Here is a 55,298-nt window from a genome sequence, read left to right as displayed (position 1 = left end):
ATCGCGCAGATCCCTGATCAGCTGCGTTTTCTCGGCGGCTTCGAGGCGATGGCCGGCATAGCGCCAGTCGCTGTAGCGACGACCCAGCGCAAGCAGGCGATCGGCCAGTGCGGGTCGTTCCCTGCCGGCGCGTTCGACGAAGGTCAGCGGCGGTTCGGACTCGTGCTTGCGCAGGCCGGTGCGCGCCAGGCGACGCACGAGCTTGCGCCAGGCCCGCACCAACGGGTCGCTGCGGTCGCGATGCTGGCGCAGCAGCAGGAGCAGGGTAATCGCCAGCGCGATCACCGCGCCAATGGCGAACGCCAGCACCAGTTGCCAGTTGTCGGCTTCTTCGATGCCGAAAGGTTTCAGCAATCCCTTCTGGCGTGCCGAATCGAAGCCGAGCACGAGCTCGTTCCATTGCCGGCGCAGGAAGTCGCCGCTATCGAACATCGGTTCGAGCATGCTGCCGGCTAATCCCGCGATGCCGCCCTGCTCCTGCTGCGCCTGCAGGTCGTCCACCGTGTCGAGGATGTTTTCCGGCGCGATGGCGGCGGTTGGGTCGACGCGTTTCCAGCCATGCCCCTCGATCCACACTTCGGCCCAGGCGTGCGCGTCCTTGCGATTGATGCGCCAATAGTCGCCGATGTTGTTGTAACGCCCACCGACGTAACCGGTGACGATACGCGCCGGGACGCCGGCGGCGCGCATGAACACGACATAGGCGGAACTGAAATGCTGACAGAAGCCCAGCCGGGTGCTGAACAGGAACTCGTCGGTGGCGTTGTAACCGAGGGGCGGCGCCGCCAGCGTGTACTTGAAATCGCGCCGCATCCAGTCGAGGAACCGATTCGTCAATCGTTCGGGGTCCGGCGTTTCGGCCACCCATTGCCGGGCCAGCGCGCGCACCCGCGGATCGCGATTGGGCGGCAGGGACAACAGTGCCCGCTTCTCGCCATCGGCGAGTTCCGCGACGATCACCGAGTTCGGCGCCGAATGGCCTTCGTAACGGATCAGGTTCTCGACCGGCGCGGAATGGATCGCGGTCAATTCGCTGTTGATGCGCGATTCGGCCGGCGCATCCAGCGGAAGTTCCAGCACCGGCAAGTCCCGTCGGCTGGTCGGTTCCAGCATCACCTCGTAGGAGATCGTTTGACCGCGCGCCTGCACGTGCGGCGCGGGTTTGAGCGCCGCGCTATCGTCGCGTTCCCATGCCTCGCCGTCGAAACGCGTCAGCACCGGACCGCGCCAGTACATCTGCTCGCGACCGGGCGTGGCGCCGAAGAAGCGCACGCGCATCGCCGCGCTATCGTCGACCAGCACGTCCTGCCAGTCGAAAGGCGTCATGCGATCGCCCAGCCCCATCTGTGCGATTGCGTTGTCCGGCAAGCCCCACATCGGCGCGGCCAGGCGCGGGAAGAGCCAGAATCCGGCCAGAGCGAGCGGCAGGGCCATCGCCAGCGCACGCGCGGCGCGCCAGACCATGCTCCAGGAGTGCGACGCCGAACCCTGCAGCAGGGCCGCCCAGGCCATCGTCGAGAGCAACAGCGCCGGCAGGGCCAGACCCAGCGTGATCGGTCCTTGGTCCTGCAGGAAAGCGGCGAAGGGCGCGAACAGCGAGAAGCCCAGCAGGCTGCGCGCGTCGCGCACGCTGTAGGTTTCGTAAGACTTGAGCATCAACATCGCCAGCAATCCGGCGCTGGCGGTGTCTCGCCCGACACGGAAGCCGTAAGCCGCCATCACCAGGCCGCCGATGGTCAGCACCAGCAGCATGCGCAGCCAGCCGGGCCATGCCTTTTCGCCCCACAGCGACAGTGCGGAAGTCGCGAGCAGTACCAGCGCCAGCCAAACCGGTTGCAGGATCAGCAAGGGCAGGGCGCAGGCGGTGGCGGCCAGCAGGGCGAAACGCCGGAGTGCCGTCGGCAGGGCTTCAGTCATGACGCGCGTCCGCTTCCGGCATCAGCGCCAGCGCGCGGAGACAGGCATGGCGATGTTCGGGGCCGCGGCCGGGTGGCAGGAACTGCATCGGCAGCCGCAGGCTGTAACGGCTGCCACTGCGCTCGGCTTCCACGACCCAGCGCGCCAGTCGACTGATCCTGCCCTCATGGTCCTGGCCTGCGAGTTGGTTCCAGTCCAGCGTGATGTCGCGCGCCACGGCCGATTCGTATTCGCGCACGAGCAGTTTGTCGGCGCGCGCCGAGGCTTTCCAGGCGATCTGCCGCGGCATGTCGCCGGTGCGATAGTCGCGCAGGTGGTGCGGTTGTTCGCCATGCGCGCGAGTGCGCGGCGAGTCGCCATCGCCCAGCGATTCGGGCAAGGGCGGCGCATCCGGATCGAGTCGCGGGTAGACCAACAGTCGCGTGTCGGGCAGCAGCCACGACCAGGCGCGTGCGAAGCCGAGCGGCCGTTGCGTGCTCAGGCGCAATCGTCCGGCGCTGAACCAGCCGCGTTTCGAAACGGGAACTTCGAGCGCCAGTTCCGTTTCGCCGCCGGCCGGCAAGGAGAACAAGCCTTGCACGTCGCCGCAGAGCAGTTCCAGCCCGGGCCGGTCGCGCGCGCCTTCGGCATCGAAGCGGAATTTCAGTCGCATCGCCTGACCGGCATGCACGGCATCGGCATGCAGGGCCTTCAGGCGGACGCCGGACAGGATCAGGTGCGCGTGCACGAAGCTGTTGTGCGCCAGCGCGAAGATCAAGAACACCAGCAACAGGGCCGGGTTGTTGTTGTAGTTCAGGCCGCCGACCAGCATGGCGATGATCACTACGCCGAGGAACAGCCCGAAGCCCGTCGGCAGGATGAAGATGCGTTTGCGATTGATCCGGATAGGCAACGCTTCGGGATGGCGAGGCCGGACCAGGGCGATCTTCGCGAGCTGATCGCCGAAACGCTCGACGGCATCGCGCGCCGGGGCGGTCACCCGCTCAGTCCACGGCAACCGATTTCAGGATCGAAGCCGCCAGCGCGTCGCGCGAGTCGGCCTCGGCCTCCGGCACGAGCCGATGCGCCGCCACTTCGACGAACAGAGCCTGTACGTCCTCCGGTAGCGCATGCGTACGCCCATCGATCAGCGCGAGGGCGCGGGCGCCCTGCAGCAGAGCCAGGCCGGCGCGTGGCGACAGACCGACGCGGACGCCGCGGTGGCGGCGGCTCTCGCCGAGCAGGCCCTGCACATAAGCGATCAGCGCCTCGCTGGCGTGCACGCGGGCGACGGCGGCGCGCAGCGCCAGCACGTCTTCGGTGGAAAGCTTGGGCATCGCCTGCGCGATCATCTCGCGACGGTCGCTGCCCGACAGCATCTCCCGTTCCGAAGCCGCATCGGGGTAGCCGAGCCGCACGCGCAGGAGGAAGCGGTCGAGTTGCGAATCGGGCAAGGGAAAGGTACCAGCGAGATCGACCGGATTCTGCGTGGCGATCACGAAGAAAGGTTGCGGCAGGCCATGGCCGACGCCATCGACGGTGACCTGGTGTTCGGCCATCGCTTCGAGCAGGGCGCTCTGCGTGCGTGGCGGCGCACGATTGATCTCGTCGGCCAGCAACAACTGCGTGAACACCGGGCCGGCATGGAAGCGGAATTCGCGCGCATTCGGATCGAAGATCGACACGCCGAGGATGTCCGAGGGCAGCAGATCGGAAGTGAACTGCATGCGCTGGAAATCCAGACCCAGCGTCGCGGCCAGCGCGCGGGCCAGCGTGGTCTTGCCCAGGCCTGGCAAGTCTTCGACCAGCAGGTGTCCGCCGGCCAGCAGGGTCGCGAAGGCCAGGCGGACCTCGCGCGACTTCCCGAGGACCAGCGCGTTGATCTGGTCCACTGCGGCCCCGAGAGCCGCGCGCAGGGGGTCGGGTAGGATGGCGGCGTGTAAGACCTGCACGGGCATGGGCGGTACCGTCGGGAGCGATTCGGGGGGATTGGAAAGCATGCTGGCATGAAACGCGATTATCTGCGCGTGAATTTCCTCGTCCTGTGGGCGTCGTTGTCGATCCTCAAGCTCGTGCTGGCCTGGCGCCTGCCTTTGTTCGTCGACGAAGCTTTTTATGCCTGGGAAAGCCGGCATCCGGCCTGGGCGTATTCCGACTTGCCCGGAATGACGGCCTGGCTGATCCGTATCGGCACCACGCTGGGCGGCCAGACCGAACTTGCGGTGCGCTTGCCTTTCCTGATCATGGGCGCCGCGTTGCCATGGCTGGTGGTGCGGCAGGCGGCGCGCTGGTTCGGCGAGGAACAGGGCTGGCGCGCCGGCTTGCTCGCCCTGCTGATGCCGCTGTCGGGCCTGCTCGGTCTTCTGGCGTTGCCCGATGTGCCGATGACATTCGCCGCACTCCTGAGCCTGGAAGGCATTGCGCGCTGCCGCGAACGCGTTTCCTGGTCGAGTTGCCTTGTCCTTCTCGGCGGCCTCGTACTGGGCGCGCTTTCGCACTATCGCTTCGCCCTCGTCGTGATGGCCGGTCTGGCTGGACTGCTCTGCGATCTGCGCGGGCGGCAGTTGTTGCGCGAATCGCGCCTGTGGGGCGTCGCCCTGCTCGGCGCTTGTGCGTGGCTGCCATTGCTGACCTGGAACCTGCAGCATGGCGGCGCAGGCCTGCGCTTCCAGTTGATCGAGCGTAACCCCTGGAGCTTCCACGCCGACAGCTGGCAGTGGTTGCCGATCCAGGCGATCTTGCTGACGCCGCCGCTGTTCGTGCTGCTGCTGGCGGCATGGCGGCGTGCGCACCGCCCGAAGGCGGACGGTTCCGCGCCGGGACGGTTGGTGCATGGCGTCGCCTGCGTATCCGTTGCCGGTTATTTCCTGCTCGGATTCTTCGCCGATCGCGAACGCGTGAGTTTTCACTGGCCCTTGGCGGGCTGGTTGGCGCTGCTCGTCGTCGCGCCGCCCGTTCTGGTCGAATGGAAACGTTGGGCGCGGGCTTCGGTGTATGCAGGCGCGGCGACGGGGCTGGCGTTGGCGCTCGCCTGGTTGTCGTTCGGCGGCAGTGCCGCGCTTCGCAGCGAGTGGTTGACGGCCAAGGCCTATCCAGATGGCTTTGCCGGCTGGCGCGAAGTCGCCGATGCGGTGCGCCGCGAATCGCCGTCGTCGGAAACGCGCATCGTCGCGGACAATTTCGCCTTGGCGGCACAGCTGGTGTTCGCGCTCGACCGCGACGACATCCAGGTCCTCGACCACGCGCGCAACCGCAAGCACGGCCGCGCCGAGCAGTTGCATTCCTGGAATGCGTTGTTCGATCCGCGCGATCGATCTTCCGGCGATATGCTGCTCGTCGTGGAAGACAGCGCCGTGCCGCTGAAGCAGCGTCTCGCGATCTATCACGCGCGTTGCGCGCTATTCGGCGCCATGCCGATGGTGCGCGCATTGAACATCGAGCACGGCCGCAAGCGTTTCCTGTTCTACCGGTTCGATGCCGCGAACCGAACGGGTTCTTGCGCGATGCCGGCCCTGGCCTGGATAGACGCACCGGCGCACGGCGCGCAGGTGCAGGCCGCATTCGAAATCCATGGCTGGGCTTTCAAGGATGGTGCCGGCTTGCGCGGCGTTGACGTATTGCTCGACGGCAAACCGATCGGGTCGGTGCAATACGGCATCGCCATGCCGCATGTGGCCGAGTACTGGCGCATTTCCAGCGATACCGCGCAACCGAAGGTCGGATTCCGCGCACGCGTCGACGCTTCGGACTTGCCGCCTGGTCGGCATCGGCTCGGGCTACGGTTGCACGGACGCGACGGCAGCGTCGAAGACTGGCCCGAACAACGCATCACGATCGCAGCGCCGCGTTGACGCCGGCGAAGTGCTTCAGGGCAGGCTGAAGCCGGCCTGGCGCAAGGCCTTGGACAGCGAGATCAGCGGCAGGCCGATCAATGCGCTCGGGTCGCGCGATTCGATGCTCTCGAACAGGGCGATGCCGAGGCCTTCGGCCTTGAAGCTGCCGGCGCAGTCGTAGGGCTGTTCGGCATGCAGGTAACGTTCGATCTCGGCGTTCGACAACGCGCGGAACTGCACGACGGTCAGGTCGCAAAAACGCATCGTGCGCTTGTCGCTATGGCGGAACACGGTGACGGCGGTATGGAAATGCACGCGGTGGCCGGCGGCTGCGGCGAGCTGGTCGGCGGCACGCTCGAAACTTCCCGGTTTGCCCAGGGCCTGCCCGTTGAGCTCGGCGACCTGATCGGAGCCGATCACCCAGGCGTCGCGGTGGCGCTCGGCGACCGCACGCGCCTTCGCTTCAGCCAAACGCTGAGCGCGCGCCATCGGACTTTCGCCGCTCAGCGGGATCTCGTCCACGTCGGGGCGCGCCGTTTCGAAGGCGATGCCGAGCCGCTTCAACAGGTCGCGTCGGTACGGCGAAGTGGAGGCGAGAACGAGCATCAGGAGGTTCCGTTGGAGGGAGGGCGCCGCAGGGTCGCGGGTTCGCGGCGCGCGGCTTCGTCCGCCGCGCGGGTGGCCCTGGCCAGGGCCGCGCCGGCTGAATCGAGGTTCGCCAGCTGTTGCTCGAGCTTTTCGCGCGCCCGGGTGAGCGCGGCGCAGGCGGCGTCGAGTTCGGTCAGGCCAGCCGTTGCGCTGTTCTGCTGGATCCAGAGGCGGTGCTGCAGCACGTCGCGCTTGGCCTCGCGAATGGGCAGGGCATGCTCGAGCGAGGCCTGGGCGACGGCGCCGATATCGGCCGGCACCCGGCCCACCACCGGTTGCAGGGACTGCATGCGTTCCTGGCTACGGTCCAGCAGGCGCTCCACCGCGTCGGCCAGGTCCAGCAGGCGGGCAAGCATGCGCTGGCGTCGCAGCTGGCGGCCCCGCCAGAGCAGATAGGCCGAGAGCGCCGCCAGAACCAGCAGGCCGAGCAACAGGGAAGGGGTCATCCGAGGTTTCCGAGGATATGCGGGCCAGTCTGCACCAGCCTGCCGAGCAGCGGCAATCCACAGGGGCGGGGTGTCGGCCGCTCGCCGTGGCCCTAAACCCTCGTCGCCAGAAGGATTTCGGGTTTGACAGGGTGGGGGACGCAGCCTACAATTTCGCTCTTATGTCCGCTTCCCTGCCCACCGTGGTCGATGCATGGCGCATGGTGGCGGCCCGGCGTTGTTTCGAAGGTTCGCTGCCGCTGTCCGGTTTCCACCGGCTACGCAGCAGCCTGACGGATACCGACGGGGAGTGCCGGTTCTCGCTGGAATTCGGGCGCGATTCGCTGGATCTGCCTTTCGTCGAGATCCGCGCGGACGCCCGACTGCCGCTGCTGTGCCAGCGTTCGTTGGAACGCTACCTGCAGCCGGTGGAGATCCGCCAGCGCCTGGGCCTGATCACCCAGGAAGCGCAGGAAAGCGCGTTGCCGGAGGACATGGAGCCGCTGCTGCTGAGCGGGGATGCCGACATCGATCCGGTGGCGCTGATCGAAGACGAGCTGATCCTGGCCCTGCCGGTGGTGCCGATAGACCCGGAAGCGCGTCTGCCCGAAGCCTCGTGGGCGGACGAGAACGAAGACGAAGACAAACCGAATCCTTTCGCCGCCCTGTCGGCGCTGAAAGAAAAACTGAAGTAGCTGGAGAACACCAATGGCTGTGCAGAAATCCCGCAAGACCCCGTCCACCCGCGGCATGCGCCGTTCGCACGATGCCCTGACGGCCAAGCAGCTGGCGACCGACGCCACCACGGGCGAGACGCACCTGCGTCACCACGTGACCAAGGACGGCTTCTATCGCGGCCGCAAGGTCGTCGACGTGAAGTCCGCGGTTGAAGTCGAAGAGTGATGCCATGGTCCGCCGAGGCGGACCGGCGCTATCCTGAACGCGGCGGGCTTCGTCCCGCCGCGTGCTTTTTCTGATCCGCGAAAGCGGAAGCGGACCTTCGGAGCGGTTATGGGCGTTTATTCGCGGATCGCCGGCACCGGCAGTTACCTGCCGGAGAAAGTGCTGACCAATGCCGACCTCGAAAAGATGGTCGACACCAGCGACGAGTGGATCGCCGCACGCACGGGTATTCGCGAACGCCGCGTCGCCGCCGAGGGCCAGACCACCGGCGACCTCGCCTTCGAAGCCGCGAAACGCGCGATGGAAGCGGCGGGCGTCGATGCCGCCGAGATCGAACTGATCGTCGTCGGCACGACCACGCCCGACATCATCTTCCCGTCCACCGCCTGCCTGCTGCAGCATCGTCTCGGCGCGAACGGTTGCGCCGCGTTCGACGTCAATGCCGCCTGCTCGGGTTTCGTCTACGCATTGACCGTCGCCGACAAGTTCATCCGCTCCGGCGCGGTGAAAACGGCCCTCGTCGTCGGCGCGGAAACGCTGACCCGCATGCTGGACTGGTCCGATCGCAATACCTGCGTGCTGTTCGGCGATGGTGCCGGCGCCGTCGTGCTGAAGGCCGACAGCGAAACCGGCATCCTGTCCACGCACTTGCATGCCGATGGCGGCAAGAAGGAACTGCTGTACAACCCCGTCGGCGTCTCCGCCGGTTTCAAGCCGGAAGAGAAGAACGCCGGCGTGCGCGTGCTGATGGCCGGCAGCGAAGTGTTCAAGTACGCGGTCAAGGCGCTCGACGCAGTCGTCGAGGAAACGCTGGAAGCGAACAATCTCGATCGCCACGATATCGACTGGCTGATTCCGCACCAGGCCAACCTGCGCATCATCGAAGCCACGGCCAAGCGCCTGGACATGCCGATGGAACGCGTGATCGTCACCGTACACAAGCACGGCAATACCTCGGCCGGTTCGGTGCCGCTGGCGCTGGACGAGGCGGTGCGCTCGGGCAAGGTGCAGCGCGGCCAGCTCCTGTTGCTCGAAGCCTTCGGCGGCGGTTTCACCTGGGGCTCGGCGCTGCTGCGCTACTGATCGCGGCATGGATGCGGAGCGGGTAAAACGCATCGACACCGCCGGCGTCCGCGCCTGGCGAAAACGCTACGAATACGAGCCCAGGCGCTGGCGCCTGGCGCTGCTGCGCCGCTTCGTCGACCTGCTCGGCATCGAATCCCTGCGCCCTCCGGCGATGCTTCCGCCCGCGCAAGCACGGGCGACGGAGAAGGCGATGATCCAGCGTCTGCAGGGTCTGGGCTGTCTCGTGCCGCAGATACTCGCGGAAGACGAAGAAGCCATCGTCATCAGCGACCTCGGCGCGACGCTGGCGAGCGCCTGCAAGCGCGAATCCGATGCGCAGGCGCGCGCGAATCTCGTGGCCTCGGGCTTCGACGCGCTGGCCGACCTGCACGCGCAGGGCGGCTGGTTGAACCAGGCGTTCGCGCGCAATCTGACGGTGTCCGACGGCCGCATCGGTTTCATCGATCTCGACCAGGATCCGACCACCGTGATGAGCCTGGAGGCCGCGCAGGCGCGCGATCTGCTGCTCTACGCGTATTCCACCGCCCGGTTTTTCGAATCGGACTTGCGCGCTTATTCCGTGCTGGTGTCGCAACCGCTGGCGCGCGAGCCGCAGATAGCGCGACAGCAATTCGAAGATGCGCTGCGCCGCCTTTCCTGGCTTTGTCCGCTGGCCCCCATCTGTGGCCGCGACCTGCGCGCGTTGGCGAAACTGATCGCCTTGCGGGAGCCGGCGTCGGCCCGACGCTGGAATCTGATCGGCGGCCTGGCGGTCGTCGCCTTCGCGGCCATCGCGACCTGGCTCGGGCTGGCCCTGTTTCGCTAGAAGCCGCAGCGACGCAGCAGGGGCCTGGACCCTACGCCCCGGTACAGACGTTCGGCGGCCAGCAGCCTTATCATTCGCGGTCCACAAGCAGGGGGCTGCCGGTGCTCGACAATCTCGCCTTCGTTTTTCCCGGCCAGGGATCGCAGTCGCTCGGCATGCTCGGCGATCTCGCCGCAACGCGCCCGGAAATCCGTGCGGCCTTCGATGAAGCGTCGACGGGTTGCGATGCCGACCTGTGGACGATTTCGCAGCAGGGGCCGGAAGAACAACTCAACCAGACCGAATTCACCCAGCCTGCGCTGCTGGCGGCGGGCGTAGGCGCTTGGCGCGCCTGGCTCGCAGCCGGTGGTTCGCAGCCGGCCCGTTTCGCGGGACACAGCCTGGGCGAGTACAGCGCGCTGGTCGCGGCAGGTGCGCTTTCGCTGGGCGACGGCGCGCGCTTGGTTCGCGAGCGCGGTCGCCTGATGCAGGCGGCCGTGCCGGCCGGTACCGGCGCGATGGCCGCCGTGCTCGGCGCGGAAGACGCGATGGTGGCCGAGGTCTGCGCGCAGGTTTCCGGCGACGAAGTCGTGGTGCCGGCCAATTACAACTCGCCGGGCCAGATCGTCATCGGCGGCCACGCCGCCGCCGTCGATCGCGCCTTGGCCGAACTGGGCGCGCGCGGCGTGCGCAAGGCGGTCAAGCTCGCGGTCAGCGTGCCCTCGCACACGCCGCTGATGCGGAATGCCGCGACGCAACTCGGTGAAGTAATGGCCGCTCTGTCCTGGCGCATGCCGGATCGTCCGGTGGTGCAGAACGCCGATGCCGGCGTGCAGGCGTCGGTCGAAGCGATCCGCGATGCACTCGTGCGCCAACTGTATCTGCCGGTGCGTTGGACCGAGTGCGTGCAGGCGTTGGCCGGCGCCGGTGCGACGCGTTTCGCCGAATGCGGCCCGGGCAAGGTTTTGGCGGGACTGGTCAAGCGTATCGACAAATCGCTCGACGGGCGTGCCATTGGCGCTCCCGCCGATTTCGAAACGGCTTTGGCCGAGCTGCGCTGAGCACGAGCGGAACAATCGCGGCTGACGCCGCGCCACGGTTACGAGAGGAACGCAAGCATGAGCAGCGAATTCAACGGCGAAATCGTCCTGGTCACCGGCGCCAGCCGCGGCATCGGCGCGGCGATCGCCGACACGCTGGCCGCGCGCGGCGCGAAAGTCATCGGCACGGCGACCAGCGAAAGCGGTGCGCAGGCGATCACCGATCGCATGGCCGCCTGGGGTGGCGTCGGCCGTATGCTCAACGTCACCGACGCCGGCGCGATCGACGCGCTGGTGGATGGCATCGCGAAGGAATTCGGCCCGATCTCGGTGCTGGTGAACAACGCCGGCATCACCCGCGACAACCTGCTGATGCGCATGAAGGACGAGGATTGGAACGCCATCCTCGATACCAATCTCAGCTCGGTCTATCGCACGTCGAAGGCCGTGATGCGCGGCATGATGAAGGCGCGCAAGGGCCGCATCGTCAATATCGCCTCGGTCATCGGCGTCACCGGCAATGCCGGCCAGGCGAACTACGCGGCGGCCAAGGCCGGCATCATCGCTTTCAGCAAGTCGTTGGCGAAGGAGATAGGCAGCCGTGGCGTGACCGTGAATGTCGTCGCGCCGGGCTTCATCGAGACCGACATGACGCGCGACCTGCCCGAGGACGCCAAGGCGGCGATGCAGGGCCAGATCGCATTGGGCCGCCTGGGCCAGCCGCAGGACATCGCCGAGGCCGTGGCCTTCCTCGCCGGGCCGGCGGGCGCCTACATCACGGGCGAGACCCTGCACGTCAACGGCGGCATGTACATGGCCTGAGCCGGGCACGGGCCGTCACTTTGCCGGCCGGGGAATTAGGCTAGACTAGACCCACTTTATCGAGGCCACGGCGCGTCGGGCGCCCGTCGGGGCCGGCATTTGCCTACAATGCGTCCGCTTGCATTCCTCCGGGAGGAGACAGTTCCATGAGCAGCATCGAAGAACGCGTCAAGAAGATCGTCGTCGAACAACTGGGCGTCAAGGAAGAAGAAGCCACCAACAACGCTTCCTTCGTGGACGACCTGGGCGCCGACTCGCTCGATACCGTCGAGCTGGTGATGGCTCTCGAGGAAGAGTTCGAGTGCGAAATCCCGGACGAAGAGGCCGAGAAGATCACCTCGATCCAGCAGGCGATCGACTACATCAAGGCCCACGTCAAGGCCTGATCGCCTGGCGGGTTCGGTACCGGGGCCGCGCATGCGCGGCCCTGTGTATTTGCGGCATCCGGCGACAAGCCGACAACCTGTGCAGACTCCGTGCGCTTCGCAGCGAAGCGTACGGGGCCGGAAGGCGGAAGGCGCGCTCCTTCCCTTTTCGCAACGAGCGCGAACGGTCGCGCCCTCGGCAGAGCGGAGCAGAACATGAGCAAGCGTCGCGTCGTCGTCACCGGCATGGGCATCGTCTCGCCCATCGGCAACACCTTGGACAGCGCCTGGGACAGCATCCGTAACGGACGCTCCGGCATCGGCCAGATCACCCATTTCGATGCGACCGCCTACGCCACGCGCATTGCCGGCGAGGTTCGGGATTTCGATCCGAAATCCTTCCTGCCGCCGAAAGACGCCAAGAAGATGGATACCTTCATCCACTACGGCCTGGGCGCCTGCTACCAGGCGCTGGACGACTCCGGCCTGCAGGTCGACGAGGGCAATGCCGAACGCATCGGCGTGATCGTCGGCTCCGGCATCGGTGGCGTGCGCGGCATCGAAGAGACGGCGATCGACCTGCACGAGGGCGGTCCGCGCAAGGTCTCGCCGTTCTATGTGCCCAGCACCATCATCAACATGCTGCCTGGCCAGCTGACGATCCAGAAAGGCCTCAAGGGCCCGAACTTTTCCGCCGTATCGGCCTGCGCGACCTCGAACCACTCGATCGGCATGGCGATGCGCATGATCCAGTACGGCGACGCCGATGTGATGGTCGCCGGCGGCGCCGAACACGGCGCGACGCCGACGTCGGTCGGCGGCTTCTGCTCGATGAAGGCCATGTCCACGCGCAACGACGATCCGACCCGCGCCTCGCGTCCCTGGGACCAGGACCGCGACGGGTTCGTGCTCGGCGACGGCGCCGGCGTGCTGATCCTCGAGGAATACGAACACGCGAAGGCGCGCGGCGCGCGCATCTACTGCGAGCTCGCCGGTTTCGGCGCCAGTTCCGATGCGTACCACATGACGGCGCCGAGCGAGAACGGCGACGGCCCCGCGCGCTGCATGACGATGGCCTTCCGCGACGCCGGCATCAATGCCGACCAGGTCGGCTACCTCAACGCGCATGGCACGTCCACGCCACTGGGCGACCTGGCCGAAACGCTGGCGGTCAAGCGCGCGCTCGGCGACCACGCCTACAAGACCATGGTCAGCTCGACCAAGTCCATGACCGGCCACTTGCTCGGCGCCGCCGGTGGCGTCGAGGCGGTGTTCAGCGTGCTGGCCCTGCACACCGGCGTGATTCCGCCGACGATCAACCTCGACAATCCCGGCGAAGGCTGCGACCTCGACTACGTGCCGAACGTCGCACGCGAGAAGAAGATCGACGTTGCCGTATCGAACGGGTTCGGTTTCGGCGGCACCAACGGCACGCTGGTATTCAAGCGCATCTGACGAGGGAACGGGCAGGCGCATGATCGAACGCGTTCTGCCGACCGGCATCGACCTGCTGTCCCTGCATCGCCTGGATGCAGCGCGCTATCCCTTGTTGCTCGAGAGCGTCGCTGGAACGGGACGCGCCGATAGTTCGCTATCGCGCTGGGACCTGTTGCTGATCGCCGACGGCGACGGCCTCTGCCTGGAGCGCGACGGCATCGTCCGCCGCCTGAGCGGTGAGGCGGTCGAGGCCGAAGATTTCCTCGTCGCACTCGACCATGATTGGCAGCGCGAGTCCGGTTCCGTCGAAGAGGTGCGGCAAGGATTGCCATTCCGCGGCGGCTGGGCCCTGTTCCTGTCCTACGAACTGGCAGCCAGCATCGAGCCCGTACTGCGACTGCCCGATGCGCCCGGTCCCTTGCCGGTGGCATTGGCGTTGCGTTGCCCTGCCGCCGTGCTGCGCGATCGCGATACCGGTGCCTGCCTCGCCATCGCCGAGCCCGGGCACGAGGCCTTGCTCGACGCGCTTGCGCGCGACATCGCGGCGACGGCATCGCTCCCGGCGCTGCCGGCTTGGCGAGCGCCCGAGCGTATCGACGAAGACGAACCTTCGCGCTTTGTCGACGGTGTTGGGCGCATTCACGGCTACCTGCGCGCCGGCGATGTTTTCCAGGTGAACCTGTCGCGCGCCTGGCGCGCGGATTTCGCCGAGGCGCCCGATCCCGCCACGCTGTATGCGCGGCTTCGCGAAAGCAATCCCGCGCCGTTCGCCGGCCTGCTGTCCTATGGCGATTGGTCGCTGGCCAGCTCCTCGCCCGAACGCCTGGTGTCGGTGCGTTCCGGCGTCGCCGAAACGCGGCCGATCGCCGGCACGCGTCCGCGATTCCCGGGCGACGACGATGCCGAACGCATGCGCGAACTGGTCGGCCATCCGAAAGAGCGGGCCGAACACGTGATGCTGATCGATCTCGAACGCAACGACCTCGGTCGCGTCTGCGTGCCGGGCAGCGTTCGCGTCGACGAACTGATGACGGTCGAGAGCTATGCGCATGTGCACCACATCGTTTCCAACGTAAGCGGGCGATTGCGCGAAGAGGTAACGCCCGGCGCAGTGATCCGGGCGGTGTTCCCCGGCGGCACGATCACCGGCTGTCCGAAGGTGCGTTGCATGCAGATCATCGCCGAGCTCGAGGGCGAGGGTCGCAGCGCCTATACCGGCGCCTTCGGCTATCTCAATCGCGACGGCGACATGGACCTGAACATCCTGATCCGCAGCGCATGGTTGCGGGGCAAGGAACTGCAGCTGCGCGCCGGCGCCGGCATCGTCGTCGATTCCGATGCGGAGCGCGAGTTGCAGGAAACCCGGCACAAGGCGCGCGGCCTGCTGCGGGCGCTCGGAGTGGACGCGTGAGCGTGCGCATCCTGCGCGACGGGACCGCCGCCGATGGCCTGGCCGCCGACGATCGCGGGCTGGCCTATGGCGACGGCCTGTTCGAAACCCTGCTCGTGCACGAAGGTCGGGCCCTGTGGTGGGACGCGCATTGGCGTCGGCTGCAGAAGGGCGCGGAGCGCCTGCGCATTCCCGTGCCGAAGGAAGAACATCTCGTCGATGAAGTCTCGCGCCTGGTGTACGCGACGTCGCGCGCCGTGCTGAAGCTGGTGCTGACGCGCGGTGCGGGCGGACGCGGCTATGCGCCGCCGGCGCGCGTCGCGCCGACCATCGTGCTTTCCCTGCACGAGGCGCCCGATGCGACGCCGGCTGCAGGGTTGGATCTGCGCTGGTGCGATGTCCGGCTCGCTACGCAGCCGGCGCTGGCGGGCATCAAGCACCTCAATCGCCTAGAGCAGGTGCTGGCGCGATTGGAATGGAACGATCCGGCCATCGACGAAGGCTTGATGCTGGACGAGCGGGATCGCGTCATCAGCGCGACCGCCGGCAACGTGTTCGCGCTGATCGGCGGGCGCTGGCTGACGCCTCGCGTGTCAGAATGCGGCGTGGCCGGCGTGATGCGTGAATGGTTGCTGGCGCATGTCGATGGCGCGTCCGAAGCGGAACTCGATCGCGATGCGATCGAAACGGCCGAGGCCGTCTTCGTCTGCAATTCCGTGCGTGGGCCGCAACCGGTCCGCCGCATCGACCGGCGGGAATGGGGCGATTTTGCGGCTATCCGTACGCTCGCCCATCGCCTCCTGGCGCGGGAACCGGCTTTCGCGTTTTCCTTCGCGCCCTGGCTGGGCGACAATCGCACGGAAACCTGAAGGAGCCCGGCGTGGCGCGTAAAGGCATCTTCGGCCGCATGATGCGGCTGCTCTTCCTCCTGCTGCTCGCCGCCGGCTGTGGCCTGGGCTATCTGTGGATGCGCACCCAGCAGTTCGCCGACGAGCCGATCGCGTTCGCCGGCGACGAGAAGGTGCTCGAGGTCGCGCCCGGCGATGGTTTCAGCGACGTCATGCGCAAGCTGCGCGGCATCGGCATCGCGCAGGGCAGCGATCTGGAGTGGCGTGCGCTGGCGCGCAGCATGAAGGTCGCCTCGCGCCTGCAGGTCGGCGAGTACGGCATCGTTTCCGGCATGAGCCCGCGCACGATCCTGCAACGCATGCACGACGGTCGCGTGATCCAGCGCAAGTTCACCATCGTCGAAGGCTGGAACTTCCGCGACCTGCGTGCGGCATTGTTGGCCGACGACCGGCTCAAGCATCAAATCGACGGTTTGAGCGACGGCGAAATCATGCAGCGCCTGGATCGCAAGGGAGTGTTCCCGGAAGGCCGGTTCCTGCCGGAGACGTATCTTTTCACGCGCAATACCAGCGACCTGGACCTGCTCGCGCAGGCCGCCGATGCGATGGACAAGGCGCTCGCCGAAGCCTGGGCGGCGCGCGCGCCGGAACTGCCCCTGCAGACGCCGGAGGAACTGCTGACTCTGGCTTCGATCGTCGAGAAGGAAACCGGCGTGGCCAACGAACGTCCGCAGATCGCCGGCGTGTTCGTGCGGCGCCTGCAGATCGGCATGCGCCTGCAGACCGATCCGACGGTGATCTACGGTATCGGCAGCGCTTACGACGGCAATATCCGGCGCAAGGATCTCGAAACCGATACGCCCTACAACACCTACACGCGCGACGGCCTGCCGCCGACGCCGATCGCGATGCCGGGCGCCGATGCGCTTGCCGCGGCGGCCAAGCCGGCCGAAGGCGATGCCCTGTATTTCGTCGCCGTCGGCGACGGCAGCGGCCGTCATGTCTTCACGCGCAATTATTCCGAGCACCAGGCGGCGGTCGGGCAATATCTGAAGCGTTATCGCGAGCAGAAGACGCAGTCGCAATGAAGGACGGCATGACGGACATCGAGAGCCACCCGCGTTTGATTTCCCTGGAGGGCGGCGAGGGCGCCGGCAAGACCACGGTGCTCAACGCTCTTCGCGAGACCTTGCTGCAGGCGGGCCACGAAGTCGTGAGCACGCGCGAGCCGGGCGGCACGCCATTGGCCGAGCGGATTCGCCAGTTGCTGTTGAGTCCCGATGGCGAGAAACCTTCGCCCGAAACCGAACTGCTGCTGATGTTCGCGGCGCGGGCGCAACACGTGCGCGAAACGATCCGTCCCGCGCTGGCGCGCGGCGCCTGGGTCGTGTGCGATCGCTTCACCGATTCGAGCTATGCCTACCAGGGCGGCGGTCGCGGCCTCGATGTCGCGTTCATCGCCGAGCTCGAGCGACGCGTCGTCGGCCTGCAACCGGGCCTGACCTTGTTGCTCGATCTCGGCGTATCGCAGGGACGTGCGCGTGCGAGCGGTCGCGATGCGCAACCGGACCGGATCGAACGCGAACGCGACGATTTCTTCGAGCGCGTGCGCGAGGCCTACCTGGCGCGCGCCGCCGCCGAGCCAAAACGGTTTCGTGTGATCGATGCCAGTCGCGAAGCCGCCACGGTCGTTGCCGATGTGACCGGCGTCCTGCGCGAATGGATGGCCGCGGCATGAATTTCGCGCCCTGGCAGCGCTCGGTGTTCGAAGCGGCTCATGGCTCGCTGGCAGAAGGGCGCCTGGGCCATGCCTTGTTGCTGGTCGGGCCGGAAAAGATGGGCAAGGGCGAGGTCGCCGCCATTCTGGCGAAACGTTTGCTCTGCGCGTCGCCTGCGGCCGACGGCCTGGCCTGCGGCCAATGCCGCAGCTGCCGCCAGTTCGAGGCTGGTACGCATGGCGATTTTTCCCGCGTCGGCTTCGAACCGAACGACAAGGGCGACAAGCTGCGCAGTGAAATCACCGTCGACCAGATCCGTCGCCTCGGCCAATGGTTCGCACTCACGCCGCAGCTCGGTGGCGCCCAGGTAGCGCTGATCGAACCGGCCGAGGGCATGAACCACGCAGCGGCCAATGCCTTGCTCAAGACGCTGGAAGAACCCTCGCCGGGGCGGTTCCTGTTGCTGGTCTGCAGTGCGCCGGGCCGATTGCCGGCGACGATCCGCAGCCGCTGCCAACGCCTGGAGTTCCGTTTGCCTGCGAAGGAACAGGCCGAGGCCTGGTTGCGCAGCCAGGGCCATGCCGAGGCCGATATCGGCGCGGCGCTGGAAGCCGCGCGCGGCCATGCCGGCCTCGCGGCCGATTGGCTGGCCCAGGGCGGCCTGGCCCTGCGCCGGCAGGTTCGTGGCGATCTGGACGCCGTCGGCAACGGCAAGTCGGGTCCGGTGGAGATGGCGCAGCGTTGGCTGGGCGACGAGCAGGCGGCGCTGCGCCTGCGTTTCGCCGCTGATCTGGCCCAGGATGCCCTATCCCGTCGCCTCGGCGCTCGGCCACCGGAAAAGGGCGGCTTGACCGCGCCGGGCGATTTTTCCAAGCTGTCCGCGTGGTACGACGCGCTCAATCGCGTCCGCGGGCAGTTGTCGGCGCCGCTTCGGCACGACCTGCTGCTGGCCGGATTGCTGCGCGAATGGCGTACGATGCTGCTGGAAGACCGCAAGGAAGGAGTGGCGCGATGATCGGTGCCGGTGGCGCAAGACAGGGCATTCTCTCGCTGGCGATCAAGGACAAGGCCCAGCTCTATGGCGCCTACATGCCTTATGTGAAAGGCGGCGGCATCTTCATCCCGACGACCAAGCGCTACTCGCTGGGCGACGAGGTCTTCCTTCTGCTGTCCCTGCTCGAGGACAAGGATCGCCTGCCGGTGGCCGGCAAGGTGGTCTGGGTCACGCCGCCGGGTTCGCAGGGCAATCGCGCGGCGGGGATCGGCGTGCAGTTCGCCGATTCGGCCGAAGCGGAAACCGTGAAGGGCAAGATCGAAACCCTGCTCGCGGGCATGCTGGAATCGGACAAGCCGACCCAGACGATGTAAACGCGACGGCTTACAGTCGTCCGGTGGCGATCAGGCCGAAGACCAGCGCGCCGATGCCGCACGCCAGGCCGAGCGTGCAGCCGATCCAGGCATTGCGCCTTTCCTTGCTGCGCGCCGCGCGCGCGGCGACCGGATCGTTCGCCATTTCCTGCGCGTGGCGGCGTTGCAGGATGCGCGGCATCCAACCTGTCGCCATGCCGATGACGCCGATGAGATACAGCGCCGTCGCCAGCACCGGCGCCTGCCAGCCCGACCAATGCGTACTGAGTACCAGGGCGACGGTGAAACCGATCACCAGCAGGCTCATCACGAAGCCGTAGCGCAGCAACTGCCGGCGTTCGAGTGCATCGAACGGTGCGCGCAGGTAACGGCGCAGGCCCCACCAGATCCCGCTCAGTCCGCCGAGTACGCCGATGCCGATGCTGCCGAGTCCGCCGACGAGAACTTTCAGCAGGCCTTTGCCGGCGAACGCGCCGCCAGTCAGCAATACCGTCGCGGCCGCCGCCGGCGGGCTGGCCAACGTGGTCGCGGCGAGCACGGTCGCCGTGAAGGCGGCGGTTGGCGCGCTGTCGCGGGCGAATTCGCCCAGGCGCGCGAGCAGTTCGTCGCGTACCAGGGATCGCGCGCGCGACAATCGCTTGCGCACGGCGGCGTCCTGCACGCCAAGCAGCACGGCGACCTGTTTCGAGCTCTGGCCTTCTCGGTAGTACAGCAGCAGGGTTTCGCGCGTGTCTTCCGGCAGCGCGTCGATCACATCGGCCGCGATGCGCGCTTCCTGCGATTCGGCCAGCGTTTCCTGCGGCCCCGGCGTCGGATCGGCGACGGCCGCGATCAGGGCTTCGACATCGCCCTCGGGATTGGCGCGGTATTTCTGCGCGCGCAGGTGATCGCGGGCGAGATTGCGGGTGATCTGTCGCAGCCAGGGCAGGAAGCTCTGCGGATTGCCGAGCTTGCGCAGGTTCTGCCAGGCCGACAGGAAGGCATCTTGCGCGATGTCCTCGCTGGCCGGCACGTCGCGCACGATGGCGAGCGCGATCGAAGTCACCATGCCCTGGCAGTTCGCAACGATGCGGCCATAGGCGGCCGTGTCGCCGCGCGCGGCGGCCGGCAGGTGCGTAGCGATGACGGATTCGAGGACTTCGGCGTTCATGGCGTGATCGGCCCGGGCATGCATCGACGACCGATGCCTGTAGCAAGACGCCTGGGCAGGCGGGATGTGACCATCAGGTCCGGGCCCGCTTCACCATCGCCATGCCAATGCTGCGCGGCGCCGTCGGCGAGAAACCGTACTGCGCGTATAGCGCATGCGCCTGGCCGTCCGCGATCAGGCTGACGTAGGCGCTTTCCGGCACGTCGGTTTCGATCCAGGACGATATCTCGGCCATGATCGCCTTGCCCAGGCCGCGGCCCTGATGCGCCGGGAGTACGGCGATATCCACTACCTGGTAGAAGCAGCCGCCGTCGCCGATGACCCGGCCCATGCCGATGGTTTCGCCCTCGTGCACGATCTGCACCGCGAACTGGCTGTTCGGCAGGCCGCGCGCGGCGGCTGCCGCCGTCTTCGGGCTCATGCCGGCCTGTTCGCGCAGACGGCGATAGTCTGCTTCGGAAGGAATCGCGCGACGGATCGAATAGCCCGTCGGCATCGTCATGGACGGGATTCCGGCGCGGCAGGAAGGATGCGGGCGAAACTTTCTTCGTCGCCGCGATCGCGTGCGGCGTCGTAGGTCGCGCGATTGCCGATATAGGTTTCCCGGCGCGTCAGCGCATCAGGACTGTCGATGCGCACCGTGAACGCATGCTCGTGGAAGCCTTCCGGATTCTGCAGGTTGCTGCCGTCGAGGAAATCGAAGCGATGCGTCCCCGATTCGTCGGTGCCCGCCAGTACGAGCCGCGGCGCATTGCCTTGCGGGCAATAATGCGTCGCCAGCAGGCGCTCGCCATCGAGCGAGTAGACCGTCATCGATTGCCGCGTCGGGCTCATCGTCCAGGTTTCGACCAGCACGCTGCCATTGGCGATCAAGCGGTATTCGACCGTCGTCTTGCTGTCGGGTTTGGAACTGCGCCAATGGCCCTGCAGCGTCTTCAGTTTCTCGAACACGGCCGCCGCCGAGGGTTCGTCGGCGCGAGCCGGTGCGGACAGGCTCGCGAGCAGGAGCAGCAGGGTCAGCACGATTCTCACGACGACCTCCGGAACGGTTCCAGGTGTTTTAGCGATTCTGGGGCGTCGGGCCGAGCATGTGCCAGGCGATCAGCAGCACCGCCATGCCCAACAGGCCATCGGCGATGCGCTGCAGCAGTCCGCGCACCGGGGCGAGTTCCGGCATCAGCATCAGCAGGAACAGCAGCAGCCAAGCGATGGCGGCGACACGGAAGAAAATTTTTCCGACCGTAGACAAGCCCGGCGCATACGACAGCAGGAACAGACCGAGCGCGGCCGGGAAATAGGTGCCGACACCGAGCAGGTCGTGAATCTGCTGCAGGGCCGAACCGCCGATCGAGCAACCGGGATCGCAGGGCGCCAGGGCCACGCCGAGAAAGGCGATGGGCTGTGTCCACAGCAACAGGAAACCAAGGCGGCTGGCGCCGGTGACGCGCGCGATGGGTTGCGCTACGACCAGGAAGGCGGCGAACAGGGCCGCGATCGGCACGAAACCGAACCAGCCCAGCTCCGTCGCCCAGGCCGTGCCGGTCGCGTTGAGCTCGCTGATGTAGTGCGTGACCTGCGAATAGCCGGGTTTCAGATACGCGCCGACGAAATAGAACACCAGACCGTACAGCACCGTCGCCAGTGCCAGCATCCGGGCGAGGCGTAGCCGGTTTCCGCTCGAACTCATCTCGAGCGATCAGCGCAGGATGAACATGCGCATCGCCATCCACGCCGCCATGCCGCCAAGCGCGAACAGCAGGGCGATCTTGATGCGCATCAGGCGCCGGTCCGGATCGTCCGTGGGACGTTCCTTCAACTGCAGGGCCTCCGGCACGAAGGACGAGGGCGCGTTCGCGGCATCCATCAGGCCCATGTCGATCAGCATTTCGCGAGCACGCTTGTAATCGTCCGACTGGATCACCCAGACCGAGGCCTGTTGCGAGGCATCGCCCTTCTTGTCGGTGTAACTGAACTGGCGGCGGCTGTGGCCCTTGTAGGTGCGGCCGCCCTGGATGCGGTTCTCGATGCCGGCCTCGGTCAACAGCTGCGCCACGCGTTCGACGTTCTCGAGCCTGGGCGAAGTGAACATCTGGCGCATCAGCGGTCTCCCTGTTCTTCGGCCAGTACGCGGATCAGGCCTTCCTGCGCGACCGATGCGACCAGCTTGCCGTCGCGGCTGAAGAACTGACCGCGCGCCAGGCCGCGCGCGTTCTGCGCCGTCGGGCTGTCGAGCGAATACAGCAGCCAATCGTCGGCGCGGAATGGCCGGTGGAACCACATCGCATGGTCGAGCGAAGCCATCTGCACGTTCGGCTGGTAATAGCTGATGCCATGCGGGAAGGTCGTCGTGCCGAGCAGATAGAAATCCGAGGCGTAGGCCAGCAGCGATTGATGCAGCACCGGCCGGTCGTCGACCTTGTCGATCAGCCGCAGCCAGACCTGCTGGTAGGGCGGGCGCTTCGGCGGTTTCACTTCGTCGCGCGGATAGATCGGCCGCATCTCGAACGGCCCCATGCGCGAGAGCCAGCGCTGCATCTTGGCCGGCAGTTTCGCCATCACCTCGGGCGAGGGCGCTTCGGTCGGCTCCACGTCCTCGGGCTGCGGCACTTCCGGCATGTGGAACTGGTGCTCGACGCCGGGTTCGGACTTCTGGAACGAGGAGGCGAAAACGAAGATCGGCTGGCCGTGCTGGATCGCGGTGACGCGGCGCACGGAGAAGCTGTGGCCGTCGCGGGCGCGGTCGACGTCGTAGATGATCGGCGCCTCGATATCGCCCGCGCGCAGGAAGTAGGCGTGGATCGAATGCACATGGCGCTCGTCGTCCACCGTCTGCTGCGCGGCCGACAGGGCCTGGCCCAACACCTGGCCGCCGAAGACGTACTTCGTGCCGATGTCGCGGCTCTGTCCGCGAAAGAGATTTTCCTCGAGGCGCTCGAGCGTCAGCAGGGCGACGAGTTCGGAAACGACGGACTGGGTCATGGGGGCTCCGGGGCGTGATCCGGATTATACCGGGATGGGCCATCGGCTCTCGCGATTCAGGCTGCCTTTGGGTCCGACGGTCAGAAAATGTACTCTGACCCCTGTTTCTACGATAAAGATGCCAAAGAGTTAGACGCAGACAAAGCGGCTTGGAAGTATTTGAAGGACGAAGGCGTCAAGTGTCCGAGCTGCATAGGAGACTAATCTCATGAAGTGGAATTTCTTTCTTGCCCCGACGCTGGCCCTTGCTTCGGCCACAACCGCTGCTGCATGTGAAGGGCGGTTCTACGACTACTCGGCTTATGCTCCGAGCGACTTGCGAGAGTTCTCCTATGGAATAAGGGTTGATACTCAAAAGGAGGAAATCTGGATAGGTCACAGTGGGCAAAAGATCAGGTTGTGCGGCGAAGATTCGCCTTTTTACTGTATTCATTCCTTGGCCCTTAATTTCGCTGTTCCAAAGGCAAGTCCGAAAGATGGCAAGGTGTGGAGTAGTGGCGGGATGGAGTTTCATTTGGAAGGAACAGAAACTCTTAATGTGTTGGGCGAAAGCGTGAAAGTTCTTGTGGTTTCAGCCAAAGATGGCGTAAGAGAGCATCGCTATTTCTATTCCGAGGACCGCGGTCTTCTTGGCATCGTTACCATCGACAAGAGCAAGGACAATGCTTACAAGACAGTTTTTTTGCTGGAGCAGAAATCTGGTTTTCCGTTCTAGCGAAAAACGGGGCGGAGGAAATTAGACCACCAAACACATCAGTTGGCTCCGCCCCCATTATTGAGCCAGACGCGAAAACGCCGCCCTGGGGCGGCGTTCTGCTGTTCATTGATGGCGTCAGAAACTCATCGCCTCGAAAAGCGGGCAGAGAACATTCTTGTTTGCAGCAGAACCGTTCTCTTGCCCCTGTTCCTATCGATCCACCACAACATCGCGGCCGTATTGCATCCAGCGGTAGGCGACCAGGCTGGCGAGCCAGGCCACCGGGGCGGCGAAGGCGAGGCCGATCAGGCAGGCCAGTATGCCCGCGAGAACAATCAAGATATTGAGGATGCTGAGGCCGAACAGGTTCAGGCGATTCTCTTCGGTGATGCGCGAGCTGTATTCGAAGGCATCGACGACGCCGAGATCCTTGTCGACCATGGCGTTCAGATACTGGCCGTAACGCAGGGCGATGTAGATCCCGGGCACGATCAGCAGCACCAGGCCGACCAGTACCGCGATGGAGAATAGGATCGTGGCGCCGACGGCCCGCAGCAGCTTGGCGCTTTCGCCGAATATCAGGCCGACCGCCACTTCCCGATCCGAGACCAGGTTCAGGCCCACGCGAATCAGGCCCAATTGCAGGAACAGGCTGATCACCTGCGACACCAGGTTGAGGGCCAGCGAGAGCGCGAACAGTCCGGTCTGGTCCGTCGTGGTGGGCTCGAAGTCCAGTCTGCCGGCGATGACGGACTTGATGGCGATTTCGATGAAGCCGAGAAGGAAACTGGATCCGAAGATGCAGCCCAGGTACACCAATCCGATGATGAAGATGGTCAGGTAGTGGCGTTTGGTCAGATCGAAGGCACGGCTGATGCACGCGGAAACGTCGATCGGATCGCTGCCCGGCCGGATCTCCGCTCCGGCCATCGGCGCGAAAGCGGCGGCTGCCGGATCGATCCAGACGCTCTGCGGTGCGGAATAGGGATTGGGAGACGCCGATGCCGAAGTAGCGTTCCTATGCGCTTCCGCCGCCCCGGAGAAAGCGACGCCGGCCAGCTGCGCGACCTCGCCGGCCGGCGTCCAGGCCGGCAGGGACGGATGCCAGACCAGGTCCGATGCCGCAATCTTGCCGTCGTTGGCCAATGCCAACAGGGCGTCCAGGCTCATCGGCCCGATCCGCTGTTCGCCGCGGGCGTAATACCAATCCGTCATGCTTTTCCCCTGCTTTTTCCGGCGAACGGCACTCCGTCCAGCGGCGCCGCGCGTTTTTTCGCGAGGCCCGACGATGGCATATTCCGGCGCGCATCTCCACTCGACCCGGCAACAAAGAGGTCGGAGAAAATTCTTGTTTGAAGCGAAAGAGTTCTCCAATCATCGTCTTGCTGCCTTGAGACGCGACAACGCCGCCCTCGGGCGGCGTTGCGCAATTGTTTCAGGCACGGAGATGCACTTGGCGGCGCTACGGAATCTGGAGCGGGTAGGTCATGCCCATGGTGCCTTGCCAGTAGGCAAAGGGCTTTCCTCGATCCACTTCCTCATTGTCCAGGTAGGCCACGATGCTGGATACGCCATGAGTGAGGAGGACCCCTTGATCGTCCGACTGGAGCGAGAGGAAAAAGTCGCGGGCGGCGATCACCATCGCGTCCACAGGCACCTGCAGCGTTAGTTCTCCATCGGCCTGCGTGACCGTTCCGCGAGCCAGTTCCGCAGTTGCGGAATTTTGCGTGTCGTAGTTCAGGTAGTGGCATGAGAGGCTGATCGTCACCGGACTCAGGCAGGTCACGTCCGTTAGCACAACGGTCAGCACATTGGCATTGCTGCGCCGGCGTTCGGTTTGCGCCGGGAAGTTGGCTTGCGCGCGCAGGAAGCTCACATAGTTGGTGATGTAGTGGCTCAGCGGGTAGCGCTTCAACGACAGGTCGTTTGGCGAGAAGTCGAGCGACTGACACAGGTTGCTGGGCGCGAAATGCGAAGCCGTCATGAACTGATAGAGGCCGGGATAGTCGCCCAGCACCTCCGACCTGGATTCGAAGAACGTGCCTCCGATGGCGACACTGGTCTGCTGGTGCGCGGCGTCCATCAGTTTGCCCACGGCATCCTCGAACGCCTGGCTGCCGATCGGCGGGCCGGAGAAGGTGCTGCCGTAGATCTCGGTGATGTGGAAACGCGGCGCGCCTTGTTCGGGATTGTCATCCAGGTCGCGCTGCAGCTTTAGCGTGATGGCGTCGATGAAAGCGAGATTCGCCAGCGCCGCGCCCAGGCTGTGCCCGGTGATCCATAGCGTGGCGTTGCCGCTCGGCGTGCAGGCGCGAACGTCATTGAAGATCTGGAGTCGACCCGCCTTGTAAGCATTGTAGAAACCCGAATGCACGACTTCCGTGCCGTTTCCGATGCCGGCAGGGAAGGCATAGGCGGTGGGCGAGGTGCCGAGGTTCGCCAGTAGCCAGTCCTTCAGCGCATCCGCCGTCCAGTTGAAATCGCGCGTCGGAAAGGAAGATCCCTGGAAAGCCAATGCGACGACATTGAGCGTCGGATTGAATGCAACCAAGTACGGCAGGTGCGGATCGAACCAGCTCGACGCCGACCAGGCGCCGATGCGTCCGACGCTCCAGTCTTTACCGAAGGCGCCTTTCAACAATGCGTCCACGGTGGCTCTGTCGATCGTGGAGCGATCGCCGGGTTTCGTGATGTAGGTCCATTCGCTGAGCTGCACCAGGAAGGCGTCGCGTTGCTTGTCGCTGTATGCCATGTCGTTCCCCTGTTGGCGGCAGCGGAGTTGCTGCCATCTAGCCGTAACGGTGATCGTCATTCGCTTCGGCCGACCGATTTCCCGCGCTCGGCCGCCGTCTGCATCAGAGACCAGACCATGCGATGCCACGGCAATCACGACTTTGGTTAGTTGCGCTTGCGCGCGGTGCGGCCAGGGCGCAGCGCACCGTCTGCGCTAAGTCGATCTGAGCGTGAGCGCGGTTGTCTGCAGTGATGCAGGCGGTTGCGTGTGAACTATTTACGGGTTAGCGCGGCGCCGTCGCTGCGGCGAGGGTGCCGCCAACCGACGATGCAAAAAAGCCGCTCTAAGGCGGCTTTTCGCTATTCGCGACGAGTCACTCGTTGGGCCGTAGTCGCCTCAACCCGCACGCTTCCAACACCCGCGCCCACGGAAACATCGGACCCGGGTCGAGCTTGCGCGAAATCTGCACGCCGGGGTTGTCGCTGGAGGGCACGGTGGCGGTGTCGAGGTCTTCGTGGCCGGCGATGAAAGCCAGCGACGGGATGCGTTCGCGCAACGCCGCCAGCAGTACCAGCAGCGAGTCGATCTGCTCCGGCGTATAGGGTTCTTCCATCGCCTGGTGGCGCGAGTCGTACCAGTGCGGATATCGACCGGTGTTGACGATCTCGATGCCGATCGAACGCGGGTTGTAGCCGCGCGTGTGGTGCGCCATGCGCTCGGGCGGCACGAACTCGTGCAGGCGGCCGTCGCGGTCGATGTAGTAGTGGCCGCTGTTGCCGGTACCGGCGTCGTAAAGCACGCGTTCGCCGTATTCGCGGGCGATGGCCATGTCCGGCAGCTCGGTGCAGTGCATGACCACGAGATCGATGTCGGCCAAGGACCGCTCGGTCAACAACGGCACGTAGGGCAGGGGCCAGGGACTGATCGGGGGGCGGGCATCCATGCCGCATGCTAACATTCGCACCATTCCGGAGCCTCCGATGTCGCTGCCTTCCGATTCCGCGCTGGGCCGCCTGATGGCCAATCTGCCGCGCCCCGGGCGTGTGGTATGGATCGGCCTGCGTCCGAAGCGCGACGTGCCGATGCAGGAAGTGAGCGAAGCCTTCGCCACGACCGGCATCGGCCTGACGGGCGATCGTTACACCAGCGGCAGCGGCAAGCGCGGCATCACCCTGATCCAGGCCGAGCATCTGCCGGCGATTGCGGCCCTGTCGGGGCATGCTTCCGTGCCGCCTGCCCTGCTGCGGCGGAATATCGTCGTGTCTGGCCTGCCTTTGATTGCGTTGAAGGGCCGGCGCTTCCGCATCGGCGAGGTGCTGCTGGAAGGCACGGACGAATGCGACCCCTGCTCGCGCATGGAAGATGCGCTTGGCCCCGGCGGCTACAACGCGATGCGCGGGCATGGCGGCCTATGCGCGCGCATCCTCGAAGGCGGCGTGCTGCGCATCGGCGATGACGTGGTGTCGGTGAGCGAGGCTGGCGCGTGAAAGGCCATGTGATCATTTCGCACGGTCTGGAAAGCAGCCCGGATGCGACCAAGGCCACGGCCTTGTCGCAGGCCGCCGAAGCGCTGGGCTGGACGCACGAGCGCCCCGATTACCGTTCCTGGGACAACGATTTCTCGCGCAGCCGGCTCGGCGACGTGCAAGGCCGTATCCTGCGTCTGCACGAGATCGCATCGCGCGTGCAGGGCCCGCTGGTCCTGGCCGGTTCGAGCATGGGCGCTTTCATTTCGGCGCGCGTCTCGCTGCAGGTGCCGGTGGTCGGCCTGTTCCTGATGGCGCCGCCGACGCAGTTGGAAGGCTATGATTTCAAGCTTGAAGCCGCCCATGTGCCGACGCATGTCGTGCACGGTTGGGACGACGAACTGATTCCGGCGACGGAAGTCGCGCGCTGGGCCGCGGCACGGCGCGACCACACGATCTTCGTCAACGACAGTCATCGCCTCGTGGACCACGTCGCGTTCTGCGGCGAAGAATTCGCCCGACTCCTGCAGAAGTTGGCATGAACTTTTTCGTTGCCTGCGGCAAGGGCCTGGAATACCTGCTGGTGGACGAGCTGCTGGCGCTGGGCGCGAGCCGCGCCACTGCTTCGGTCGCCGGCGCGAATGTCGAAGGCGAAGCCGAAGCCGTATATCGCGCCGCGCTCGAATCGCGCCTGGCCAGCCGTGTGTTGTGGCCGCTGGCTGAATTCGATTGCGCGAACGAGCAGGACCTCTACCAGGGCGTGCATGCGATCGATTGGGCCGAGCATCTGGCGCCGGAAGGCACGCTGGCGGTGGATGCGCATGTGTCGGGTCCAACACTGACGCACGAACGTTACGCCGCGCAACGCGTGAAAGACGCCATCGTCGACCGGATTCGCGCCAGGCATGGTGCGCGGCCGTCGGTGGATACGGCCGCGCCCGATGTGCGCGTGAACCTGCTGGTACGCAAGGGCCGTGCGATCCTCTCGCTGGACATCGGTGGCGGCTCCTTGCATCGCCGCGGATGGCGCGCCTCGCAGGGCGAAGCGCCGTTGAAGGAAAACCTGGCCGCCGCGATGCTGATGCGCGGCCAATGGCCGAAGATCCACGCCGAAGGCGGCGGCCTGCTCGACCCGATGTGCGGCAGCGGCACCCTGCTGATCGAAGGCGTGTTGATGGCGGCGAACGAAGCGCCGGGCCTGCAGCGCTGGCGCGGCGAGCAACCGAGTCGATGGCTCGGTTTCGATGCCGCTCTCTGGTCGCGCCTGGTGCAGGACGCGCAGGCGCGCGCCGACGCCGGGCGTGCGGCGCTGAAGCCGGTTTTCTTCGGCGCCGATACCGATCCGAACGCGCTGCGGTCGGCGATGGCCAATGCGGATCGCGCCGGCGTGGCCGAGCTGATCCGCTTCGATCGCAAGGCGGTTTCGGCCCTGGTTTCGCCGGGCATCGAGCGCGGCACCGTCGTCTGCAATCCGCCCTACGACCAGCGCCTCGCGGCCGATCCTGCTCTGTATCGCGAACTCGGCGATGCCCTGCGTCGTGCCGTGCCGGCTTGGCGCGCCAGCCTGCTCTGCGGCGACGAGGAACTCGCGCGTGCGACCGGCCTGCGTGCGGCGAAAAAGTACGCGATGTTCAATGGCGCGCTCGAATGTTCGCTGATCGTTTGCGATCCGGTGGCGCCGCCGATGCGCGAGGAGCGTGCGCCTGCGCCCTTGAGCGACGGCGCGGTGATGGTCGCGAACCGCTTGCGCAAGAATCTCAAGCGCTTCAAGTCCTGGCGCGAGCGCAACGGCATCGACTGCTATCGCGTCTACGATGCAGACCTGCCGGAGTATTCGGCGGCAGTGGATGTTTATGCCGAAGCGGAAGGCGAGCGACGTACTTTCCTGCATGTGCAGGAGTACGAAGCGCCCAGCACGATTCCCGAGGCCGATACGCGGCGGCGGTTTGGCGAATTATTGGCGGCCCTGCGTGACGTCTTCGCGCTGCCGCGCGAACAGGTGGTGACGAAGACGCGGTCGCGCGCGAAGGGCGGCAGCCAGTACGGGCGCATGGATCGGCGCGAAGAGTTCATGACCGTGCGCGAAGGCGCGGCGAAACTGCGCGTCAATCTGTTCGATTACCTGGACACCGGTCTGTTCCTGGACCATCGCCCCTTGCGCCTGCGCATCGCGCGCGAATCGGACGGCCTGCGTTTCCTGAACCTGTTCTGCTACACCGGGGCCGCCAGCGTGCAGGCGGCGGTCGGCGGCGCGACGCATACCACCAGCGTGGACCTGTCGGCGACGTATCTCGAGTGGGCGGCGCAGAACCTCGCCTTGAATGGCATGAAAGGCCAGGCGCACCGCCTCGCGCAGGCCGACGCATTGCGTTGGCTGGAGGCCGACCGCGGCGAGTACGACCTGATCTTCTGCGATCCGCCGACGTTCTCGAATTCCAAGCGCGCCGACGATTTCGACACGCAGCGCGACCACGTGCGCCTGCTGCGCGCCGCCGTCGCACGATTGTCGGCGAAGGGTCTCTTGCTGTTCTCGAACAACTACCGGCGCTTCAAGCTCGACGAAGCCGCCCTGGCCGAGTTCGCGATCTGCCGCGAAATCAGCCGCGACACCATCGACGAAGACTTCGAGCGGAACCCGCGCATCCATCGCGCCTGGGAAATCCGCCGGGCGTAGGGTGGGTGTAGGGCGGGCTCAAGTCCACCAATTCACACGGGCGCAGGGTGGGCTCAAGCCCACTAAAAAAACGCGCGAACCGCAGCCCGCGCGCCTATGGAAAACGCAGCTTACTTGGCTTCGGCTTTCGCCTTTTCCTTGCTGGTCTTGCGCGCCTTGCGCGCTTCCTTGTCGGCCTTCAGCGTGGCCTCGTACTCTTCCTTGCTCAGGCGCTGCATGCCTTCGATCTTGCAGGGATAGTCGCGGGTGAGCACGGCATCGCGGAAGCCGCCGCAGACGCGGCCGGTGATCGGGTCGCCGCGGAAGCCGACGAAATTGCTGTAGCTCAACGCCGTGCAGGCCGGGGCGACCCGCATGCGGTACTTGTTGCGCCCGGCATCGACCAGCAGGTCGCCGTTGTCCATCTGGGTCCAGCCGCGGGCCATCTGCGGGTCCAGGCATTGGGCGACCGGCAGGATCCGGGTCGATGCGGGCGGCTCGGCCGGCGCGCTGGCGCTGGAGGCGTGGGCTAGGCCGCAAAGGCTCAGGCTGGCGGCGATCATCAGGGGTAGGGCACGCATGGCGGACTCCAGGGGCGGGATGAATCCATTCTTGGCCTGGGCGGCTTAACCCGGACGAAATACTTCCGCCTGCATTATGCTCGCCTTGATGAAAGACGACCGCGCCGCCGCCCGCAGCCTGCCCGCCAGCTGGACCTTCTTCCTGCAATGGTTGAAGAACCCTTTGGCGGTGGCCGCCATCTCGCCCTCGAGCCGGCAACTGGCGCGACAGATGATGTCGCAGCTGCCGCGCTCGGCCCATCGCGTGATCGAGCTGGGTGGCGGCACCGGCGTGTTCACCCAGGCGCTGATCGACCACGGCATCGCGCCGGCCGATCTGCTCGTGCTCGAGCTGAACGAGGAATTGCACCAGCACCTCGTTCGCCAGTTCCCCGGCGCGGCGGTGGTCTGCGGCGATGCCGGCAACCTGCGCGAGATCGCCGCAGCGCATGGCTTCGGTGGCGAACAGCGCGCCGATGCCATCATCTCGGGCCTGGGCCTGCTGTCGATGCCCCGGCAGATGCAGCAATCGATCCTGTCGGCCGCGTTCGACAGCCTGCTGCCGGAAGGCCGCTTCATCCAGTTCACTTACGGGCCGGCCAATCCGGTGGCGCGCGAAGTGATCGAGGCGATGGGGCTCAGCGCGCACCGCGCCAGTTTCACCTGGTGGAATGTCCCGCCCGCCACCGTGTACGTCTACCAGCGCCGCGTCTCGCGGGCGATGCCGGCGCGTTCGATGCGCTGAGCGGAAATCGCGCCGCGCGTCAGCCGTGGCGCAGGCGTTCGTTGTCGAGCAGACCGAGCAGGATGCTGTCCTGCGTTTCGCCATTGAGCTGCCAGCGCTGCCGCAGGTAGCCTTCGCGCTTGAAACCGACCGACTCCAGCGTCTGCAGCGCCGTCTGGTTGCGCGGATCGATGTCGGCTTCGAGACGGCGCAGGCCGAGGTAACTGAAGGCATGGTCGAGCAAGGCGCCCAATACTTCGCGACCGTAGCGGTGGCCCCAGTGCGAGCGGCTGATGATGAAGCCTACTTCCGCGCGCCCGTGCACCGGATCGACCCGTGCCAGGTTGCAGGTACCGATCAGCTGGCCGCTGCCCGCGAGCACCACGCCCCACTGGTAGGACTCGCCGCGATCGAAACTGCGGTGGATCGCATCGAGGTAGATGCTGGCGTCGTCGCGGCTGGCGAAGGTCGCATGGCTCCAATAGCGCGTCGCCTGCGGGTCGGAGAAGACGCGGAACAGGTCGTCGATGTCCTGGACGTCCAGCCAGCGCAGACGCAGGCGCGGGGTCGAAATCGTGGGCAGGGTCGACTCGCCGACCCCGGGTTTCGGCTCGAGCAGGTACAGGGCAGCGGGGCGGGGTGTCTGCAGGCTCATAGGCACGGCGCCGGGGACTCAGGAAAGCTCACGAACAAACGCGCGCGAACCGGTCACGCCGGGAACGCTGGGTTGCGATGGCGGCACTTGGGGTGGATGGGGCCGAGCCCTATCTTGCTGGCATAGACAGGAGGAGCCATGAGCCAGACCCCATACCGCCGCATCGACCGTCGCAGCCGCGGCCTGCCCGCCTCGGACGGCGCCGGCGTGCGCCTGACCCGCGTGATCGGGACGCAGCAGTTGCCCGACCTCGACCCTTTCCTGCTGCTCGACGAATTCGGTTCCGACAAGCCCGGCGACTACATCGCCGGCTTCCCCTCGCACCCGCACCGCGGCTTCGAGACGGTGACCTACATGCTCGACGGCCGCATGCGGCACAAGGACAACCATGGCAACGAAGGCCTGCTGACGCCGGGCGCGGTGCAGTGGATGACGGCGGGGCGCGGCATCGTGCATTCGGAGATGCCCGAGCAGGAGCACGGCCTGATGCGCGGCTTCCAGCTCTGGGTCAATCTGCCGGCGAAGGACAAGATGACGGCGCCGCAGTACCAGGAATTCGCGCCGGATCGCATTCCGGTGGCGGAACCCGCCGCGGGCGTGCGCGTCAAGGTGATCGCGGGCCAGGTCGGCGAGACCGAAGGCCCGGTGAAGCAGCCGGCGACCGATCCCTTGTATCTGGACATCCTGCTGGATGCGGGCGCGAGCTTCGAACAGCCCGTGCCGGAAGGCCATACCGCCTTCGCGTATGCCTATGAAGGCGCGGCCGACATCGGCGGCGAGAGCGAGCCGGTGATGAAGGGCGACCTGCTGGTCTTCGGTCGCAGCGGATCGGTGCGTTTCACCGCGCGCAGCGCCAGTCGCCTGATTCTCGTCGCGGGCCGGCCGTTGCGCGAGCCGGTGGCGCGTTACGGCCCGTTCGTGATGAACACGAAGGAACAGATCATGCAGGCCTTCGTGGACTACCAGGAAGGGCGATTCTGAGAGCGAGGAACGAGTGCAGAGGTACGAGGAACGAGTGAACTGCAGCTTCTACTCACTCCTCGTTTCTCTTCACTCGTTTCTATTTTTCGGGCAACGGAATGAACTCCGTCTCCCCTTCCACTCGCCCCATCGCCTGATCGCGCCATTCGGCTTTCGCGCGTTCGATGCGTTCGCGCGAGCTGCTGACGAAGTTCCACCAGACGAAGCGCGGGCCGTCGAGCGGCGCGCCGCCGAGCAGCATGGCGCGCGCGTCGGTCTTGGCGAACAGCAGCGGCAGGCTGTCGGTCTCGAGCACGACCAGCTTGCCGTTCTCCAGCGGGATGTCGTCGAGCAGCCATTCGCCGGCGACCGGAAAGATGGCGCGTTCGGCATGTTCGGCCGGAACCACCAGTTCGGCGCCGGCTTTCAGGTCCATCGATACGTAGAGCGTTTCGCTCAATACTTCCACCGGCGATCGCTGGCCGAAACCGTGTCCGGCGACGATCACCAGGCGCACGCCATCGCCTTCGATCACCGGCAGGGTGTCTTTCGGATGGTGCGCGAACGATGGTGCGGTTTCCTCGTGCTCGCGCGGCAAGGCCACCCAGGTCTGCAGCCCGTGGAAACCGTGGTCGATGCCGCGCAAGCGTTCCGGCGTACGTTCCGAGTGCACGATGCCGCGCCCGGCCGTCATCCAGTTCACGTCGCCGGGCTGGATCTCCTGCAGCGAACCGAGGCTGTCGCGGTGCAGCATCGCGCCTTCCCACAGATAGGTCACGGTCGCCAGGCCGATATGCGGATGCGGCCGCACATCGACATTGTTCTTCGTGCCGAGCACCGCCGGACCGATATGGTCGAAGAAAACGAAGGGGCCGAGGCTGCGGTGGTTCATGTGCGGCAGCAATCGGCCCACGGTGAAACCACCGAGGTCGTGCACGCGCGGAGCAAGGATGTCGGGCATGGCGGTCGCCTCGCGGATTCGAGGCCCTAGCATCGCAGAAACGCGCCCCGGCTCCGAGCGCATCGCCGCAACGAATCATTCCGCTGCCGCAGGAGCCAGCTTGCTGGCGACGCGTCGCAATCGCAGGAGAGATCGCAGGCTGGGCTTGCCAGCCCAGCTTGACTGAAGCCACGGCAACGCCTGTAACACGCTGGGCTTGCCAGCCCAGCCTACGTGCTGCGGAACAGGGTCAGCAGTCCGCGGGCCGTGCGCAGGCGCGAGGCGGCATCGGGCAGAGGCAAACGCAGTCGCAGCTTGTCCGGGCCGTCCATCGAATAGGTCTTCGGCTGCGACTGGATCAGACGGATCACCGACATCGGATCAACATTGGGTTTGGGCAGGAAATGCACCCGCCCGCCGTTCTCGCCGAGTTCGAGCTTGCGCATGCCCAGGCGCGTCGCCTCAAGCTTCAACTCGGCCACGGCGAACAATTGCTTCGCCGCATCGGGTAGGACGCCGAAACGGTCCACCATCTCGACCTGCAATTCGCGCAAGGCATCCTCGTCGCGGGCCGAAGCGATGCGCTTGTACAGGGTCAGGCGCGCATGCACATCGGGCAGGTAGTCTTCCGGGATCAGGGCCGGCGAATGCAGCTCGACGTCGGCGCCGTGGCGCGTGGCCGGGTCGAGGTCGGGAATCTTGCCCGACTTGATCGATTTCACCGCGCGTTCGAGCAGTTCGGTATACAGGCTGAAACCGATCTCGGCGATCTGCCCCGACTGGCTTTCGCCCAGCAGCTCGCCGGCGCCGCGGATCTCGAGATCGTGCGTCGCCAACGTGAAACCGGCGCCGAGTTCTTCCAGCGAAGCCAGCGCTTCCAGGCGCTTCTCCGCATCGGAGCTCATCGCCTTCTTCGGCGGCACGATCAGGTAGGCATAGGCGCGGTGGTGCGAGCGGCCGACGCGGCCACGCAACTGGTGCAGCTGCGCCAGGCCGAACTTGTCCGCCCGATTCACGATGATCGTATTCGCCGACGGGATATCGATGCCCGATTCGATGATCGTCGTGCAGACCAGCACGTTGAAGCGCTGGCGATGGAAGTCGAGCATCACCTGTTCCAGTTCGCGTTCCGGCATCTGGCCATGCGCGACCCGGATGCGCGCTTCCGGAACCAGTTCGCCGAGCTCGCGCGCCATCTTCTCGATGGTATCGACCTCGTTGTGCAGGAAATACACCTGGCCGCCGCGCGCCAGCTCGCGCTGGAACGCCTCGCGCAGCAGGGCGGCATCCCAGGTGCTGACGAAGGTCTTCACCGCGAGGCGATGCGCGGGCGGCGTGCCGATGATCGACAGCTCGCGCAGGCCGCTCATCGCCATGTTCAGGGTGCGCGGGATGGGGGTTGCCGTCAGCGTCAGCAGATGGACCTCGGCGCGCAGCGCCTTCAACGCTTCTTTCTGTCGCACGCCGAAACGCTGCTCTTCGTCGACGATGACGAGGCCCAGGTCCTTGAAGCGCACGTCCGGCTGCAACAACCGGTGCGTACCGACGATCACGTCGATCCGGCCTTCCTCGACTTGGGCCAGGACGGCTTTGATTTCCTTGGCCGACTTGAAGCGCGACAGCACTTCGACGCGGATGGGCGAGTCGGCGTAGCGGTCGCGGAAATTGCGGTAGTGCTGTTCGGCCAGCAGGGTGGTCGGCACCAGCAGGGCGACCTGCTTGCCCGACGCCGCCGCGACGAAGGCCGCGCGCACGGCTACCTCGGTCTTGCCGAAACCGACATCGCCGCAGACGACGCGATCCATCGGCTGCGCTTGCGCCAGGTCGGCGATGACGGCATCGATGGCCGCTAGCTGGTCCGGCGTTTCTTCGAACGGGAAGGCGGCGGCGAAGGGTTCGTACATCGCGCGATCGAGTCGCAGCGCCAGGCCCTGCCGTGCCTGTCGGCGCGCCTGGATCTCGAGCAATTCGGCGGCGACGTCGCGCACCTTCTCGGCGGCTTTCTTCTTCGCCTTCTCCCAAGCCTCGCCGCCGAGCGAATGCAGGGGGGCGAACTCCGGCGCGGTGCCGGAATAGCGGCTGACCAGCTGCAACTGCGCGACCGGCACGTAGAGCTTGTCGCCCTTGGCGTATTCGATGCACAGGTATTCGCCGTGCACGCCGCCCGATTCGAGCACGACCAGGCCCTGGTAACGGCCGACGCCATGGTCCTCGTGCACGATCGGCGCTCCGATGGAGATTTCGCTGAGGTCGCGCAGGATCTGTTCGGGATCGCGCGCGACGCGCTTGCGGCGTCGGCTCTGGTCGCTGCGATCCGGGAAGAGCTGGCGTTCGGTCAGCACCGTCAGGGCCGGCGCCGACAGTGCGAATCCGTCTTCGAACGGCGCGACGCCGATCGCGAACCGCGCATCGTCGGCGACGAAGTCGCTCCAGCCGCGCAAGCCTTGCGGATGCAGATCGGCCGCCGCCAGCAGTTCGGTCAAGGCTTCGCGCCGGCCGGCCGAGTCGGCAGCGAGCAGGACGCGGCCCGGATAGCTGTCCAGGAACGAACGCAGGGCCGCGCCGGCCGCTTCGCCTTTCGCGTTCCAGGGCAAAGAGGGCACCGGCAATTCGGCGATGGCGATCGCTTTTTCGGCCTGCGCATGGCTCGTGCCGCAGACTTCGATGCGTTCGTGCCGGTTGAACTCGGCGCGCAGCGCATCCGGCGACAGGAAAAGTTCTTCCGGCGCCAGTACCGGCCGCTCGATGTCGTGGCGGCGCTGTTCCCAGCGCTCGCGCGTCTGCGCCCAGGCGTGCTCCGCCGCGGCCTCGACGCCATCGCCGAGGACCAGCAATGCGTTCTGATCCAGGTGCTGGAACAGGGAAACGACCCCGGCCTTGCCGTCCTCGAAGAACAGCGGCAGGTAGTATTCGATGCCGGCGGGCGCACCGCCTTCCTTCAAGTCCTGGTACAGCGGGCAACGCCGCGGATCGATGTCGAAGCGTTCGCTGAGCTTTTCGCGCACGCGCTTGGTCGTCGCCGCGTCGAGCGGGAATTCGCGCGCCGGCAGCAGTTTGATCGACTCCACCGGCTGTTCCGAGCGCTGCGTTTCCGGATCGAAGCTGCGCAGCGAATCGATCTCGTCGTCGAGCAGCTCGATGCGGAAGGGGCGGTCCGAGCCCATCGGATACAGGTCGAGCAGCGCCCCGCGTACGGCGAAATCGCCGGGGTCGAGCACCTGCGGCACGTTGCGGTAGCCGGAGGATTCCAATCGTCGCTTCTCGACGTCGAGATCGAGCTTCTGTCCGCGGCGCAGGTCGAGCGCATTGCCGGCGATCCAGCCCGGCGGCGGCAGGCGTTGCATCAGCGACGAAACGGGGACCACCAATACGCCGCGCCGGGTCGACCGCAGGCGATACAGGGCGGCGACGCGTTGCGAAACGATGTCGGGGTGCGGACTGAAAAGATCGTAGGGCAGGGTTTCCCAGTCGGGAAAGCTCAATACCGGCACGCCGTCGGCGCCCTGCGCGTCGGCCAGGAACAGGCGCAGGTCGCTTTCCAGCGATTGCGAGGCATGCGTTTCGCTGACGACCACCAGCACGAGGCCGTCGCGACGACGCGCCAGCTCGGCGATTCCCAGCGCGAGCGCGCTCGGGCTGCCTGGTGCTCGCCAGTAGGCGCGCTGCTGCCCCGCGCGCGGTTGCGGCGGGGTCGGGAGTGCGGTGGGCTGATTCATTAGCCGAACATTTTAACAGCCGGCCGGCTTCGAATCCCTCACATCCGAGGGCGGCGCCGCGACGTCCGCGCCGCCTGCGTCAGATTGAGGCTGATGCGGATCAGGCCGGAAGCTTCGCGCAGCGCCTCGCGGCGAAAACCCAGGGCATCGGCGACGTGCAGCATCGGCAGATTGTCCTCGATCGTATCGCCCCAGAGCGTGCGCAAGCCTTCGCGGTGGCTCCATTCGATCAGTCGCGAGAGCAGGCGCCGTCCCAGGCCCTGGCCGGCGATGTAGTGGCTGACCAGCAAGCCGAACTCGGCGCGATCCGAACCCGGGGTTTCGCGCGCGGCGCGCGCGACGGCGCCGACCAGGGCTTCGCCGGGCGGCAGGGCTTCGGCGGCGACGACGGCGTAGGCTTCGTGCGTAGGCGGATGCGTCAGGCGCAACAGATGATCGGGGCTCAGCGCCTTCACCGGATGCAGGAATCGGCGGCGGACTTCGTCCTCGTGCAGCAGGGCGAATGCGGCGTCGATCGGCGCGGCGTCGGCCGGGTCGATCGGCCGCAGGCATAGTTCCCGCCCATCGGCCAGGCGCAGGTTTTCGTGGCGGTAGGGATCGGAGGCGCGGGAGCGCGGACTGGTCATGCGTTCAGCATGCCATGTCGCGATGGTCGTACTGCTCTAGACCGGCCGATCATGGCCGGATCCGGGCCACGGCCGGTCGCCGGGCGATGCTAGACTGAAGCTCCGGAAGAAGACAAAGGCGCGCGCGCTGCATGGCTGGCAAAGGCGATTCGGTCAAGACGATTCTTTATGCGCTGGGCGCAAACTTCGCGATCTTCGTGGCCAAGTCCGTCGCCGCGTCGATCACCGGGTCCGGTGCGATGCTGGCCGAAGCGGTGCACTCGCTGGCCGATTGCGGCAACCAGGGTTTGCTGCTGCTCGGCATCAAGCGCGCGAAGCGACCGCCCTCGCCGGACTATCCGCTCGGCTACGGCAAGGAGATCTATTTCTGGTCCTTCCTCGTCGCCCTGATGCTGTTCTCGGTCGGCGGCATGTTCTCTTTGTACGAAGGCTGGCACAAGCTGCACGCGCCGGAGCCGCTGAGCTACCCCTGGGTGGCCGTCGGCGTGCTCACCTTCGGCATCCTCGCCGAAGCCGTGTCGATGCGCGCGTGCATGATCGAGGTGAACAAGGCCCGCGGCAGCCAGAGCCTGTGGCGCTGGTTCCGCGACAGCCGACAGGCCGAACTGGTGGTGATCTTCGGCGAGGATCTGGCGGCCCTGCTTGGTCTGGTCTTCGCGCTGTTCGCCGTCGTGCTGACCATGATCACCGGCAATCCCGTCTGGGATGCGATCGGCACGCTCGGCATCGGCGCGCTGCTGATCATCGTCGCGGTGTTCGTGGCGGTGGAAGTGAAGGCGATGCTGATCGGGCAGAGCGTCGACAGCGGGCAACGCGATGCCATACGCGAGTTCATCGAACAACGTCCGGAGATCAAGCGCGTCTTCAACCTGATCACCCTGCAGATGGGCAACGACATCCTGGTCTCGGTGCAGGCGGAAATGGCCGATTCCACCGTCAGCGTCGCCGATGCCATCGCCGGGATCAACGCCACCGAGGTCGCGCTGAAAGCGCGCTTCCCGGACGTGAAGTGGTGCTTCTTCGAGCCCGACGATTCCGCCTGAGGCTTCCATGCCCGCCCGGATCGCTCGCGCTTTGCAAGTTATGAGTTTCCGGCGAATCGATCGGGCCGGCTTGCTCAGTGTCGCTGCCCTGTTGCTGATGGCGTTCTTCATGAGCCCGGTCATGGCCGCTGCGCCCGGCCCGGACACCGATTGGGCCAGTTATCGCCACCCCTTGGAAACGCAGGCGCTCGGCGACCCGAACGGCGCGCTTCAGGCGCTGCCTGCGAAGATCGCCGAAGCCAGGCAGAAGCGCGCCTGGCAGGCCCTGGCCTCGCTCTACCTTGCGAAAGCGAACGCCTGTCGCGTGATCGCCGATTGGACCTGCCAGCGCGACGCCGGTACCGGCGCGTTCGAGGCGGCGAAGCAGGCGCGCATTCCGCTCTTGCAGGTGCGCGGACTCATTGCCGATGCGCGCGCGCGCGTCGCGCTGCAGGACTATTCGCACGGCGAGCAGTCGCTGGGCCAGGCGCAGCTGCTGTTGCAGGCGACGCCGTCGCTGGATCTTTCCGCGGATGTGGTGCTCGCGTATTCCTCTCTTAGCTATTCCCTTGGAAGGCACGAACAGGCCGTGCGTTATGCCGATCGCGGCCTGAAGATGCTGCCTGCCGACGAGGCGCTGCCCACGCAGGTCCGGTTGCTGCGGAATCGCGCGCGCGCGCAGGCCTATCTGCGCCAGCCGGACGAGGCCTACGCCTCGCTGGACCGCGCCGAAAGCCTGATGGCGCAAGTCAACGATCCCAAGCTGCACGCCGAGTTGTTGATCGAGCGTGCGCGCCTGGCGCATGCGCAGCGCGATACGGCCACGCAGGAAACGGCGGGCAGGCAGGTGCTGGCCCTGGCGCGACAACTGCGTAATGCCCAGCTCGAGGGCCAGGGACGTGAAGTGATCGGGCTGGCGGCGGTGCAGGCGGGCAAGCGTGTCGAAGGCGAGCGCGAACTGCAGTCGGCCGTCGAACTTTTTCGCCAGCTCGGCCAGGGCCGCGAGGAGTTGCGCGTCCTGCAGGAGCTGATCCGGATCGGCGCGGAAAGCGGCGAGCCTTCGTCGGCCCAGCGGGCCTTGTGGCTGCGTTATCTCGACCTGCAGTCGGAGATCGAGCGGTCCGATCGGGCGAAGGCGTCGGACGATTTCGACGCGCGCGTCGAATACGCGCGCCGCAGCTCCGACGTGCAACAGCTGCAGATGAAGGCCGACCATGCCCAGCAACAGGCGAACAGCCTGTCGCGCATCAATCGCCTCAATTCCTATTTGCACCTCGCGGGTTTCGCGGCCTTCCTCACTGTCGCCGCTTTCTATCTGCTGAAGCGCGGTTCCAACAAGCGCCTGGCGGCCGCGCTGGCGAAGCAGCGCGAGAGCGAAGCCCGATACCGCATGCTGGCCGACCATTCCAGCGATATCGTGGTGCGCATGCGCGCCGACGGCCATCGGCTGTACGTCTCGCCAGCGGCGAAGGCGATGCTCGGTTGGGAGCCTTCCGAACTGAGCGAGCCGCGCTGGGAGCTCGTGCATCCGGACGATCGTGCTCCGTTGGCCGATACCGTGAAAGGCCTGTTCGCCGATGGCGGTACGGTACAGACCGCTTATCGGGCGCGGCACAAGGACGGGCACTACGTCTGGATCGAGGCCCTGGCGCGACGCGTGCCGGCCGAAGGCGCGGACGGCGGATACGAAGTCGTTTATACCGGCCGCGACATCAGCGCCCGCAAGCGCGCCGAGGAAGACCTGGCGCGCAGCCGGCAACTGCTGCGCGCGGTCACCGACAACATGCCGGCCCTGATCGCCTACATCGATACCGAGGAGCGTTATCGATTCGCGAACGCGATGTACCAGAAGGTCTTCGGCGTGCCGCCGGAACGAATGATCGGCAGGACCTTGGAAGAAGTGCGCGGCGGCCAGTATTACAAGGACATCCGTCCGCATGTCATGGCGGCCCTGGCCGGCCGCCGCACGACCTTCGAAGGACAGGGCGAAGTCGGCGGACAGAACTACCACTACCAATCCAACTACCTCCCGGATCTCGACGAGAACGGGAAAGTGAGGGGTTTCTTCGCGCTGACGCTGGATATCACGGCGCTGAAGGTCGCGGAGATCGAGCTGGCGCAGCAGGCGCGCTTCGATAGCCTGACCGGCCTGGCCAACCGGCGCCATTTCGACGAACGCCTGGTGATCGCGCTGGCGCGCAGCAAGCGCCAGCACTTGCCGGTGATCCTGATGTACCTGGACATCGACCACTTCAAGAAGATCAACGACAACCTCGGCCATGGCGTCGGCGACCAGGTGATCCGCGAATTCGCCCGTCGCCTGGCCGGCTGCGTACGCGAGGAAGACCTGGTCGCGCGCTTCGGCGGCGACGAGTTCGTCGTACTGGTCGAGGACGCGCTTTCTCCCGATATCGCCGAACTGATCGCGAGCAAGCTGATCGATGCGATGAAGAAACCGATCGTGCTCGAAGAAGGCGAAGTGCAGGCCACCTCCAGCATCGGCATCGCCTTCTACTGGCAGACTCCGATGCCCCAGGCCCTGCTCGAAGCCGCCGACCAGGCGCTTTACGCCGCCAAGGCCGCCGGTCGCAATACCTTTCGCCTGGTCGAGCGGGACTGAGGCATGGGCGTCGGGCGCGGGTTCGAAACCCATGAGGTCGGCAACCAGCCGCCGCCGCTGTCGCCGTACGACGCCTACGCCACCGATCTGCCGCTGCGCGAGGCGCTGCGTGCCAACGGCGGCGCATGGGCCGAGGACCGCGTCGCCAAGCTCGGCCCCCTGGTCGGCGGAGAGATGATGGAGCTGGGGCGGCTGGCGAACGAGAACCCGCCCAAGCTCCAGACCTTCGACCGCTACGGACATCGCATCGACCAGGTCGAGTTCCATCCGGCCTATCACCGCCTGATGCAGAACGCCGTCGCGCACGGCGTCGTGAACTTCGGTTGGAAGCATGCGAATACGCCCGGCGCGCATGTCGCACGCGCGGCGCTGATGTACCTGCACAACCAGGCCGACCAGGGCACGAGCTGCCCCTTGACGATGAGTTACGCCTGCATACCGAGCTTGCAGCAGGCCCCGACGCTGGCTTCTTCTTGGCTGCCGCGCGTGCTGTCCGATGCCTACGATGCCGCGCATGCGCCGGCCTGGGAAAAGACCGGCAACACGATCGGCATGGGTATGACCGAGAAGCAGGGCGGATCGGACGTGCGCAGCAATGCCACTCGTGCGACCGCCTTGGGCGACGGCCTGTACGAACTGGTCGGGCACAAATGGTTCTTCTCGGCGCCGATGTGCGATGCCTTCCTGGTGCTTGCACAAGCCGAGGCCGGCCTGAGCTGTTTCCTGCTGCCGCGCTTCGCGCCCGACGGCACGCGCAACGGCATTCGCCTGCAGCGGCTCAAGGACAAGCTCGGCGATCGCAGCAATGCCAGTTCGGAAGTGGAGTTCGATCACGCCCTGGCCTGGCGCGTCGGCGACGAAGGTCGCGGTATCGCGACGATCCTGCAGATGGTCGCGTTGACGCGGCAGGACTGCCTGATCGGTTCGGCCAGCCTGATGCGGCAGGCGCTGGTGCAGGCCCTGCATCACGCGCGCCATCGCCTGGCCTTCGGCCGGCGCCTGGTCGAACAGCCATTGATGCGCAACGTGCTGGCCGATCTGGCGTTGGAATCGGAAGCGGCAACGGCGCTGGCCCTGCGCGTGGCGCGCGCCATCGATGCCGGCCCGCGCGACGCGCGCGCGGCCGCGTTCGCGCGGTTGGCGACGGCGCTCGGCAAGTATTGGGTGTGCAAGCGCGCGCCCGGTTTCGTCAACGAGGCGCAGGAATGCCTGGGCGGAGCCGGTTATGTCGAGGAATCGGGTTTGCCGCGCCTGTATCGCCAGGCGCCGCTGAACTCGATCTGGGAAGGTAGCGGCAACATCCAATGCCTGGACGTGTTGCGCGTGCTGCAGCGCGAACCGGAATGCGCGCGGGAATATTTCGCCGAGTTGGAAGCCGTGCGTGGCGCCGACGATCGCCTCGATGCCGAAGCGATTCGATTGCGCGCCTGCTTGCAGGCGGATCCGGCGAATGCCGAAGCGCAGGCGCGCGCGCTGACCGAACGACTCGTGCTGGCTTTGCAGGCCGCGACACTGTGGCGCCACGGCGAGGCTCACGTCGCAGCCGCCTTCTGCCGCGCGCGCCTCGCGCGCGAATCCGGCCTCGCGTATGGGACGTTGCCGGTCGACTCACCGATCCCGATTCTGCTCGAACGGGCGTTGCAGTAGTTCAACGCCACGGTGGATCGTCCACCGTCCAACACTCATCACGCACCATCAACCATCGAAGGCACGCCATGCCCCTGCCGCCCAGCTCCGCCCCGCTGACCCGTGCCGAAAGCAGCGACTACTTCTACACTTCGCGCCATGCCGACATGCTGGCCTTCGTCGATGCCCTGCGCGGGCTGAACGATCCGCGTTTGCATGTTTCGGATTTCGGCAGCACGCCCGAAGGCCGCGCCTTGCCCTTGCTTGTCCTTTCCGCGCACGGGCATCGCACGCCGGAAGCGGCGCATGCCTCCAGCCTGCCGGTCGTGCTGGTCATCAACGGCATCCACGCCGGCGAAGTCGAAGGCAAGGAAGCGAGCATGATGCTCGTACGCGACATCCTGTCCGGCCACCATGGCGACCTTCTCGAGCGCATGACGCTCGTGGTCGTGCCGCTGTTCAATCCCGACGGCAACGATCGCATCAGCCCGGAAAACCGCCGCCTCGACATCACCAAGTTCGAGGGGCAACTCGGCCCAGAGAGCGGCGTCGGTACGCGCGTCAACGCCGCCGGCATCAACCTCAACCGCGACTACATGCGCCAGGACGGTGCCGAGATGCGCCTGTTGCAGGACGGCGTCTGCCATCGCTGGAACGCGCACCTGATCGTCGACTGCCATGCGACGAACGGTTCGATCCATCGTTTCGACCTGACGTACGACATCCCGCATACCGTGCTCAGCGGGCGGCCGGAACCGATCGCCTACATGCGCGAGGTGCTGTTGCCCGCCGTATCCGCGGCGGTGAAACGTAGCGAAGGCAGCGATACCTTCTACTACGGCAACTTCCTGCGCGATGAAGGCGGGCAGGGCATGGGCTGGATCACTTACACGCACCATCCGCGCTTCGGCGGAAACTATCGTGGCCTGACCAATCGCATGGACCTGCTGCTGGAGACCTATTCCTACATCGGGTTCCGCGAACGCGTGCACGTCACTTATGCCTTTTTGCGCGAAACCCTTCGACATGTGGCCGACCACGGGAAGACGATCGTCTCGATGCTGGCCGGTTGCACGGTGCCGCCGGAAGAGATCGCCGTGCGTTATCGCCTGGAAGCTTTCCCAGATCGCGAAGTCGAGATCCTCACGCGCGAGCCCTACACGCTGGACGGCGGGCCGATCGCGGTGAAAGTGCCTTACATCGGAAATTTCGTCGCCGAGCACCTCGTGCAACGGCCCTGGGCGTATGCCGTGCCGGACGACATCGCGCGCAAGCTCGAAGGCCATGGGCTGCGCGTCGACCGTCCCTCCTCGCGGCCGGTGCTCGACGCCGAGATCCCGATCGTGCGTTCGGCCGAAACCGAGGCTGGCCGGAAGATCCTCGAATCGAACACGGCATCGCATCTCGAAGCGGAACTGCGGCGCGAACGGCGGGCATTGCCCGAGGGCTGGGCGCTGGTGACGACGCAGCAGCAATACGGTGCGATCGCTGTCTACTTGTGTGAAGCCGGCAGCGACGATGGCCTGTTGGCCTGCGGCTGGATCGCCGAACCCGCCGCTGGCAGCGAGTTCCCGGCCTGGCGCGTGCTCGTCGCGCCGGACATGTAGGCTGGGCTGAGCATCGCGAAGCCCAGCATTAGCCTTGGCCCGGTGTGCTGGGCTTAGCAGCCCAGCCTACGAAGCTGGTGCGCGTGACGCTGGGCTTGTCAGCCCAGCCTACGCATTCGATGTGCGCCGGAAAGTGACGACCAATACGTCGCGATGGGCCGGTTGCGCCGGTTCGAGCGCCTCGACCGGCGTCACGCCGTGGAAAACGCGGTGATCGTCCACCAGCGCTGCGTCGAAGGCCTGCACCAGGGTGAAGCTGCTGAAGAAGCCCTCGGCCTTCGTGCCGATCAGGGTGGTGCCGCTGGCGATGTTCTCGCGCCTGACCAATAGCACCAGCACATAGTCGACGCCGTCGCGATGCATGCCTTCGGGCGTCGGTTTTCCCTGCGCACCGGCCTGGGCTTCGATACGGAACTGGTGCGTTTCGATGCGCCAGGCGGTCGGCGCGCCCGCGAGTTCGTCGAACAGCTCCCGGCACCAGCGCAGTATTCCCCGCAGGCTCGCGCCATCGCCGATCGATGGTTCGATGGGTTCGAACCATCGTTCGATGCCGCCGTTGAGCGGGTTGTAGTCCAGGCCCTGGTAATGCGGTTGATGTTCGGCGCGTACGATGGCGTCATCGGTTCCGGCGCGGAAGACCGCATGGCGTCGACGGCGATAGCGACCCTGGTCGGCCATGTAGGTGTCCGTTTCCAGCCGGTTCCAGCTGTCGACGAAGGCCGGCCAGTCGGAGAAAGCGTTCGCGCCGAGTCGCAGGCGCATTTCTTCGGCGGGCACGAAGGCGTAGCCCTGCCCGGCGATGCGGGCGGCGAGGGAATCGGGGCGGGCGGACATACCGCCAGTTTAAGGCATGGATTCAGCGCAGCAAGGCGGCGATACCGTCATCGAGCGAGGCCAGGAAACGTTCGACCGCGTCGGTGTAGGCGCCGGGCAGGCCCAGTTGCTGGTTGATCTCGGCATGCGTCTTCGCCTGAGGCAACAATTCGGCACGTACGCCGAGCGAATGCGCCCGCGCGAGATAGTTCTTCGCCTCGTTGCAGGGTTGATCGCGCCGTTCGCTGGAGCACACGGCCAACAGCGGTGCGGCACCGCGGACCAGCGCATGCGTCGGCGAAGCCAGGCGCCAGCGGCTGGGATCGTCGCCGAAGGCGGCGTCGTACAACGGCAAGTGGCGGGTCTGCATCTTCGCCACGACATCGATGGCGCCGCTGTCGAGCGAGACGGTGCCGAGCGTCGGTGCGACGCCGAAGGGCGAATACCGGGCCGGATCCGCCGAAATCAGCGCGACCAGGTGGGCGCCCGCGGAGTGTCCCATCAGTACGAAACGACGCGGGTCGCCGCCCCATTCGCGTGCATGCTTCTGCGCATGCGCCAAGGCCCTCGCGACATCCTCGGCCTGGCCCAGCGCGTCCTGTGTCGGCAACATGCGGTAGTTGGCCGAAATGAGCACGAAACCTTTCGGCAGCCATCGACCGATCTTGTTGTCGACGACCTTGTCGTGCGTCTTGTCGCCGACGCGCCAGCCGCCGCCATGCACCATGAACACGACCGGTGCGTTCGCCGCTCGCCCGGGCAGGTAGATGTCGTAGCGCTGCGCCGGATCGCTGCCGTAGGCGACGTCGCGCAGCACGCGCGCGCCGGCGGGCAGGGCGGCCGATGGTTCGCCGGACGCCGCGCGCCGTGCTTGCCACCGCTCGCGCAGGCCCTGTCCTGAGACGGCGAAGCTCGCCAGCCAGGCGAGCAGCAGCGCGGCGACAAGCAAGATCGTTCGATACGGCATGGCCAGCTTCCCGGGGAGTCTGCTATACGCAACGCTCCGGCGCCTGCGCGGTTGACGCTGCCCTTACTCCGACGCGATGCCGGCGGTCTGCAATACCCAGTCGGCCACCTTGGGCTCGCCGTCGAAGAACGAAGCCGGTTTTTTCGCGCCGATCGCCCAACGGTGCAGCCAGCTCGGCCCCGCCCGGCCCGTGTAGGCATCGGCACGCTTGTAGGCGGGATCCTGCAGGGCTTCGTCCAGGGCGACGAAACGGTAGCCGCGCGCGCGCAGGCCGGCGATCAGTTCGCCATAGCAGTCGGCATTGATCTCGTTGGCGTGCAGCAACAGGACCTGCGGCAGGTTGTAGCCGAGTAGGCCAAGCGACTGGCGCTCGTAGTAATCGACCTTGGCGAGCATGTAGGGCAGGTATTCGCGACGCAGGCGATCGAGCGTCTCTTCGCGTAGCCCCGGTTGGATGCCGGCATTGCCCAGCGTCTTGCGATAGGCTAGCGCCCAGATCCAGTCGGAATTGTCGACCGTGACCGGCGCGATGCGGTAGCCGTTGTGCTCGAGGAAGGCTTGCAGCTCCTTCTTGTCCTCGGCACTGCGGCCCGAATGCAGATACGGATGACGGAACCATTGCGGCGTCCTGCCGCGCTCCTCCAGCAAAGGCCGCAGGAACAATTCGCCTCGCAGGATTTCTCCCTCGTACGCTTCCAGCCCGACCACGTGCAGGTCGGCATGGCCATAGGTGTGGTTGCCGAGGTCGGCGCCGGCGTCGAGCCAGTCGCGCAGCAGATGCACGCGTGCGGTGTCCACGCGGTCGCCGACCAGCAGCTTGCCTTCGTTGACGAACCCGATCGTCGGCACGGCTTCCTTGCGGATGGCGGCCATCAGGCGCGCGTGCGCTTCCTGCACTTGCGCGGGAATCGACTTGCCGTCGGCGGCGGGCGCGTCTTCGCCGGCGCCGAAACTGACCCAGGGCAGGTCGTCGATGGTGATGGCGATGCGGCGATCGATGGCGCGCGGTTCGGCCGGCTTCGTCGCCGCCGGTTCGGCGCAGGCAGCGAAGGCCGCCAACGACAGACCGACCAGGACGATCCGCTGCAACATCAGCCGTTCTCCCGTTTCAGCCATTCGAGCCGGGCGCTGGCCCGGTCTTCCCCCAGCAGGCGGGCCAGCACCGGCAACACCGGCGCCAGCTCTTCATCGAGCTGATACGGGGGATTGAGCACGAGCAGGCCACTGCCGTTCAGGCGCAGGGGAGATTCGTCCGGTCGCACCAACAGCTCGATGAACAGCGAGGACTTGCAGGGCAGGTGCGCCGCTTTGCGGAAAAAGGGATTGAGCGTGCGGCGTTGTTTGATCGGGTACCACAGTGCATAGATGCCGGTGGGCCAGCGCGCCAGCGCTTCCTTCAGCGCCGCCAGCACCGCATCGAATTCGGCTTCCTGCGCCTCGAACGGCGGGTCGATCAGCACGAGGCCGCGTTTCTCCTTCGGCGGCAGCAAGGCCTTCATGGCGCCGTAGCCATCGCGCTGATGCACGCCCACCCGTTCGTCCTGGCGAAACAAGGCGGCCAACGCCCGTGCCTCTTCGGCTTGCAATTCGCAGGCTGCCAGGCGGTCCTGTTCGCGCATCGCCTGCGCGGCGATCAACGGCGATCCCGGATAGTTGACCAGGGCCCCGACCGGATTGTCGGCCTGGACGCGCTTGAGATAGCGCTGGACCAGGGCAGGCAGGCCGTGCAGCACGAACAGGCGGAAGATGCCGCCCTGCGCTTCGCCGGTCTTGCCCGCTTCTTCGCCCTGCAGCAGGTACTGGCCGCGCCCAGCGTGGGTGTCGAGCACGAAGAACGGCGTGTCCTTGCGCTTGAGCGCCTCCAGCAGGGCCAACAGCACGATGTGCTTGAGGACGTCGGCATGGTTTCCGGCGTGGAAGGCGTGGCGGTAATTCATGGGGACTGAGAATATAGGCTTTGCCAGCTTGCGTCCCGATCCGGACCCGGAAACCCCATGGAAACCAGTATCGAACTGATCCGGCGCTACTACGCCGCCTTCAACCGGGGCGACTGGGAGGCCATGCTCGACTGCCTGCACGAGGACGTGGCCCATGACCTGAACCAGGGCGAGCGCGAGACCGGGCGCGACGCCTTCCGGGCATTCCTGGCGCGTATGGATCGCTGCTACGGCGAACAATTGCGCCGCGTGGTCGTGATGGCGAACGCCGATGGCAGTCGGGCTGCAGCCGAGTACGAAGTGCATGGTACCTACAAGTTCGACGACGAAGGCCTGCCGCCGGCGCGCGGTCAGGCCTACGTGCTGCCGGGTGGCGCTTTCTTCGATGTGCGCGACGGGCGCATCGCGCGCGTGAGCAATTACTACAACCTGCAGGACTGGATCGACCAGGTCTCCCGTTGAGCACGCCGGCGCCATCGCGAGCCGTGCCGCGCATCGCCGTCTTCCGCGGCGAGCAGGTGATCGCATACCTGGCGGACGTCGCCCGGCTGCGTATCGCGGTGTTCCGCGACTTCCCCTATCTGTACGACGGCGACGAGGCGTTCGAAACAAAGTACCTGCGGGCTTATGCCGAGTCGCCGGACAGCGTCTTCGTGCTGGCGTTCGAGGGCGGCGAGGTCATCGGCGCCTCGACCGGCATCCCCCTGGCGCAGGACGGCGAGGCTTTCCAGCGGCCTTTCCGCGAACGCGGCGTGGACGTCGGCGAGGTCTTCTATTTCGGCGAATCGGTCCTGTTGACGCCGTATCGCGGACTCGGCGTCGGCCATCGTTTTTTCGACGAACGCGAAGCCCACGCGCGCCGTCTCGGCGGTTTCGCCATGACGGCGTTCTGCGCGGTGGATCGCGCGCCGGAAGATGCGCGTCGTCCGTCGGGCTATCGCCCGAACGATGTTTTCTGGCGCAAGCGCGGCTACGAGCGACAGGACGGTATGCGCATGCGTCTGGCCTGGCGCGAACTCGGCGAGACGGACGAAAGCGAAAAGACGCTGACCTTCTGGCAGCGCAAGCTGGAGCCGGCCTGATGCGCGTGGCGGTCGCCAAGTATCCGGTCGGCGAGCCGGTGAATTTCCAGGCCTTCGCCGACAAGCAATCCCGCTTGTTGCAGGAGGCGAAAGCGCGTGGCGCCGATGTGGCGGTATTGCCGGAGTACCTCGCGCTCGAACTGGCTGCGGGCCTGGCCCCGGACGTGCGCGGCGATCTGCGACGTTCGCTGGCGGCGTTGCAGCCCCTGCATGCGGATTGGTGCGAGGCGTTCGCGGAACTCGCGCGCAGGCTCGGCTTGCATATCGTCGCCGGCAGCTTCCTGATCGAATCGGGGCCGGAGCGCTATCGCAACCGCAGCTATTGGTTCTCGCCCGACGGCGCCAGCGCCTATCAGGAAAAATTGCAGCTCACTGGTTTCGAGAAAGCCTCAGGCGTGATCGAGGCGGGCGATGCCCTGCGCGTATTCGGTTTTGGCGGACGCCGCGCCGCGATCGCGGTCTGTTACGACAGCGAGTTCCCGTTGCCGGTGCGTACGCAGGTGGAAGCCGGCGCACGATTGCTGCTGGTTCCGAGTTGCACCGACACCGAGGCCGGAGCCACGCGCGTGCGAGTCGGTTGCCTCGCCCGTGCGCTGGAGAACCGCTGCTTCGTCGCGCAATCGGTGACCGCCGGCGCCTTGGACTGGAGTCCGGCGCTGGATGCCAACACCGGCGAGGCGACGATCTACGCCCCGATGGATCGGGGTTTTCCCGACGACGGCATTCTTGCGCAAACCCGCGGCGATCAAACCTGGGCCGTGGCCGAGCTGGATTTCGACGCGCTGGCGGCCAGCCGCGCGCAGGCCCAGGTCGCCAACGATCGCGATTGGTCCGGCCAGCTGGCGCCGTCGTTGCAGCGCGCACTTTACGAAGCATTGGACTGAGACATGAGCCGCATTCTGGTGATTGAAGACGAAAGCGCTATCGCCGATGCGGTGCTCTACGCGTTGCGCGCCGAAGCGTATTCCGTCGAACACGTCTTGCTTGGCCGCGAAGGACTCAGACGCCTGCGCGAGGAAGGCTTCGATCTGGTCGTTCTCGATGTCGGCCTGCCCGATCTCGGCGGCTTCGACCTGTGTCGCGAACTCCGCACTTTTTCGCAGGTGCCGGTGATCTTCCTGACCGCGCGCGACGGCGAGATCGATCGCGTGCTCGGTCTCGAGCTCGGCGCCGACGACTACATGGCCAAGCCATTCTCGCCGCGCGAACTGGTGGCGCGCGTGCGCGCACGCTTGCGTCGCGTCGGTGCGCCGGCGGCGGAAACGGGAAACTGGCGACAGCAGGGCGCGTTCGCGCACGACAGCGCCGGCCAGCGCATCCGTTATGGCGCGCAGGAACTGGCCCTGACCCGCTACGAGTACCGCCTGCTGGCGGCCCTGCTGGCGCGACCGGGCGCGATCCTCAGCCGCGAACAGCTGATGGCCGACGTCTGGCGCGACGCACCGGAAACTTTCGATCGCACGGTGGATACGCACATCAAGACCTTGCGCACGAAGCTGCATGCCATCGATCCGCAGCGCGATCCGATCCAGACGCACCGCGGCATGGGCTACAGCCTGAAGCCCTGAGGACGAACGATGCGCATCGGCTTGCGGATCTTCCTGGGTTACTTCCTGATCGTGGGCCTGGCGGCTTTCTTCGTCATGCGCGTCTTCGTCAACGAAGTGAAGCCTGGCGTGCGCGGGGCGATGGAAGCGACCCTGGTCGACACGGCCAATACGCTGGCGGCGTTGGCGGCGCCGGACTTGCGGGAGGGGCGCATCGCCGACGGCGCTTTCGCCCGCGCCGTCGACCGCATCGCGATCGAACGCCAGAACGCGCGAATTTCCGGCGTCGGCAAGACGCGTTTCGACTACCGCATCTATGTCACCGATGCGAACGGCATCGTCGTCTACGATTCGTCCGGTCGCGATGTCGGGCGCGACTACTCTCGCTGGAACGACGTCTATCTCACGCTGCGCGGGCGCTATGGTGCGCGTTCGACCCGCGACGATCCGGCCGACGACGGCACGTCGGTCATGTACGTCGCCGCGCCGGTGCGCTCGGACGGCGGAATCATCGGCGTGGTGACGGTGGCGAAAGCGAACCGCCATACCGAACCCTTCATCGCCGCCAGCCAGGCGGCGATCCTGCGCCAGGGCGCTTTGCTGCTCGGGCTTTCCTTCCTGATCGGGCTGGCGGTCACCTTCTGGCTGGCGCGCAGCGTCGAACGCCTGGATCGTTACGCGAAAGCGGTGACGGCCGGCGAACGCGTCGCCGTGCCCGAAGTCGGCGGCGGCGAACTCGGCGAGCTCGGCCGCGCATTGGAAACGATGCGTTCGCGGCTGGACGGCAAGCAGTACGTCGAGCAGTACGTGCAGTCGCTGGCGCACGAGATGAAGAGCCCTCTCGCGGCGATCCGCGGCGCGGCCGAGATCCTGCAGGGCGAGCCGGGCGAGGGGGACCGCCAGCGTTTCGTCGACAACATCTCGGCGCAGTCGCAGCGCCTGGCGGAGATGATCGACAAGATGCTTGCACTGGCCGCACTCGAACACCGGCAAAGCCTCGAACGCAGCGAAAGCGTGGATCTCGCCGCGCTGGCCGAGTCGGCGAGCGCGGCGCTGGAGCCGCGGCTCGCTTTGAAATCACTGCGCATCGTGCGGGGAGCAACCGCTTCGCCCGCCATCGTGTCGGGCGATCGCTTCCTGTTGGCGCAGGCATTGGAAAACCTGCTCGACAACGCCATCGGTTTCTCGCCAGCGGGCGGAGAAATCGCGCTGGAGATCGTGCGCGAGGGCTCCGATCTGGTCATGCGGGTCGCGGATCGCGGCCCGGGCATACCCGACTACGCGCAGGATCGGGTGTTCGAACGGTTCTACTCCCTGCCGCGTCCGGACGGCGCCCGCAGCAGCGGCCTGGGCCTGAGCTTCGTGCGGGAAGTGGCGAACTTGCACGGCGGCAGTGTCGAGCTGCGCAATCGCGAGGGCGGCGGTGCGGTGGCGGAGTTGCGTTTGCCTGCTTGAGCGAAGACGGGCCGCTTCACTTTCGCCACACATTCCCCACCTATGTCCGACACCGGGCGGCCCTAGCCTGCAGTCGCGACCGGGCATTCCGACCCGGCGGAGTGCCGGCATGAATCGCATCCAGTTGTTCCTCAAAGCGGCGATGGTGGGGTTCCTGACCCTGCTCCTGCTCATCCCGCTGGGCATGATCAACGGCACGATCAACGAGCGGCAGGCCTATCGCCAGCAGGCGATCGCCTCGGTCGCGGCCAGTTACGCCGGGCCGCAAACCCTGCTCGCGCCGGTGGTGGTGCTGCCGTACCGCGTCGAGGTGCGTTCGGTACGCAAGGACGATCGGGGCGTGCAGCAGGAGTTCGTCGAGACGCACGATCGGCAATGGGTCTATTTCCCGGGCGACACCAAGCTGGACGCCACATTGGTGCCGGCGAAAAAACATCGCGGCCTGCACGAGGTGCGCGTTTACGAACTCGGCGGGCGCATGAACGGCCGCTTCTCGATCGAGGTTCCCACGGCGGTGGAGGAGGGCACGATCGTCAGCCTCGGCGAACCTTTCCTGAGTCTCGGCATCTCCGACGTACGCGGACTCGTCGGCGCACCTCAGTTGCTGCTCGAGCGGCGCACGACCCCCCTGCAGCAAGGCCCCGGGCGCGGGCGTGGCGGCAACGGATTGCATGCCGCGCTCGCGCCGCTGCAGGCGGGTGAGAAACGCGAGATCGCTTTCGACCTGCGTCTGACCCTGGGCGCCACCGAACGATTCGCCTTCGTGCCGCTGGCCGACGAGAACCATGTGCGCCTTCAGTCGAGCTGGCAGCACCCGAACTTCGACGGCCAATACTCGCCGCGCAGCCCGAGCATCGGTGCGAAAGGTTTCGATGCCAGCTGGGACATCTCGGCCCTGGCCTCGGGCGTGCAGGCGCAATACCTGGCAGGCGCGTCCCGCGATACCGGCAACACCAATGTTCCCGATGCCGTCATCGCGCAGGAAGGCCGCCCGCCCGGCACGCTCGAATCCCTGAGCGTGACCCTGTCCGAACCGGTGAACCTGTATTCGCAGGCCGATCGCGCCAGCAAGTACGGCGTGTTGTTCATCGCGCTGACCTTCGTCGGCTTCTTCATGTTCGAACTGATCAAGCGACTGGCGATTCATCCGATCCAGTACGCCCTGGTCGGCCTCGCATTGGCGATCTTCTTCCTGTTGCTGCTCAGCCTGTCGGAACACATCCCCTTCCTTTGGGCCTACGTCAGCGCCAGCGTCGCCTGCATCGGCTTGCTCGGCATCTACTTGAGCGCGGTGTTGCGAAGCACGGCGCGCGCATTCGGCTTCGCCGGCATGTTGACCTTGCTCTACGGCGCGCTGTACGGCTTGCTGGTCTCGGAGGACAACGCGCTCGTGCTCGGCTCGCTGATGCTGTTCGCCATCCTCGCCGCCATCATGATCGTCACGCGCCGGATCGACTGGTACGCGCTCGGCAGCTCGGCGCCGCCGCCGATTCCGGAACGCACGGCGGTATCGGAGGGCTGAGTGGGCAACGCACCGCTACGCCTGTTGAACCTGCCCACGCGCCAGGCCTTGCCCTGGCGCTGGGACATCGCCCAGCTCGAGCTGGGCTGTGTTTCAGCTCGCCGAGGCCGGGCGCTCGCGCGTGGCAGGCGCGTGCCCGGCGCATCGGCGTCGTGTTCGATACGCATCCGGGCGAAGCCTCGCTGGCCTTCGAGGGTTACACCCTGGTCGGCGTGGCCTGGTCGCGCGACGACCATGCGGCCTTACTGTCGGGCCCCTTCGTGATGCCGCAGTTTCGCGGGCAAGGACTGGAGGCGAGGCTCTCGGCGCTGCTGCATCGATCAGGCAGGTTGACGATCGGTGGTTGATGGCGGGAATCCACCACCAACCACACACCACGAATCACTCATCAGGTTGATGGTTGGTAGTGGGTGGTTGATGGTGGTCTTCCGCCATCATTCACCACCAACCCGCTTCCTCATTCGACCTGCAGACGTACGGCCTCGCCATAGTTCAGCTCACGTACGCCGGCTTCGACCTTCTTCAGATCGCCGATCACGATCCAGGTGAGCTCCTCCGGCTTGATGACTTTCGCGGCAGCGGCGTTGAGCGCCTCCGGCGACAGTGCTTTCAGGTTGGCCGTGTAGTCGTAGTAGTATTCCGGCGCGCGGCCGGTGTTGACGATATCGTAGCGGCGG

Annotated in this window: 56 protein-coding genes (1 of these 56 running past the window's edge); 32 read left to right on the top strand and 24 right to left on the bottom strand. The window is 66.2% G+C overall.

Annotation, left to right across the window (positions count from 1 at the left end):
• The 3 genes in view from QM707_RS00280 to QM707_RS00270 are tightly spaced (at most 4 nt apart) and all read right to left on the bottom strand, a layout consistent with a single transcriptional unit that may run on beyond the window.
• Positions 1-1,917, bottom strand: partial view of a transglutaminase TgpA family protein gene (locus QM707_RS00280; protein WP_414999882.1) — the 5' portion only. The gene continues 12 nt to the left of window position 1, outside the view; 1,917 of the gene's 1,929 nt are visible here — the first part of the coding sequence; its start codon is at positions 1,915-1,917; its stop codon lies beyond the left edge, outside the window.
• Positions 1,910-2,896 (bottom strand): DUF58 domain-containing protein, encoded by a 987-nt coding sequence (locus QM707_RS00275; RefSeq protein WP_414999881.1) that lies wholly within the window; start codon positions 2,894-2,896, stop codon positions 1,910-1,912. Before QM707_RS00275 ends, QM707_RS00280 begins: the two co-directional genes overlap by 8 nt.
• Before the next feature lie 4 nt (positions 2,897-2,900).
• Entirely contained in the window at positions 2,901-3,854 is a 954-nt protein-coding gene (locus tag QM707_RS00270; protein ID WP_414999880.1) for an AAA family ATPase, read from the bottom strand.
• A gap of 48 nt (positions 3,855-3,902) precedes the next feature.
• On the opposite strand from QM707_RS00270, the gene QM707_RS00265 reads away from it, so the two are divergent.
• Positions 3,903-5,747, top strand: coding sequence for an ArnT family glycosyltransferase (locus QM707_RS00265; RefSeq protein WP_414999879.1), 1,845 nt, complete (start codon positions 3,903-3,905; stop codon positions 5,745-5,747).
• Positions 5,748-5,762: 15 nt separating this feature from the next.
• Here QM707_RS00265 and QM707_RS00260 read toward each other — a convergent pair whose 3' ends face one another.
• Complete coding sequence (locus QM707_RS00260) at positions 5,763-6,335, bottom strand: Maf family protein (protein WP_414999878.1); 573 nt, start codon at positions 6,333-6,335, stop codon at positions 5,763-5,765.
• Positions 6,335-6,823: a hypothetical protein gene (locus QM707_RS00255; RefSeq protein WP_414999877.1), complete on the bottom strand. Its 489-nt coding sequence runs from the start codon at positions 6,821-6,823 to the stop codon at positions 6,335-6,337. Before QM707_RS00255 ends, QM707_RS00260 begins: the two co-directional genes overlap by 1 nt.
• Positions 6,824-6,984: 161 nt before the next feature.
• On the opposite strand from QM707_RS00255, the gene QM707_RS00250 reads away from it, so the two are divergent.
• From QM707_RS00250 to QM707_RS00185, 14 genes are all read left to right on the top strand, one after another.
• On the top strand, positions 6,985-7,497 hold the full coding sequence (locus QM707_RS00250; protein WP_414999876.1) for a YceD family protein: 513 nt from the start codon (positions 6,985-6,987) through the stop codon (positions 7,495-7,497).
• A 13-nt stretch (positions 7,498-7,510) separates the two neighbouring features.
• Positions 7,511-7,705, top strand: coding sequence for a 50S ribosomal protein L32 (rpmF, locus tag QM707_RS00245; RefSeq protein ID WP_414999875.1), 195 nt, complete (start codon positions 7,511-7,513; stop codon positions 7,703-7,705).
• Positions 7,706-7,813: 108 nt separating this feature from the next.
• The gene (locus QM707_RS00240; RefSeq protein WP_414999874.1) at positions 7,814-8,788 is read left to right on the top strand and encodes a beta-ketoacyl-ACP synthase III; all 975 of its coding nucleotides are present in this window, start codon (positions 7,814-7,816) and stop codon (positions 8,786-8,788) included.
• Between the two features lie 7 nt (positions 8,789-8,795).
• Positions 8,796-9,596, top strand: a complete 801-nt coding sequence (locus tag QM707_RS00235) for a hypothetical protein (protein WP_414999873.1) — start codon at positions 8,796-8,798, stop codon at positions 9,594-9,596.
• Between the two features lie 101 nt (positions 9,597-9,697).
• A complete protein-coding gene (gene fabD / locus QM707_RS00230) occupies positions 9,698-10,636 on the top strand; it encodes an ACP S-malonyltransferase (protein ID WP_414999872.1) in 939 nt (312 codons plus the stop codon).
• Positions 10,637-10,693: 57 nt separating this feature from the next.
• Positions 10,694-11,437: a 3-oxoacyl-ACP reductase FabG gene (gene fabG / locus QM707_RS00225; protein WP_414999871.1), complete on the top strand. Its 744-nt coding sequence runs from the start codon at positions 10,694-10,696 to the stop codon at positions 11,435-11,437.
• Between the two features lie 146 nt (positions 11,438-11,583).
• Positions 11,584-11,823 (top strand): acyl carrier protein, encoded by a 240-nt coding sequence (gene acpP / locus QM707_RS00220; protein WP_414999870.1) that lies wholly within the window; start codon positions 11,584-11,586, stop codon positions 11,821-11,823.
• A 195-nt stretch (positions 11,824-12,018) separates the two neighbouring features.
• On the top strand, positions 12,019-13,257 hold the full coding sequence (gene fabF, locus QM707_RS00215; protein WP_414999869.1) for a beta-ketoacyl-ACP synthase II: 1,239 nt from the start codon (positions 12,019-12,021) through the stop codon (positions 13,255-13,257).
• Positions 13,258-13,276: 19 nt separating this feature from the next.
• Positions 13,277-14,650, top strand: a complete 1,374-nt coding sequence (locus tag QM707_RS00210) for an aminodeoxychorismate synthase component I (protein WP_414999868.1) — start codon at positions 13,277-13,279, stop codon at positions 14,648-14,650.
• Positions 14,647-15,498, top strand: coding sequence for an aminodeoxychorismate lyase (gene pabC, locus QM707_RS00205; RefSeq protein WP_414999867.1), 852 nt, complete (start codon positions 14,647-14,649; stop codon positions 15,496-15,498). Before QM707_RS00210 ends, pabC begins: the two co-directional genes overlap by 4 nt.
• A 38-nt stretch (positions 15,499-15,536) precedes the next feature.
• A complete protein-coding gene (mltG, locus tag QM707_RS00200) occupies positions 15,537-16,565 on the top strand; it encodes an endolytic transglycosylase MltG (protein WP_414999967.1) in 1,029 nt (342 codons plus the stop codon).
• A gap of 8 nt (positions 16,566-16,573) precedes the next feature.
• A complete protein-coding gene (gene tmk / locus QM707_RS00195; RefSeq protein WP_414999866.1) occupies positions 16,574-17,215 on the top strand; it encodes a dTMP kinase in 642 nt (213 codons plus the stop codon).
• On the top strand, positions 17,212-18,210 hold the full coding sequence (gene holB, locus QM707_RS00190; protein ID WP_414999865.1) for a DNA polymerase III subunit delta': 999 nt from the start codon (positions 17,212-17,214) through the stop codon (positions 18,208-18,210). Before tmk ends, holB begins: the two co-directional genes overlap by 4 nt.
• Positions 18,210-18,563 (top strand): PilZ domain-containing protein, encoded by a 354-nt coding sequence (locus QM707_RS00185; protein ID WP_414999966.1) that lies wholly within the window; start codon positions 18,210-18,212, stop codon positions 18,561-18,563. Before holB ends, QM707_RS00185 begins: the two co-directional genes overlap by 1 nt.
• Positions 18,564-18,573: 10 nt before the next feature.
• Here the strand turns inward: QM707_RS00185 and QM707_RS00180 are convergent, their stop codons facing one another.
• The 6 genes from QM707_RS00180 to tesB all read right to left on the bottom strand — a co-directional run bounded on the left by QM707_RS00180 (position 18,574) and on the right by tesB (position 22,692).
• A complete protein-coding gene (locus QM707_RS00180) occupies positions 18,574-19,713 on the bottom strand; it encodes an RNA polymerase sigma factor (protein WP_414999864.1) in 1,140 nt (379 codons plus the stop codon).
• 73 nt (positions 19,714-19,786) lie between these two features.
• Positions 19,787-20,215, bottom strand: a complete 429-nt coding sequence (locus QM707_RS00175; protein WP_414999863.1) for a GNAT family N-acetyltransferase — start codon at positions 20,213-20,215, stop codon at positions 19,787-19,789.
• Positions 20,212-20,745 carry a hypothetical protein gene (locus QM707_RS00170; protein ID WP_414999862.1) on the bottom strand — a complete coding sequence of 178 codons (534 nt, stop codon included), beginning with the start codon at positions 20,743-20,745 and terminating at the stop codon, positions 20,212-20,214. Before QM707_RS00170 ends, QM707_RS00175 begins: the two co-directional genes overlap by 4 nt.
• A gap of 28 nt (positions 20,746-20,773) precedes the next feature.
• Entirely contained in the window at positions 20,774-21,400 is a 627-nt protein-coding gene (locus QM707_RS00165) for a DUF998 domain-containing protein (RefSeq protein ID WP_414999861.1), read from the bottom strand.
• Positions 21,401-21,409: 9 nt separating this feature from the next.
• Complete coding sequence (locus QM707_RS00160; RefSeq protein WP_414999860.1) at positions 21,410-21,811, bottom strand: pathogenicity-like protein; 402 nt, start codon at positions 21,809-21,811, stop codon at positions 21,410-21,412.
• Positions 21,811-22,692, bottom strand: coding sequence for an acyl-CoA thioesterase II (tesB, locus tag QM707_RS00155; protein ID WP_414999859.1), 882 nt, complete (start codon positions 22,690-22,692; stop codon positions 21,811-21,813). Before tesB ends, QM707_RS00160 begins: the two co-directional genes overlap by 1 nt.
• A 208-nt stretch (positions 22,693-22,900) precedes the next feature.
• On the opposite strand from tesB, the gene QM707_RS00150 reads away from it, so the two are divergent.
• Positions 22,901-23,407: a hypothetical protein gene (locus tag QM707_RS00150; RefSeq protein WP_414999858.1), complete on the top strand. Its 507-nt coding sequence runs from the start codon at positions 22,901-22,903 to the stop codon at positions 23,405-23,407.
• A 192-nt stretch (positions 23,408-23,599) separates the two neighbouring features.
• Here QM707_RS00150 and QM707_RS00145 read toward each other — a convergent pair whose 3' ends face one another.
• The 3 genes from QM707_RS00145 to QM707_RS00135 form a co-directional block, all read right to left on the bottom strand.
• A complete protein-coding gene (locus tag QM707_RS00145) occupies positions 23,600-24,604 on the bottom strand; it encodes a DUF4339 domain-containing protein (protein WP_414999857.1) in 1,005 nt (334 codons plus the stop codon).
• Between the two features lie 247 nt (positions 24,605-24,851).
• On the bottom strand, positions 24,852-26,201 hold the full coding sequence (locus tag QM707_RS00140) for a lipase family protein (RefSeq protein ID WP_414999856.1): 1,350 nt from the start codon (positions 26,199-26,201) through the stop codon (positions 24,852-24,854).
• A gap of 295 nt (positions 26,202-26,496) precedes the next feature.
• Positions 26,497-27,066, bottom strand: a complete 570-nt coding sequence (locus tag QM707_RS00135; RefSeq protein WP_414999855.1) for an N-acetylmuramoyl-L-alanine amidase — start codon at positions 27,064-27,066, stop codon at positions 26,497-26,499.
• Positions 27,067-27,103: 37 nt separating this feature from the next.
• On the opposite strand from QM707_RS00135, the gene QM707_RS00130 reads away from it, so the two are divergent.
• From QM707_RS00130 to rlmKL, 3 genes are read left to right on the top strand one after another with little or no spacing between them, the layout of a single operon-like run.
• Positions 27,104-27,610, top strand: a complete 507-nt coding sequence (locus QM707_RS00130) for an MOSC domain-containing protein (protein ID WP_414999854.1) — start codon at positions 27,104-27,106, stop codon at positions 27,608-27,610.
• The gene (locus QM707_RS00125) at positions 27,607-28,131 is read left to right on the top strand and encodes a hypothetical protein (protein ID WP_414999853.1); all 525 of its coding nucleotides are present in this window, start codon (positions 27,607-27,609) and stop codon (positions 28,129-28,131) included. Before QM707_RS00130 ends, QM707_RS00125 begins: the two co-directional genes overlap by 4 nt.
• Positions 28,128-30,263 carry a bifunctional 23S rRNA (guanine(2069)-N(7))-methyltransferase RlmK/23S rRNA (guanine(2445)-N(2))-methyltransferase RlmL gene (rlmKL, locus tag QM707_RS00120; RefSeq protein ID WP_414999852.1) on the top strand — a complete coding sequence of 712 codons (2,136 nt, stop codon included), beginning with the start codon at positions 28,128-28,130 and terminating at the stop codon, positions 30,261-30,263. Before QM707_RS00125 ends, rlmKL begins: the two co-directional genes overlap by 4 nt.
• Before the next feature lie 110 nt (positions 30,264-30,373).
• Here rlmKL and QM707_RS00115 read toward each other — a convergent pair whose 3' ends face one another.
• A complete protein-coding gene (locus tag QM707_RS00115; protein WP_414999851.1) occupies positions 30,374-30,823 on the bottom strand; it encodes a DUF6491 family protein in 450 nt (149 codons plus the stop codon).
• Positions 30,824-30,911: 88 nt separating this feature from the next.
• Here QM707_RS00115 and QM707_RS00110 point away from each other — a divergent pair, with 88 nt between their 5' ends.
• Positions 30,912-31,547, top strand: coding sequence for a class I SAM-dependent methyltransferase (locus QM707_RS00110; protein WP_414999850.1), 636 nt, complete (start codon positions 30,912-30,914; stop codon positions 31,545-31,547).
• Between the two features lie 19 nt (positions 31,548-31,566).
• Here QM707_RS00110 and QM707_RS00105 read toward each other — a convergent pair whose 3' ends face one another.
• Positions 31,567-32,181 (bottom strand): GNAT family N-acetyltransferase, encoded by a 615-nt coding sequence (locus tag QM707_RS00105; protein ID WP_414999849.1) that lies wholly within the window; start codon positions 32,179-32,181, stop codon positions 31,567-31,569.
• A 138-nt stretch (positions 32,182-32,319) separates the two neighbouring features.
• Between QM707_RS00105 and QM707_RS00100 the strand changes: the two genes are divergently transcribed.
• Complete coding sequence (locus tag QM707_RS00100; protein ID WP_414999848.1) at positions 32,320-33,162, top strand: pirin family protein; 843 nt, start codon at positions 32,320-32,322, stop codon at positions 33,160-33,162.
• 79 nt (positions 33,163-33,241) lie between these two features.
• On the opposite strand, the gene QM707_RS00095 is transcribed toward QM707_RS00100, so the two are convergent.
• From QM707_RS00095 to QM707_RS00085, 3 genes are all read right to left on the bottom strand, one after another.
• Positions 33,242-34,102 carry a pirin family protein gene (locus QM707_RS00095; RefSeq protein WP_414999847.1) on the bottom strand — a complete coding sequence of 287 codons (861 nt, stop codon included), beginning with the start codon at positions 34,100-34,102 and terminating at the stop codon, positions 33,242-33,244.
• Positions 34,103-34,311: 209 nt separating this feature from the next.
• A complete protein-coding gene (mfd, locus tag QM707_RS00090; protein WP_414999846.1) occupies positions 34,312-37,797 on the bottom strand; it encodes a transcription-repair coupling factor in 3,486 nt (1,161 codons plus the stop codon).
• 38 nt (positions 37,798-37,835) lie between these two features.
• Complete coding sequence (locus QM707_RS00085; RefSeq protein ID WP_414999845.1) at positions 37,836-38,423, bottom strand: GNAT family N-acetyltransferase; 588 nt, start codon at positions 38,421-38,423, stop codon at positions 37,836-37,838.
• Between the two features lie 131 nt (positions 38,424-38,554).
• Here QM707_RS00085 and QM707_RS00080 point away from each other — a divergent pair, with 131 nt between their 5' ends.
• From QM707_RS00080 to QM707_RS00065, 4 genes are all read left to right on the top strand, one after another.
• The gene (locus QM707_RS00080; protein WP_414999844.1) at positions 38,555-39,466 is read left to right on the top strand and encodes a cation diffusion facilitator family transporter; all 912 of its coding nucleotides are present in this window, start codon (positions 38,555-38,557) and stop codon (positions 39,464-39,466) included.
• Positions 39,467-39,506: 40 nt separating this feature from the next.
• Entirely contained in the window at positions 39,507-42,065 is a 2,559-nt protein-coding gene (locus QM707_RS00075) for a diguanylate cyclase domain-containing protein (protein WP_414999843.1), read from the top strand.
• A 3-nt stretch (positions 42,066-42,068) separates the two neighbouring features.
• Entirely contained in the window at positions 42,069-43,712 is a 1,644-nt protein-coding gene (locus tag QM707_RS00070) for an isovaleryl-CoA dehydrogenase (RefSeq protein ID WP_414999842.1), read from the top strand.
• Between the two features lie 68 nt (positions 43,713-43,780).
• Entirely contained in the window at positions 43,781-45,298 is a 1,518-nt protein-coding gene (locus QM707_RS00065; protein WP_414999841.1) for a M14 family metallopeptidase, read from the top strand.
• A gap of 108 nt (positions 45,299-45,406) precedes the next feature.
• Here the strand turns inward: QM707_RS00065 and QM707_RS00060 are convergent, their stop codons facing one another.
• From QM707_RS00060 to QM707_RS00045, 4 genes are all read right to left on the bottom strand, one after another.
• Complete coding sequence (locus QM707_RS00060; RefSeq protein WP_414999840.1) at positions 45,407-46,132, bottom strand: 2OG-Fe dioxygenase family protein; 726 nt, start codon at positions 46,130-46,132, stop codon at positions 45,407-45,409.
• Between the two features lie 22 nt (positions 46,133-46,154).
• Positions 46,155-47,078 carry an alpha/beta hydrolase gene (locus tag QM707_RS00055; RefSeq protein WP_414999839.1) on the bottom strand — a complete coding sequence of 308 codons (924 nt, stop codon included), beginning with the start codon at positions 47,076-47,078 and terminating at the stop codon, positions 46,155-46,157.
• 63 nt (positions 47,079-47,141) lie between these two features.
• Positions 47,142-48,170 (bottom strand): polysaccharide deacetylase family protein, encoded by a 1,029-nt coding sequence (locus QM707_RS00050; protein ID WP_414999838.1) that lies wholly within the window; start codon positions 48,168-48,170, stop codon positions 47,142-47,144.
• Complete coding sequence (locus QM707_RS00045) at positions 48,170-49,015, bottom strand: 23S rRNA (adenine(2030)-N(6))-methyltransferase RlmJ (protein WP_414999837.1); 846 nt, start codon at positions 49,013-49,015, stop codon at positions 48,170-48,172. Before QM707_RS00045 ends, QM707_RS00050 begins: the two co-directional genes overlap by 1 nt.
• Before the next feature lie 57 nt (positions 49,016-49,072).
• On the opposite strand from QM707_RS00045, the gene QM707_RS00040 reads away from it, so the two are divergent.
• The 7 genes from QM707_RS00040 to QM707_RS00010 all read left to right on the top strand — a co-directional run bounded on the left by QM707_RS00040 (position 49,073) and on the right by QM707_RS00010 (position 54,968).
• On the top strand, positions 49,073-49,477 hold the full coding sequence (locus QM707_RS00040) for a ketosteroid isomerase-related protein (protein WP_414999836.1): 405 nt from the start codon (positions 49,073-49,075) through the stop codon (positions 49,475-49,477).
• Positions 49,474-50,097 carry a GNAT family N-acetyltransferase gene (locus QM707_RS00035; RefSeq protein WP_414999835.1) on the top strand — a complete coding sequence of 208 codons (624 nt, stop codon included), beginning with the start codon at positions 49,474-49,476 and terminating at the stop codon, positions 50,095-50,097. Before QM707_RS00040 ends, QM707_RS00035 begins: the two co-directional genes overlap by 4 nt.
• The gene (locus QM707_RS00030) at positions 50,097-50,981 is read left to right on the top strand and encodes a carbon-nitrogen hydrolase family protein (RefSeq protein WP_414999834.1); all 885 of its coding nucleotides are present in this window, start codon (positions 50,097-50,099) and stop codon (positions 50,979-50,981) included. Before QM707_RS00035 ends, QM707_RS00030 begins: the two co-directional genes overlap by 1 nt.
• A gap of 3 nt (positions 50,982-50,984) precedes the next feature.
• Positions 50,985-51,665: a two-component system response regulator CreB gene (gene creB / locus QM707_RS00025; RefSeq protein WP_414999833.1), complete on the top strand. Its 681-nt coding sequence runs from the start codon at positions 50,985-50,987 to the stop codon at positions 51,663-51,665.
• A 9-nt stretch (positions 51,666-51,674) separates the two neighbouring features.
• Positions 51,675-53,099, top strand: a complete 1,425-nt coding sequence (gene creC, locus QM707_RS00020; protein ID WP_414999832.1) for a two-component system sensor histidine kinase CreC — start codon at positions 51,675-51,677, stop codon at positions 53,097-53,099.
• A gap of 109 nt (positions 53,100-53,208) precedes the next feature.
• Positions 53,209-54,621, top strand: a complete 1,413-nt coding sequence (gene creD / locus QM707_RS00015) for a cell envelope integrity protein CreD (RefSeq protein ID WP_414999831.1) — start codon at positions 53,209-53,211, stop codon at positions 54,619-54,621.
• A 152-nt stretch (positions 54,622-54,773) separates the two neighbouring features.
• Positions 54,774-54,968, top strand: a complete 195-nt coding sequence (locus tag QM707_RS00010; protein WP_414999830.1) for a hypothetical protein — start codon at positions 54,774-54,776, stop codon at positions 54,966-54,968.
• Positions 54,969-55,078: 110 nt separating this feature from the next.
• Here QM707_RS00010 and QM707_RS00005 read toward each other — a convergent pair.
• A partial coding sequence (locus tag QM707_RS00005) for a hypothetical protein (RefSeq protein ID WP_414999829.1) occupies positions 55,079-55,298 on the bottom strand: 220 nt, incomplete at its 5' end.

Origin of the sequence: Arenimonas sp., from assembly GCF_047602345.1 — a bacterium.
Lineage (GTDB): Bacteria > Pseudomonadota > Gammaproteobacteria > Xanthomonadales > Xanthomonadaceae > Arenimonas.
This window is presented reverse-complemented; position numbering and strand designations above follow the sequence as displayed.

Excerpts from the sequence above, each read along its gene's own strand:
- QM707_RS00265 (WP_414999879.1), top strand. The coding sequence starts at position 3,903 with ATGAAACGCGATTATCTGCGCGTGAATTTCCTCGTCCTGTGGGCGTCG.
- QM707_RS00100 (WP_414999848.1), top strand. The coding sequence starts at position 32,320 with ATGAGCCAGACCCCATACCGCCGCATCGACCGTCGCAGCCGCGGCCTG.
- QM707_RS00235 (WP_414999873.1), top strand. The coding sequence starts at position 8,796 with ATGGATGCGGAGCGGGTAAAACGCATCGACACCGCCGGCGTCCGCGCC.
- QM707_RS00270 (WP_414999880.1), bottom strand. The coding sequence starts at position 3,854 with ATGCCCGTGCAGGTCTTACACGCCGCCATCCTACCCGACCCCCTGCGC.
- QM707_RS00085 (WP_414999845.1), bottom strand. The coding sequence starts at position 38,423 with ATGACCAGTCCGCGCTCCCGCGCCTCCGATCCCTACCGCCACGAAAAC.
- QM707_RS00105 (WP_414999849.1), bottom strand. The coding sequence starts at position 32,181 with ATGAGCCTGCAGACACCCCGCCCCGCTGCCCTGTACCTGCTCGAGCCG.
- QM707_RS00130 (WP_414999854.1), top strand. The coding sequence starts at position 27,104 with ATGTCGCTGCCTTCCGATTCCGCGCTGGGCCGCCTGATGGCCAATCTG.
- QM707_RS00080 (WP_414999844.1), top strand. The coding sequence starts at position 38,555 with ATGGCTGGCAAAGGCGATTCGGTCAAGACGATTCTTTATGCGCTGGGC.
- QM707_RS00050 (WP_414999838.1), bottom strand. The coding sequence starts at position 48,170 with ATGTTGCAGCGGATCGTCCTGGTCGGTCTGTCGTTGGCGGCCTTCGCT.
- QM707_RS00250 (WP_414999876.1), top strand. The coding sequence starts at position 6,985 with ATGTCCGCTTCCCTGCCCACCGTGGTCGATGCATGGCGCATGGTGGCG.
- QM707_RS00095 (WP_414999847.1), bottom strand. The coding sequence starts at position 34,102 with ATGCCCGACATCCTTGCTCCGCGCGTGCACGACCTCGGTGGTTTCACC.
- QM707_RS00070 (WP_414999842.1), top strand. The coding sequence starts at position 42,069 with ATGGGCGTCGGGCGCGGGTTCGAAACCCATGAGGTCGGCAACCAGCCG.
- acpP (WP_414999870.1), top strand. The coding sequence starts at position 11,584 with ATGAGCAGCATCGAAGAACGCGTCAAGAAGATCGTCGTCGAACAACTG.
- QM707_RS00160 (WP_414999860.1), bottom strand. The coding sequence starts at position 21,811 with ATGCGCCAGATGTTCACTTCGCCCAGGCTCGAGAACGTCGAACGCGTG.
- mfd (WP_414999846.1), bottom strand. The coding sequence starts at position 37,797 with ATGAATCAGCCCACCGCACTCCCGACCCCGCCGCAACCGCGCGCGGGG.
- fabF (WP_414999869.1), top strand. The coding sequence starts at position 12,019 with ATGAGCAAGCGTCGCGTCGTCGTCACCGGCATGGGCATCGTCTCGCCC.
- rlmKL (WP_414999852.1), top strand. The coding sequence starts at position 28,128 with ATGAACTTTTTCGTTGCCTGCGGCAAGGGCCTGGAATACCTGCTGGTG.
- QM707_RS00165 (WP_414999861.1), bottom strand. The coding sequence starts at position 21,400 with ATGAGTTCGAGCGGAAACCGGCTACGCCTCGCCCGGATGCTGGCACTG.
- creD (WP_414999831.1), top strand. The coding sequence starts at position 53,209 with ATGAATCGCATCCAGTTGTTCCTCAAAGCGGCGATGGTGGGGTTCCTG.
- QM707_RS00175 (WP_414999863.1), bottom strand. The coding sequence starts at position 20,215 with ATGACGATGCCGACGGGCTATTCGATCCGTCGCGCGATTCCTTCCGAA.
- QM707_RS00145 (WP_414999857.1), bottom strand. The coding sequence starts at position 24,604 with ATGACGGATTGGTATTACGCCCGCGGCGAACAGCGGATCGGGCCGATG.
- QM707_RS00240 (WP_414999874.1), top strand. The coding sequence starts at position 7,814 with ATGGGCGTTTATTCGCGGATCGCCGGCACCGGCAGTTACCTGCCGGAG.
- rpmF (WP_414999875.1), top strand. The coding sequence starts at position 7,511 with ATGGCTGTGCAGAAATCCCGCAAGACCCCGTCCACCCGCGGCATGCGC.
- QM707_RS00150 (WP_414999858.1), top strand. The coding sequence starts at position 22,901 with ATGAAGTGGAATTTCTTTCTTGCCCCGACGCTGGCCCTTGCTTCGGCC.
- tmk (WP_414999866.1), top strand. The coding sequence starts at position 16,574 with ATGACGGACATCGAGAGCCACCCGCGTTTGATTTCCCTGGAGGGCGGC.
- QM707_RS00075 (WP_414999843.1), top strand. The coding sequence starts at position 39,507 with ATGAGTTTCCGGCGAATCGATCGGGCCGGCTTGCTCAGTGTCGCTGCC.
- QM707_RS00060 (WP_414999840.1), bottom strand. The coding sequence starts at position 46,132 with ATGTCCGCCCGCCCCGATTCCCTCGCCGCCCGCATCGCCGGGCAGGGC.
- tesB (WP_414999859.1), bottom strand. The coding sequence starts at position 22,692 with ATGACCCAGTCCGTCGTTTCCGAACTCGTCGCCCTGCTGACGCTCGAG.
- creB (WP_414999833.1), top strand. The coding sequence starts at position 50,985 with ATGAGCCGCATTCTGGTGATTGAAGACGAAAGCGCTATCGCCGATGCG.
- creC (WP_414999832.1), top strand. The coding sequence starts at position 51,675 with ATGCGCATCGGCTTGCGGATCTTCCTGGGTTACTTCCTGATCGTGGGC.
- holB (WP_414999865.1), top strand. The coding sequence starts at position 17,212 with ATGAATTTCGCGCCCTGGCAGCGCTCGGTGTTCGAAGCGGCTCATGGC.
- QM707_RS00140 (WP_414999856.1), bottom strand. The coding sequence starts at position 26,201 with ATGACGATCACCGTTACGGCTAGATGGCAGCAACTCCGCTGCCGCCAA.
- QM707_RS00210 (WP_414999868.1), top strand. The coding sequence starts at position 13,277 with ATGATCGAACGCGTTCTGCCGACCGGCATCGACCTGCTGTCCCTGCAT.
- QM707_RS00065 (WP_414999841.1), top strand. The coding sequence starts at position 43,781 with ATGCCCCTGCCGCCCAGCTCCGCCCCGCTGACCCGTGCCGAAAGCAGC.
- QM707_RS00255 (WP_414999877.1), bottom strand. The coding sequence starts at position 6,823 with ATGACCCCTTCCCTGTTGCTCGGCCTGCTGGTTCTGGCGGCGCTCTCG.
- QM707_RS00030 (WP_414999834.1), top strand. The coding sequence starts at position 50,097 with ATGCGCGTGGCGGTCGCCAAGTATCCGGTCGGCGAGCCGGTGAATTTC.
- mltG (WP_414999967.1), top strand. The coding sequence starts at position 15,537 with ATGATGCGGCTGCTCTTCCTCCTGCTGCTCGCCGCCGGCTGTGGCCTG.
- QM707_RS00115 (WP_414999851.1), bottom strand. The coding sequence starts at position 30,823 with ATGCGTGCCCTACCCCTGATGATCGCCGCCAGCCTGAGCCTTTGCGGC.
- QM707_RS00040 (WP_414999836.1), top strand. The coding sequence starts at position 49,073 with ATGGAAACCAGTATCGAACTGATCCGGCGCTACTACGCCGCCTTCAAC.
- QM707_RS00110 (WP_414999850.1), top strand. The coding sequence starts at position 30,912 with ATGAAAGACGACCGCGCCGCCGCCCGCAGCCTGCCCGCCAGCTGGACC.
- QM707_RS00180 (WP_414999864.1), bottom strand. The coding sequence starts at position 19,713 with ATGAACGCCGAAGTCCTCGAATCCGTCATCGCTACGCACCTGCCGGCC.
- QM707_RS00135 (WP_414999855.1), bottom strand. The coding sequence starts at position 27,066 with ATGGATGCCCGCCCCCCGATCAGTCCCTGGCCCCTGCCCTACGTGCCG.
- QM707_RS00045 (WP_414999837.1), bottom strand. The coding sequence starts at position 49,015 with ATGAATTACCGCCACGCCTTCCACGCCGGAAACCATGCCGACGTCCTC.
- QM707_RS00055 (WP_414999839.1), bottom strand. The coding sequence starts at position 47,078 with ATGCCGTATCGAACGATCTTGCTTGTCGCCGCGCTGCTGCTCGCCTGG.
- fabG (WP_414999871.1), top strand. The coding sequence starts at position 10,694 with ATGAGCAGCGAATTCAACGGCGAAATCGTCCTGGTCACCGGCGCCAGC.
- QM707_RS00260 (WP_414999878.1), bottom strand. The coding sequence starts at position 6,335 with ATGCTCGTTCTCGCCTCCACTTCGCCGTACCGACGCGACCTGTTGAAG.